Source organism: Streptomyces sp. NPDC001700 (assembly GCF_053596435.1).
In genome coordinates, this window is the sequence record NZ_JBSFGE010000011.1 from 227,452 (window position 1) to 282,601 (window position 55,150).

Annotated in this window: 55 protein-coding genes and 6 pseudogenes (2 of these 61 running past the window's edge); 31 read left to right on the top strand and 30 right to left on the bottom strand. The window is 69.2% G+C overall.

What is annotated here, in order from left to right; genetic code table 11:
- From ACWC5C_RS22080 to ACWC5C_RS22105, 6 genes are all read right to left on the bottom strand, one after another.
- Window positions 1–600, bottom strand: the 5' portion of a protein-coding gene (locus ACWC5C_RS22080; RefSeq protein WP_450877717.1) for an ABC transporter substrate-binding protein. Its footprint begins 411 nt before the window's first position; the window shows 600 of its 1,011 coding nt (coding positions 1–600); the start codon lies at window positions 598–600; its stop codon lies beyond the left edge, outside the window.
- A complete protein-coding gene (locus tag ACWC5C_RS22085) occupies window positions 597–1,334 on the bottom strand; it encodes an ABC transporter ATP-binding protein (RefSeq protein WP_450877720.1) in 738 nt (245 codons plus the stop codon). The genes ACWC5C_RS22080 and ACWC5C_RS22085 overlap by 4 nt, the downstream gene beginning before the upstream one ends.
- A 5-nt stretch (window positions 1,335–1,339) precedes the next feature.
- Window positions 1,340–2,251 (bottom strand): ABC transporter permease, encoded by a 912-nt coding sequence (locus ACWC5C_RS22090; RefSeq protein WP_450877722.1) that lies wholly within the window; start codon window positions 2,249–2,251, stop codon window positions 1,340–1,342.
- A 53-nt stretch (window positions 2,252–2,304) separates the two neighbouring features.
- Window positions 2,305–3,156 carry a sulfurtransferase gene (locus tag ACWC5C_RS22095; RefSeq protein ID WP_450877724.1) on the bottom strand — a complete coding sequence of 284 codons (852 nt, stop codon included), beginning with the start codon at window positions 3,154–3,156 and terminating at the stop codon, window positions 2,305–2,307.
- The gene (locus ACWC5C_RS22100) at window positions 3,153–3,878 is read right to left on the bottom strand and encodes an alpha/beta hydrolase (RefSeq protein WP_450877725.1); all 726 of its coding nucleotides are present in this window, start codon (window positions 3,876–3,878) and stop codon (window positions 3,153–3,155) included. The genes ACWC5C_RS22095 and ACWC5C_RS22100 overlap by 4 nt, the downstream gene beginning before the upstream one ends.
- Before the next feature lie 193 nt (window positions 3,879–4,071).
- Window positions 4,072–4,239: a hypothetical protein gene (locus tag ACWC5C_RS22105; protein ID WP_450877727.1), complete on the bottom strand. Its 168-nt coding sequence runs from the start codon at window positions 4,237–4,239 to the stop codon at window positions 4,072–4,074.
- Between the two features lie 96 nt (window positions 4,240–4,335).
- Here ACWC5C_RS22105 and ACWC5C_RS22110 point away from each other — a divergent pair, with 96 nt between their 5' ends.
- The gene (locus ACWC5C_RS22110; protein ID WP_450877729.1) at window positions 4,336–5,217 is read left to right on the top strand and encodes a LysR family transcriptional regulator; all 882 of its coding nucleotides are present in this window, start codon (window positions 4,336–4,338) and stop codon (window positions 5,215–5,217) included.
- Window positions 5,218–5,251: 34 nt separating this feature from the next.
- Here ACWC5C_RS22110 and ACWC5C_RS22115 read toward each other — a convergent pair whose 3' ends face one another.
- Window positions 5,252–5,662: a DUF4395 domain-containing protein gene (locus tag ACWC5C_RS22115; RefSeq protein WP_450877731.1), complete on the bottom strand. Its 411-nt coding sequence runs from the start codon at window positions 5,660–5,662 to the stop codon at window positions 5,252–5,254.
- A 153-nt stretch (window positions 5,663–5,815) separates the two neighbouring features.
- Between ACWC5C_RS22115 and ACWC5C_RS22120 the strand changes: the two genes are divergently transcribed.
- Window positions 5,816–6,250: a TlpA family protein disulfide reductase gene (locus ACWC5C_RS22120; protein WP_450877733.1), complete on the top strand. Its 435-nt coding sequence runs from the start codon at window positions 5,816–5,818 to the stop codon at window positions 6,248–6,250.
- A 91-nt stretch (window positions 6,251–6,341) separates the two neighbouring features.
- Here ACWC5C_RS22120 and ACWC5C_RS22125 read toward each other — a convergent pair.
- The 5 genes and pseudogenes from ACWC5C_RS22125 to ACWC5C_RS22145 form a co-directional block, all read right to left on the bottom strand.
- A pseudogene (locus tag ACWC5C_RS22125) lies at window positions 6,342–6,840 on the bottom strand (DUF1684 domain-containing protein); the annotation flags it as partial.
- Between the two features lie 108 nt (window positions 6,841–6,948).
- Complete coding sequence (locus ACWC5C_RS22130; RefSeq protein WP_450877735.1) at window positions 6,949–8,157, bottom strand: S8 family peptidase; 1,209 nt, start codon at window positions 8,155–8,157, stop codon at window positions 6,949–6,951.
- A gap of 127 nt (window positions 8,158–8,284) precedes the next feature.
- Complete coding sequence (locus ACWC5C_RS22135) at window positions 8,285–8,782, bottom strand: hypothetical protein (protein ID WP_450877737.1); 498 nt, start codon at window positions 8,780–8,782, stop codon at window positions 8,285–8,287.
- A gap of 62 nt (window positions 8,783–8,844) precedes the next feature.
- Window positions 8,845–9,189: pseudogene (locus ACWC5C_RS22140) on the bottom strand (LLM class flavin-dependent oxidoreductase); the annotation flags it as partial.
- 40 nt (window positions 9,190–9,229) lie between these two features.
- On the bottom strand, window positions 9,230–10,267 hold the full coding sequence (locus tag ACWC5C_RS22145; protein WP_450877739.1) for an aldo/keto reductase: 1,038 nt from the start codon (window positions 10,265–10,267) through the stop codon (window positions 9,230–9,232).
- A gap of 394 nt (window positions 10,268–10,661) precedes the next feature.
- Between ACWC5C_RS22145 and ACWC5C_RS22150 the strand changes: the two genes are divergently transcribed.
- The 6 genes and pseudogenes from ACWC5C_RS22150 to ACWC5C_RS22175 all read left to right on the top strand — a co-directional run bounded on the left by ACWC5C_RS22150 (window position 10,662) and on the right by ACWC5C_RS22175 (window position 15,002).
- Complete coding sequence (locus tag ACWC5C_RS22150; protein WP_450877741.1) at window positions 10,662–11,753, top strand: LLM class flavin-dependent oxidoreductase; 1,092 nt, start codon at window positions 10,662–10,664, stop codon at window positions 11,751–11,753.
- A gap of 348 nt (window positions 11,754–12,101) precedes the next feature.
- Window positions 12,102–12,437: a hypothetical protein gene (locus ACWC5C_RS22155; protein ID WP_450877743.1), complete on the top strand. Its 336-nt coding sequence runs from the start codon at window positions 12,102–12,104 to the stop codon at window positions 12,435–12,437.
- The gene (locus ACWC5C_RS22160; RefSeq protein ID WP_450877745.1) at window positions 12,434–12,769 is read left to right on the top strand and encodes a hypothetical protein; all 336 of its coding nucleotides are present in this window, start codon (window positions 12,434–12,436) and stop codon (window positions 12,767–12,769) included. Before ACWC5C_RS22155 ends, ACWC5C_RS22160 begins: the two co-directional genes overlap by 4 nt.
- Window positions 12,766–13,649, top strand: a pseudogene (locus ACWC5C_RS22165) (ABC transporter permease). The gene ACWC5C_RS22160 and the pseudogene ACWC5C_RS22165 overlap by 4 nt, the downstream one beginning before the upstream one ends.
- A complete protein-coding gene (locus ACWC5C_RS22170; RefSeq protein ID WP_450877747.1) occupies window positions 13,625–14,380 on the top strand; it encodes an ABC transporter ATP-binding protein in 756 nt (251 codons plus the stop codon). Before ACWC5C_RS22165 ends, ACWC5C_RS22170 begins: the two are co-directional and overlap by 25 nt.
- 10 nt (window positions 14,381–14,390) lie before the next feature.
- Window positions 14,391–15,002 (top strand): vanadium-dependent haloperoxidase, encoded by a 612-nt coding sequence (locus ACWC5C_RS22175; protein ID WP_450877749.1) that lies wholly within the window; start codon window positions 14,391–14,393, stop codon window positions 15,000–15,002.
- A 214-nt stretch (window positions 15,003–15,216) separates the two neighbouring features.
- Here the strand turns inward: ACWC5C_RS22175 and ACWC5C_RS22180 are convergent, their stop codons facing one another.
- Both ACWC5C_RS22180 and ACWC5C_RS22185 read right to left on the bottom strand, forming a co-directional pair.
- On the bottom strand, window positions 15,217–15,774 hold the full coding sequence (locus ACWC5C_RS22180; protein ID WP_450877751.1) for a cupin domain-containing protein: 558 nt from the start codon (window positions 15,772–15,774) through the stop codon (window positions 15,217–15,219).
- Between the two features lie 209 nt (window positions 15,775–15,983).
- The gene (locus ACWC5C_RS22185; RefSeq protein ID WP_450877753.1) at window positions 15,984–16,244 is read right to left on the bottom strand and encodes a hypothetical protein; all 261 of its coding nucleotides are present in this window, start codon (window positions 16,242–16,244) and stop codon (window positions 15,984–15,986) included.
- A 444-nt stretch (window positions 16,245–16,688) separates the two neighbouring features.
- Here ACWC5C_RS22185 and rfbA point away from each other — a divergent pair, with 444 nt between their 5' ends.
- The 4 genes from rfbA to rfbD all read left to right on the top strand — a co-directional run bounded on the left by rfbA (window position 16,689) and on the right by rfbD (window position 21,536).
- Entirely contained in the window at window positions 16,689–17,615 is a 927-nt protein-coding gene (gene rfbA, locus ACWC5C_RS22190) for a glucose-1-phosphate thymidylyltransferase RfbA (RefSeq protein WP_450877755.1), read from the top strand.
- Entirely contained in the window at window positions 17,612–18,265 is a 654-nt protein-coding gene (locus ACWC5C_RS22195; protein WP_450877862.1) for a dTDP-4-dehydrorhamnose 3,5-epimerase family protein, read from the top strand. Before rfbA ends, ACWC5C_RS22195 begins: the two co-directional genes overlap by 4 nt.
- Window positions 18,266–19,647: 1,382 nt before the next feature.
- Entirely contained in the window at window positions 19,648–20,622 is a 975-nt protein-coding gene (rfbB, locus tag ACWC5C_RS22200; RefSeq protein WP_450877757.1) for a dTDP-glucose 4,6-dehydratase, read from the top strand.
- On the top strand, window positions 20,619–21,536 hold the full coding sequence (gene rfbD, locus ACWC5C_RS22205; protein ID WP_450877759.1) for a dTDP-4-dehydrorhamnose reductase: 918 nt from the start codon (window positions 20,619–20,621) through the stop codon (window positions 21,534–21,536). Before rfbB ends, rfbD begins: the two co-directional genes overlap by 4 nt.
- A gap of 61 nt (window positions 21,537–21,597) precedes the next feature.
- Here the strand turns inward: rfbD and ACWC5C_RS22210 are convergent, their stop codons facing one another.
- Together ACWC5C_RS22210 and ACWC5C_RS22215 are read right to left on the bottom strand one after the other, a co-directional pair.
- Window positions 21,598–22,380 carry a transposase family protein gene (locus ACWC5C_RS22210; protein ID WP_450877864.1) on the bottom strand — a complete coding sequence of 261 codons (783 nt, stop codon included), beginning with the start codon at window positions 22,378–22,380 and terminating at the stop codon, window positions 21,598–21,600.
- Between the two features lie 290 nt (window positions 22,381–22,670).
- A complete protein-coding gene (locus tag ACWC5C_RS22215; protein ID WP_450877761.1) occupies window positions 22,671–23,006 on the bottom strand; it encodes an ArsR/SmtB family transcription factor in 336 nt (111 codons plus the stop codon).
- 179 nt (window positions 23,007–23,185) lie between these two features.
- Here ACWC5C_RS22215 and ACWC5C_RS22220 point away from each other — a divergent pair, with 179 nt between their 5' ends.
- Both ACWC5C_RS22220 and ACWC5C_RS22225 read left to right on the top strand, forming a co-directional pair.
- Window positions 23,186–24,328 carry an FAD-dependent monooxygenase gene (locus tag ACWC5C_RS22220; RefSeq protein ID WP_450877763.1) on the top strand — a complete coding sequence of 381 codons (1,143 nt, stop codon included), beginning with the start codon at window positions 23,186–23,188 and terminating at the stop codon, window positions 24,326–24,328.
- A 124-nt stretch (window positions 24,329–24,452) separates the two neighbouring features.
- Window positions 24,453–24,740, top strand: coding sequence for a hypothetical protein (locus ACWC5C_RS22225; RefSeq protein WP_450877866.1), 288 nt, complete (start codon window positions 24,453–24,455; stop codon window positions 24,738–24,740).
- Between the two features lie 88 nt (window positions 24,741–24,828).
- On the opposite strand, the gene ACWC5C_RS22230 is transcribed toward ACWC5C_RS22225, so the two are convergent.
- Entirely contained in the window at window positions 24,829–26,103 is a 1,275-nt protein-coding gene (locus ACWC5C_RS22230; RefSeq protein WP_450877765.1) for a glycosyltransferase, read from the bottom strand.
- 14 nt (window positions 26,104–26,117) lie between these two features.
- Complete coding sequence (locus ACWC5C_RS22235; protein ID WP_450877767.1) at window positions 26,118–26,570, bottom strand: tetratricopeptide repeat protein; 453 nt, start codon at window positions 26,568–26,570, stop codon at window positions 26,118–26,120.
- 615 nt (window positions 26,571–27,185) lie between these two features.
- Here ACWC5C_RS22235 and ACWC5C_RS22240 point away from each other — a divergent pair.
- Complete coding sequence (locus ACWC5C_RS22240) at window positions 27,186–28,079, top strand: methyltransferase domain-containing protein (protein ID WP_450877769.1); 894 nt, start codon at window positions 27,186–27,188, stop codon at window positions 28,077–28,079.
- A gap of 137 nt (window positions 28,080–28,216) precedes the next feature.
- On the opposite strand, the gene ACWC5C_RS22245 is transcribed toward ACWC5C_RS22240, so the two are convergent.
- Window positions 28,217–28,852, bottom strand: a complete 636-nt coding sequence (locus tag ACWC5C_RS22245) for an RraA family protein (protein WP_385446822.1) — start codon at window positions 28,850–28,852, stop codon at window positions 28,217–28,219.
- Window positions 28,853–29,518: 666 nt separating this feature from the next.
- On the opposite strand from ACWC5C_RS22245, the gene ACWC5C_RS22250 reads away from it, so the two are divergent.
- The 13 genes and pseudogenes from ACWC5C_RS22250 to ACWC5C_RS22310 all read left to right on the top strand — a co-directional run bounded on the left by ACWC5C_RS22250 (window position 29,519) and on the right by ACWC5C_RS22310 (window position 41,218).
- Window positions 29,519–30,907 (top strand): MFS transporter, encoded by a 1,389-nt coding sequence (locus ACWC5C_RS22250; RefSeq protein WP_450877771.1) that lies wholly within the window; start codon window positions 29,519–29,521, stop codon window positions 30,905–30,907.
- A 53-nt stretch (window positions 30,908–30,960) separates the two neighbouring features.
- Complete coding sequence (locus ACWC5C_RS22255; protein ID WP_450877773.1) at window positions 30,961–31,767, top strand: 5-oxoprolinase subunit PxpA; 807 nt, start codon at window positions 30,961–30,963, stop codon at window positions 31,765–31,767.
- Between the two features lie 19 nt (window positions 31,768–31,786).
- On the top strand, window positions 31,787–32,524 hold the full coding sequence (locus ACWC5C_RS22260; RefSeq protein ID WP_450877775.1) for a 5-oxoprolinase subunit B family protein: 738 nt from the start codon (window positions 31,787–31,789) through the stop codon (window positions 32,522–32,524).
- The gene (locus tag ACWC5C_RS22265) at window positions 32,521–33,525 is read left to right on the top strand and encodes a 5-oxoprolinase subunit C family protein (protein ID WP_450877777.1); all 1,005 of its coding nucleotides are present in this window, start codon (window positions 32,521–32,523) and stop codon (window positions 33,523–33,525) included. The genes ACWC5C_RS22260 and ACWC5C_RS22265 overlap by 4 nt, the downstream gene beginning before the upstream one ends.
- Before the next feature lie 66 nt (window positions 33,526–33,591).
- Window positions 33,592–34,389, top strand: coding sequence for an SDR family oxidoreductase (locus ACWC5C_RS22270; RefSeq protein ID WP_450877778.1), 798 nt, complete (start codon window positions 33,592–33,594; stop codon window positions 34,387–34,389).
- Window positions 34,390–34,413: 24 nt separating this feature from the next.
- Complete coding sequence (locus ACWC5C_RS22275; RefSeq protein ID WP_450877780.1) at window positions 34,414–35,586, top strand: pyridoxal phosphate-dependent aminotransferase; 1,173 nt, start codon at window positions 34,414–34,416, stop codon at window positions 35,584–35,586.
- A 32-nt stretch (window positions 35,587–35,618) separates the two neighbouring features.
- The gene (locus ACWC5C_RS22280; RefSeq protein ID WP_450877782.1) at window positions 35,619–36,194 is read left to right on the top strand and encodes a TetR/AcrR family transcriptional regulator; all 576 of its coding nucleotides are present in this window, start codon (window positions 35,619–35,621) and stop codon (window positions 36,192–36,194) included.
- A gap of 71 nt (window positions 36,195–36,265) precedes the next feature.
- Window positions 36,266–36,388, top strand: coding sequence for a MerR family DNA-binding transcriptional regulator (locus tag ACWC5C_RS22285; protein WP_450877784.1), 123 nt, complete (start codon window positions 36,266–36,268; stop codon window positions 36,386–36,388).
- A pseudogene (locus ACWC5C_RS22290) lies at window positions 36,352–36,942 on the top strand (MerR family transcriptional regulator); the annotation flags it as partial. The gene ACWC5C_RS22285 and the pseudogene ACWC5C_RS22290, both read left to right, overlap by 37 nt.
- A 361-nt stretch (window positions 36,943–37,303) precedes the next feature.
- The gene (locus ACWC5C_RS22295; RefSeq protein WP_450877786.1) at window positions 37,304–38,632 is read left to right on the top strand and encodes an alpha/beta hydrolase family protein; all 1,329 of its coding nucleotides are present in this window, start codon (window positions 37,304–37,306) and stop codon (window positions 38,630–38,632) included.
- A gap of 285 nt (window positions 38,633–38,917) precedes the next feature.
- A pseudogene (locus tag ACWC5C_RS22300) lies at window positions 38,918–39,142 on the top strand (hypothetical protein); the annotation flags it as partial.
- An 81-nt stretch (window positions 39,143–39,223) separates the two neighbouring features.
- A complete protein-coding gene (locus tag ACWC5C_RS22305; protein ID WP_450877788.1) occupies window positions 39,224–39,439 on the top strand; it encodes a hypothetical protein in 216 nt (71 codons plus the stop codon).
- Window positions 39,440–39,751: 312 nt separating this feature from the next.
- Window positions 39,752–41,218: a tetratricopeptide repeat protein gene (locus ACWC5C_RS22310; protein ID WP_450877790.1), complete on the top strand. Its 1,467-nt coding sequence runs from the start codon at window positions 39,752–39,754 to the stop codon at window positions 41,216–41,218.
- A 14-nt stretch (window positions 41,219–41,232) separates the two neighbouring features.
- On the opposite strand, the gene ACWC5C_RS22315 is transcribed toward ACWC5C_RS22310, so the two are convergent.
- Together ACWC5C_RS22315 and ACWC5C_RS22320 are read right to left on the bottom strand one after the other, a co-directional pair.
- Window positions 41,233–41,562 carry a deoxyxylulose-5-phosphate synthase gene (locus ACWC5C_RS22315; protein ID WP_450877792.1) on the bottom strand — a complete coding sequence of 110 codons (330 nt, stop codon included), beginning with the start codon at window positions 41,560–41,562 and terminating at the stop codon, window positions 41,233–41,235.
- A 61-nt stretch (window positions 41,563–41,623) separates the two neighbouring features.
- Window positions 41,624–42,442 carry a hypothetical protein gene (locus ACWC5C_RS22320; protein WP_450877794.1) on the bottom strand — a complete coding sequence of 273 codons (819 nt, stop codon included), beginning with the start codon at window positions 42,440–42,442 and terminating at the stop codon, window positions 41,624–41,626.
- 232 nt (window positions 42,443–42,674) lie between these two features.
- On the opposite strand from ACWC5C_RS22320, the pseudogene ACWC5C_RS22325 reads away from it, so the two are divergent.
- Both ACWC5C_RS22325 and ACWC5C_RS22330 read left to right on the top strand, forming a co-directional pair.
- Window positions 42,675–42,836: pseudogene (locus ACWC5C_RS22325) on the top strand (YiaA/YiaB family inner membrane protein); the annotation flags it as partial.
- Between the two features lie 1,227 nt (window positions 42,837–44,063).
- Window positions 44,064–44,471 carry a VOC family protein gene (locus ACWC5C_RS22330; RefSeq protein ID WP_450877796.1) on the top strand — a complete coding sequence of 136 codons (408 nt, stop codon included), beginning with the start codon at window positions 44,064–44,066 and terminating at the stop codon, window positions 44,469–44,471.
- 167 nt (window positions 44,472–44,638) lie between these two features.
- Here the strand turns inward: ACWC5C_RS22330 and ACWC5C_RS22335 are convergent, their stop codons facing one another.
- From ACWC5C_RS22335 to ACWC5C_RS22370, 8 genes are all read right to left on the bottom strand, one after another.
- Window positions 44,639–45,079, bottom strand: a complete 441-nt coding sequence (locus ACWC5C_RS22335; protein WP_450877798.1) for a VOC family protein — start codon at window positions 45,077–45,079, stop codon at window positions 44,639–44,641.
- Window positions 45,080–45,460: 381 nt separating this feature from the next.
- Entirely contained in the window at window positions 45,461–46,384 is a 924-nt protein-coding gene (locus ACWC5C_RS22340; RefSeq protein WP_450877800.1) for a 2OG-Fe(II) oxygenase family protein, read from the bottom strand.
- Window positions 46,381–47,271, bottom strand: coding sequence for a 2OG-Fe(II) oxygenase family protein (locus ACWC5C_RS22345; RefSeq protein WP_450877802.1), 891 nt, complete (start codon window positions 47,269–47,271; stop codon window positions 46,381–46,383). The genes ACWC5C_RS22340 and ACWC5C_RS22345 overlap by 4 nt, the downstream gene beginning before the upstream one ends.
- Window positions 47,272–47,322: 51 nt before the next feature.
- Window positions 47,323–48,264, bottom strand: a complete 942-nt coding sequence (locus ACWC5C_RS22350; RefSeq protein WP_450877804.1) for a 2OG-Fe(II) oxygenase family protein — start codon at window positions 48,262–48,264, stop codon at window positions 47,323–47,325.
- Entirely contained in the window at window positions 48,261–49,778 is a 1,518-nt protein-coding gene (locus ACWC5C_RS22355) for a cytochrome P450 (RefSeq protein ID WP_450877806.1), read from the bottom strand. The genes ACWC5C_RS22350 and ACWC5C_RS22355 overlap by 4 nt, the downstream gene beginning before the upstream one ends.
- The gene (locus ACWC5C_RS22360) at window positions 49,775–50,668 is read right to left on the bottom strand and encodes a 2OG-Fe(II) oxygenase family protein (protein ID WP_450877808.1); all 894 of its coding nucleotides are present in this window, start codon (window positions 50,666–50,668) and stop codon (window positions 49,775–49,777) included. Before ACWC5C_RS22360 ends, ACWC5C_RS22355 begins: the two co-directional genes overlap by 4 nt.
- A gap of 11 nt (window positions 50,669–50,679) precedes the next feature.
- Complete coding sequence (locus tag ACWC5C_RS22365) at window positions 50,680–51,486, bottom strand: 2OG-Fe(II) oxygenase family protein (RefSeq protein WP_450877810.1); 807 nt, start codon at window positions 51,484–51,486, stop codon at window positions 50,680–50,682.
- A 197-nt stretch (window positions 51,487–51,683) separates the two neighbouring features.
- Window positions 51,684–52,430 (bottom strand): tRNA-dependent cyclodipeptide synthase, encoded by a 747-nt coding sequence (locus ACWC5C_RS22370; RefSeq protein WP_450877812.1) that lies wholly within the window; start codon window positions 52,428–52,430, stop codon window positions 51,684–51,686.
- An 830-nt stretch (window positions 52,431–53,260) separates the two neighbouring features.
- Here ACWC5C_RS22370 and ACWC5C_RS22375 point away from each other — a divergent pair.
- Window positions 53,261–54,598, top strand: coding sequence for an MFS transporter (locus ACWC5C_RS22375; protein ID WP_450877814.1), 1,338 nt, complete (start codon window positions 53,261–53,263; stop codon window positions 54,596–54,598).
- 240 nt (window positions 54,599–54,838) lie between these two features.
- Here the strand turns inward: ACWC5C_RS22375 and ACWC5C_RS22380 are convergent, their stop codons facing one another.
- Window positions 54,839–55,150 carry the 3' portion of a hypothetical protein gene (locus ACWC5C_RS22380; protein ID WP_450877816.1) on the bottom strand. It continues 21 nt past the right edge of the window, so the window shows 312 of its 333 coding nt (coding positions 22–333); its start codon lies beyond the right edge, outside the window — the gene reads right to left on this strand; its stop codon occupies window positions 54,839–54,841.

Genomic DNA, 55,150 nt, shown 5'->3' on the forward strand with positions numbered 1-55,150 from the left:
CCAGGCCTCGACCTTGCCGGAGGTGAAAGCGGCCTGCGCGTCGGTCGGCAGCAGATACTGCACCTTTACGTCCGAGTAGCTCAGCCCCGCCTGCCGCAGCGCGTGCGCCAGCAGATACTCGGCGATGGACCCCTTGGCCGAGGAGACGACGACCTTCTTCCCCTTGAGGTCCTTGACGCTCTTCACGGCCGAGTTCTTACGGACCACGATCCCGGTGTGGGTGCCGTCGTTGCGCAGCGCCGCCACCGCCTTGACGGGCACCCGGCCGGAGAGTGCCTGGAGGGTGGGCAGATCGGCGGCGTACGAGGTGTCGGCGGCCCCGGCCTGCACGGCTTGGAACAGCGGTGCGGCGCCCTCGAACTCGGCCCACTTCACCTTGTACGGCGTTCCCTTGAGGGCGCCGGAGGCGTCGAACAGCGTCTTCAGGTTCCTGGCCTGGTCGCCGAGGGTCAGCGTGACCTTCGACGGATCGGTCTCGGACGCCGCCTGGCTGTCGCCCGCGCACGCGCTGGTGGCGAGGAGGGCGGTGAGCGACAGAGTGGCGCCGAGAGCGCGCGCCGCGACCGTGGCCCTGCGGCTTCCGGTTATCGAGTAATTCACGTGGTCACCTTTTCCCGGTGGTGTGAAAGGGCCGAGGCGTCGTCGACACCCAGCTGCCGCAGGAGTTCGCCGCGCAATGCCACGAAGTCGGGGGAGCCGACGTCGCGCGGGCGGCCGAGGCCCACCTCCGCCTCGTAGCCGATCCGCCCCTCGTCCATCACCAGCACCCGGTCGGCCAGCAGCAGCGCCTCCTCGACGTCGTGCGTGACCAGCAGGATCGAGCAGCGGTGCCGCTGCCACAGATCGGCCACCAGCCGCTGCGCCTTGACACGGGTGAGCGCGTCGAGCGCGCCGAACGGCTCGTCCAGCAACAGCAGTTCGGGTTCGTGCACCAGCGCACGGGCCAGCGAGACACGCTGGGCCTGACCGCCGGAGAGCGTCCGGGGCCAGGCGCCCGCGTACTCCTCGATGCCGACCTCGGCCAGATAGCGCTCCGCGAGCGCGCGGTCTCCGCGCGGCAGACCGAGCACGACGTTGTGCCACACCCGCAGCCACGGCATCAGCCGTGGCGACTGGAACGCCACCGAGCGCCGCTCCGGTACGTCCACCTCGCCCTCGGTCTCGCTGTCCAGCCCGGCGAGGATCCTCAGCAGCGTCGACTTTCCGCAGCCGCTCTGGCCGAGCAGGGCCACGAACTCGCCCTCGCGGATGGTGATGCCGAGACCGTCGATCACCGTCTTGTCGCCGAAGGCGCGCGACAGCCCGCGGACCTCCACGCTGTTCGTGCCGTTCACCGCGGTCACGCTCCTTCTCCGTCGAACGAGGCCCGCCAGTCCAGGAGCCGCCGGGACAGCGTCCGCACCGCGAAGTCGCAGAGCAGCCCCAACACCGCGTACACGGCGAGGCACAGGACGATGACGTCGGTCTGGAAGTACTGCTGGGCGTTGCTCATCAGATAGCCGATACCGGCGTCCGCGTTGACCTGCTCGGCGAAGACCAGGGCCAGCCACGCGGTGGACAGCGCGTACCGCAGCCCCACCAGGGCGCCGGGCAGCGCGGACGGCAGGATCACGTACCGGATCAGTCCGATGCGGCCCAGGCCCACCATCCGCCCGGCCTCGATCAGCTGCGCGTCGGCGGAGCGGATGCCGCCGTAGATGTTGAAGTACAGCGGGTAGGTGACGCCGAGCGCCACCAGTGCGATCTTCGGTGTCTCGTCGATGCCGAACCAGACGATGAACAGCGGGATCAGGCCCACCCAGGGAATCGCCCGGAACATGCCCATGGAGGAGTCGATGACGTCCTCGCCCAGCCGGAACAGCCCGGCGGTGAGCGCCAGGGTGAGCGCCACGGCCGCGCCGATGAGGAAGCCGATCGCCGCACGGCGGCCGGAGGCGGCGATGGCCTCGGTCAGCTCACCGGTGCCGATGAGGTCCGCCCCGCGCCGCACGACGTCGACGGGGGAGGCCAGCACGGTCTCCGGGAGCACGCCCGTCGCGGCGGCCACGTACCAGAGCAGCAGCAGCCCGGCGGGCCCGGAGGCCCGCCGGACCCCTCGCGGGACCCGGAGGCGGAACCGTGGCCGGGACCGGGTGCGGGCGGCAGTGGGCTGGGCGGGCGGCGCGGAGTCCTTCGCCACGTCGGGTGGTGGCGGTGCGGCGGTGCGCGGAGGCGGTGAGGCCCCGGACACGGAGGAATACGGGGAGGGCATGATGCGGCCTCTCGGTCGGGAAGTGTTCAGGGGAGGTGTGTGCGGGCGGCGGATCAGCCCGTCGCCCCACCCACGGCCGCGGGGCGCGCGGTGTCGGCGGACCAGGCGGACCACGAGCCGGGGTAGAGCGCGGCCGTGACGCCGACGCGGGCCAGGGCCGCGACCGTGTGGGCGGCCGTGACACCGGAGCCGCAGTAGACACCGACCTCGCTCGTGCCATCGGCGCCCAGGGCGGCGAAGCGCCGCGCCAGCTCCTCCACGGTGTGGAACGTGCCGTCCGGCGCCAGGTTGTCGCCCGTCGGGGCGGAGCGGGCACCGGGAATGTGCCCGGCGCGTGGATCGACCGGCTCGACTTCGCCCCGGTACCGCTCGGCCGCCCGCGCGTCCAGCAGGACGCCCGTACGGGCCACCTCGGCCGCCGCGTCGGCGTCCAGCACCGGCAGATGTCCGGTGGCGAGCACGACGTCCCCCTCGGGCGGCGGGGCGGGCTCGCCCGTTTCGACCGGCAGCCCGGCCGCGCGCCAGGCGGCCAGCGCCCCGTCCAGCAGCGAGACCCGCTCGACCCCGGCCCACCGCAGCAGCCACCAGGCGCGGGCGGCGGCGGTGTTGCCGTTGTCGTCGTACACCACCACCGGCCGGTCGGCGGTGAGCCCCCAGCGGCGCGCGGCCCGCTGCAGCGCGGCGGGGTCCGGCAGCGGATGGCGGCCGCGCTCCGGGGCGGGAGGGGCGGCGAGTTCGGTGTCCAGGTCGACGTAGACCGCGCCGGGAAGGTGCCCGGCGAGGTAGTGCTCATGGCCGCGCGGATCGCCGAGCCGCCACCGTACGTCCAGGACGACAGGCGCCGGATCGCCGTGGGCCAGCCGGGAGTACAGCTCGGCCGGAGTGGTGAGGACGGGGGCGGTCATACGAGGTCCTCCGGGACGGCGATGGGCGCCAGGCCCTCGTCCAGCCGCAGCCGTTCCAGGAAGAGGACCACCGTGGCGGCGGCGGTGCGGTGGGTCACGTCGTTGAGGACGTCGTGCCGCGTCCCGGCCAGGCTCACCAGCTCGGCGCCGGGCAGGCCGCGGAACGCGCGGCGGACCTCACCGAGCGGACTGACGGTGTCCTCGACACCGTGCAGCCCGAGCACCGGAACGGAGACCCCGTCCAGCGCGGGCTCCAGTGACGTGGGTCCCGCCAGGGCGCCGCGCCGGAACGCCGCGTCGGCGGTCAGCCTGCCCCGGTGTGTGGGGCAGGCGGTACGCCGCTCCAACTCGTCCTCCCATTCCGACGATTCGGCGGGGCGCGCCCCGGTCGGTAGCCCGGCGAGGATCAACGCGTCCAGCCCGGGGGTGCCGAGGGCGGCGAGCCGCGCCGCGTGGGACGCCCCGGTGTCCGAGCCGACCAGGACGCGGGGGCCCGGGTGGGTCTCGTCGCGCAACAGCTTGGTGGCCGCTTCGGTGATGGCCTCCGGGTCGGACGAGGCATCCCCCAGGGCACGGACGCGGTAGCCGTCGGCGGAGATCCGGCGGCCGAACCGCTCGTACACACCGCCGTGTTCACCCCGCCCGGGGAGGAGCACGAGCGTGCCACGCGGGGCGATTCCCGCTGGTTCGTCCCAGGAGTGGACAGGCAGAGCAGAGGACATGGGAACTCGATTCATCGACAGCGAAGGGCGCGGCGGCGCGGACGGGACAGGGCGATACGGAGACGCGCAGACGACGGCGCAGAGGCGGCGGCGCAGAGGCGACCGCGAACGGGCGACCGCGAACGGGCGAGTACGGGGTGGCGAGGCACCCGGTGGCGAGGTTCCGGCGGCGAGACCCGGGGAAAACCGTCGGTCAGCGACAGCGCATGGCGCCGGTGAGGCCGAAGTCGACCACGCGCCGCCGGGTCAGCCAGGCGCACCCGCTGGCGCGGCACAGCGCAGCCGGTCCGGCGGCCGAAGGCCCGGATCCGGTGAGGTGCGTGCGCGGCCGACGGGCCGCCACGAGCGCGCTGCGTGGCATGACCTCAGAATGCACGAGCCCGGAGTCGGCCGTCCAACGATGATTCGCCATCAAAACCGATCGTGATGTGCGATCGATCGGTGCTAGCCTGCACACATGCAGCCGGTACTGGACATCGTGGCGTTGCGCAGCCTCATCGCTGTCGCCGAGTACGAAGGCTTCCACCGCGCCGCCGGCGCGCTCGCCCTCAGCCAGTCCACCGTCAGCCAGCACATCCGGCGGCTGGAGAAGTCCCTGGGACGCCCCGTCGTCGAACGCGACGGCAGGAAGACCCGGTTCACCGCCCATGGCACCCGACTGCTGGAAGAAGCCCAGCAGATCGTCGGCGCACACGACGCCGCCATCCGCCGGCTCATGGGGGAGGACCGGCCCGACGCGGCACCGGTCGTCATCGGCGCCACCGAACACGGCGCCGACCAGATCCTCCCCGTACTCACCGCGGCCGTACGCGACACCCGGCCCGGGGCCGAGGTCCGCGTACGCATAGACCGCTCGGCACGGCTGACGGAGGCCGTCGCGCGCGGCGAACTCGACCTCGCCGTCTACGTCACCGAGGCGGCACAGGCCCCCGGCACCCCCGTGGGCGAACTCCCCCTGCGCTGGTACGCCGCCCCCGGCTGGACACCACCGCCCGCCCCCGCGCCCCTGCCCCTGGTCGCCATCAGCGACCCGTGCGTGATCCGCCGCCGCGCCCTGACCGCGCTCGCCTCCCACCACACCCCCGCCACCGTGGTCGCCGAGGCCGGATACCTCGCCGGAGTCCTGGACGCGGCCCGCGCCGGACTCGGCGCCGCCCTCCTCGCCACCCCCGGCAGCCCGTACCCCGACGGCCTCACCCCACGCCACGACCTCCCCGCCGTCCCCCCGGTCCGCCTCAGCGCCCGATCCCGCACCGGCTGCGACCCCTCCCTGACCCGAGCCACCGTCGAGGCGGTACGCGCCCTGCTCACCTCCCGCGAGGCGGACACCCCGGTGTGAGCCGACTCCGTAAGAGGGGGCACCCGGCGCGTCGTCAGGCGCTTCGGAGGCGGCGGACGAGCAGGTACATCTCGCAACCGAGGCAGTAGCCGAAGACCGCGTTGAGGAAGGCGGCGGCCAGGGCGAGCGCGGTCGCGGCCATGCCCAGCCAGTGGACACCGGCGAGGTAGCCGACGGTGCCGACCAGGGCGAAGCCGACGCCGACGCCCTGGGCGAAGCGGGGCGGCCGGGCGTCCTCCAGCTCACTCGGCGGGGAGAGCCTGGGCTGGAGGGCGACTCGGTACAGCCAGCCGTACGGGGAGTACCGCGAACCGGCGAACGCGCCGAGCGCGAAGACCGCGGTTTGCGCGGCGAGCAGCGCACCGCTGGCGGTGATCAGTACGGCGCACAGGACGATGGTGGTGAGCGCGGCGGCGAACCGGGGGCCGCGTGGGTCGATCTGCATGGAACGGGACTCCGGGAGCAGGGAGGACGGCCATCGGGCCGGGATGGGTGTCAGCGACAGCGGGTGGCCGTCATCGTAGCCACGTGGCATTGAGCGTCGGTGGCCAGGTGGCCAGGTGGCGGGGGAGAGGCCGGGCGGGTGCAGACTGGTGGCATGAACGGGTTGGTGGTGTGTGCCGCGGTGCTCCTTCTGGCGAGCGTCTTCGGAGTGGTGCGCGCGGTGCGCGGCGGCAGGCTTCGGGCACGGCAGCGGGACGGCGCGGTGCGCCTGTCGGCGGCGGAGCTTGGAGTCGAGCTGGGGGACCGGGCGACGCTGGTCCAGTTCTCCACCGCCTTCTGCGCGCCGTGCAGGCCGACGCGGCGGTTGCTCACGGAGATCGCCGGGACGGTACCGGGCGCGGCGCATGTGGAGATCGACGCGGAGGACCGGCTCGACCTGGTCAACCGGCTGGGAATCCTGCGCACCCCGACCGTGCTGGTGCTCGACCCGGACGGCCAGGTCGTCGGCAGGGCGTCCGGACAGCCCCGCCGCGCCGAGGTGATGACCGCCATCGGCAGGGCGACCGGGGCCTCCGGCACCCCGTCGTGAGAGAACGCCAAGCCTCGGTACGGGCGATCACCGAACGGTCGCTTCCCGCTCGTACGGGATCTGCTCACCGGCCTCGATCGCGGCCGGGAGCCAGGAGGCTGCCCGGTGTGCGCCCGTTGAACGCGGTCAGGCTCAGCGCCCGGCCATCGAGCTGGAAGCCGATCCGTCCGGGGGCGTTGTAGACGTGTTGCAGCCCCTCGACGGAAGCGCCCACGGTGGTCGGTCGCGGCTCGTCGAAGGGGGTGTAGCCGCTGGTGACCACCCAGCGCGGGTCCGGCGCGTAGGCGGGCGTTCCGGTGAACGCGGTACGCAGCGGATGGTCAGGGTGGCGCGGTCGGATCAGATCGTGGCCGCCACGCTTGGCGATCTCGATCACCGCATCCCCCCAGCCCGCGTTGACACCGCCGCGCTCCGGGATGGCGCCGAACGTGTGCCGTCCGTGCATCTCGGTGCCGTCGACGACGAGTTTGCAGGCCGGTGATGGCGAGGAATCCGTGCTCGTGGGCGAGTGCCGACACCTGCCGGTGGTGCCACGCCTCCCATTCCGCGGTGAACGTGCCGCTGTCGGTGGCGGGATGCTGGACGGTCATGTGTGCTCCTGCGGGAACGTGGCGCTGATGGCCGGAGGGGTGTGCGTGCTGCCGCCCGCCGGGAGAGGTCCCGGCGGGCGGCAGTCGGTCAATACGCGTGGTGTCGCATCACTGAACGACCTTGAGAAGCTTGTTGGGCGAGCCCGTGCCGATGCCGGACAGGACGCCCGAGGTGGCCCCGCTCACCAGCGTGCTCGCCACTTCGGACGGAGTGGCGGTGGCGTGGCCGGAGAGGTAGATGGCCGCGGCGCCGGAGACGTGCGGAGCGGCGAAGGAGGTGCCGTTGCCGGTGTAGGTGGCGGTGTCGGAGCTGTTCCAGCCCGCTGTGATGTTCGAGCCCGGGGCGAAGAGATCCACCACCGAGCCGTAGTTGGAGTAGCTCGCCCTGGCGTCCGCGCTGGTGGTGGCGCCGACGGTGAGGGCGGCCGGAACCCGGGCGGGTGAGTAGTTCGCGGCGTTGGCGCCCGAATTGCCCGCGGCCACGGAGTAGGTCACGCCGGAGGCGATCGAGTTGCTGACCGCGGTGTCCAGGGAGGTGCTGGCGCCGCCACCGAGTGACACGTTGGCCACGGACGGACCGGAGTGGTTCTTGGTGATCCAGTCCACGCCCGCTATGACACCCGCCGTGGTGCCGGACCCGTCGTTGCCGAGCACCCGGACCGCCACGACCTTCGCCTTCTTGGCCACACCGTAGGTGGTCCCGGCGGCGGTCGTGGCGACGTGGGTGCCATGGCCGTAGCCGTCCTGCGCCGTGGTGTCGTTGTCCACGAAGTCGTAGCCGTACGACGCCCGGCCGCTGATCTCCGCGTGCGAGATCCGCACACCGGTGTCCAGGACGTAGACCGTCACACCGCTTCCGGCGCTGTCCGGGTAGGTGTACGTGCTGCTCAGCGGCAGGTTGGCCTGGTCGACCCGGTCCAGCCCCCAGGGGGCGTTGGTCTGGGTCGCGTCGGCGTGAACGGTACGGTCCTGTTCGACGGAGGCGACGGCCGGATCCGCGGCGAGCCGTCTGGCCTCGGTGGCGCCGAGCTTGGCCGCGTAGCCGTTCAGCGCGGTGGTGAAGGTGCGCGTCACCGCCCCGCCGTGTCTGGAGACGACCTCCTTGCCTTGGGCCGACGAGGCCTTCAGGCCCGCCGCCTTCTTCAGAGTGACGATGTAGCTGCCCGGGACCGCGTCCGCGGCGGCGGCGTGCAGGACCGCGCCTTCGGCCGGTGTGGCGTGGGCGGGGAGCGCCGTGCCCGCGCCGACGCACGCGGCCGCGGCCGTCGCGGCGATTGCTGCGGCGATCCGCCGCTTGGTGGTACGCATCACTGCCATCGCGAGGGTTCCTCCTCGATCGGTGGCGCGCTGTGGTGCGTGCGCGCTCTATGGGGGGTGTTGGGGTAGAGCGTTGGCCGGGAGCGCACGGTGACGCTTCCGGCTTCGTCGAGGATTCGCCGGGCGGTCAGCGGAGAGCAAGGCATGTCATACACATGACACGCACACCATGTGGTGCGTCATGTGCCGTCACCCACGGCAATGTACCTGTCATCACCCCTACGTACGGGCTCCGGTGTCGGTTCGGGCGGAGCGCAGACGTCCTTCCGGCCACCCCGGCGGCCTCCGGCGGGGCGTGGCGCAGCACCAGTGCCTGGTTGGGAGAGACCGTCAGCCCCGAGGCGGCGCCCGTGCAGAACTGGGTCACGGCGAGAACGCCCGGGAGGAGCGGTGCCGGGACCCACAGCGCGGCCAGGCCGCTCGCCAGCAGAGCGCCCATGCCCAGCGCGAGGCCGACCGTCACCGCGTGCTGCCCGAGGCGCCGCACCACGCGCCAGGCCAGCGCGGACGTGAGCCCCATCGCCACCGCCGAGGGCAGGGTGACCGCGGCGGCGGCGAGGGCGGGAAGACCCCGGCCGTCCTGGAGGAACATCGTCAGCACCAGCGAGGCGGCGATCGAGGCCACTCGACGGCGCCTGGATGAAGGGAGCCATCGCCACCAGGGCCAGCACGCCGACCAGCATCAGGCGTGTAGCGGTCGGCGTGGGCGAGGAAGCCGCCCCGGCGGAAGTTCTCGCCGGTGAACGCGTCCGAGGAGGTGACCACGTTCCACGTCGACCGGCCACCGGAGAGGTGGTCCAGGGTCGCGAACTGCCGTGCCAGCTCCAACGGTTCGTTGAAGGTGGCGTTGATCGTCCCGGCCAGTCCGATGCGGTCGGTGACCGCCGCCAGCGTGTTCAGCACCGTCAGGGTGTCGGGCCTGCCGACGACATCCAGGTCGAAGCTGCCCGAGCGCGGATCGCTCCACACGGTGTGGCTGTTCACACCGGGGAACGCGGCGCCGAGATGAACCTGCTTGACGGGCTTGCTCACGCGGGGCTCCCGGTGGTGGCGTCGCGGTCGGCCGGTCGTCTCAGACACGGACGCCCGTTCCGTGGACGCCGTGTCGGTCGATGAGCGCTAGCTCCTCATCGGTCAGCGGCGGGAACTCCAGCGCCTTGAGGTTGTGGTCCAGCTGCCAGGTGGAGCTGGCGCCGATGAGCGCACTGGTCACCTGTGGCTGCCGCAGCACCCATTGCAGCGCCAGCTGCGCCAGTGACTGTCCGCGCCGCTGGGCGATGCCGTCCAGCGCCGTCGCTCGTTCGCGGTAGGTGTCGTCGATGGCGTCCGGCGTCAGGAAGGTGCTGTTCTGAGCCCGGGCACCCTCGGGGATCGTGCCGTCGAGGTACTTGTTGGTCAGCAGGCCTTGGGCGAGCGGGCTGTACACGACGAGCCCGAAGCCGTCTTCGGCGGCGAGCTTGAGCAGGCCATTGGTTTCCGGTCGGCGATCGAAGATCGAGTACCTCGGCTGGTGGATCAGCAGCGGGACCCCCGCCCGGCGGAGCGACTCGGCCACTTCGTGGGCGCGCTCGGGGGCGTAGTTGGAGATTCCGGCGTACAGCGCCTTTCCGGACTGCACCGCGGTGACCAGCGCGCCGACGGTCTCCTCCAGCGGGGTGGAGAGGTCGGGGCTGTGGCTGTAGAAGATGTCGACGTAGTCGGTGCCGAGATCGCGCAGGCTGTGGTCGAGCGAGGTGAGCAGCGACTTGCGGGAGCCGCCCTTGAGATAGGGGCTCGGCCCGATCGGGTTACCGGCCTTGGTCGACAGGATCAGCTCGTCCCGGTAGGGCGCGAGGTCTTTGCGCAGCACCCTGCCGAAGACCTTCTCGGCCGCCCGGTGCGGCGGCCCGTAGCGGTTGGCGTTGTCGAAGTGGGTGATGCCGAGATCGAAGGCGTGCAGCAGGATCTCACGCTGAGTGGCGTAGGGGTGGTCGGTGCCGAACTTCTGCCACAGGCCGAAGGAGAAGGCGGGCAGGTCGAGCCCCGAGTTGCCGGCGCGGCGGTACTCCTGCTTCTCGTAGCGGTCGTCCGCCGCCTGGTAGGTGGTCTCGAAGGAGCCGGTGGATGCCATGAATCCGTATCCGTTTCAGAAGGTGTGAGGGCAGCGGTCAGCGCGGACCGAGCCCACATCTCAGTACATGAGAGGGGTGAGGAAAACAGGATTCCGGGGCGTGTTCAAAAAACGCCCGGGCCATCAACACCGCGCGCTGGAAACCCTGAGCAGGTCGACACAGCGTTCACTGGTCAGCAGCGGGTCCGAGGTCATGGGAAGTGAGTCTGAGGTGGCCCGATAACCCATGTCAACCACGTCTTGGACTGCGGACGACGATGCGTCGAGAGGCCGCCGGGGGCTCATTGACATTCCGAATGATCATGCAGAAACTCGATCGCATGTGTGAGGTCCTGCTCACGACCCGCCCGGCCGTGTCGCGTACGGCACTGGTCAAGCACCGATCGGATCCCTCATGAGCCTGGAATTTCTCTGGTACATACCCAATACCGTCGAACCGGGCCACCGCGGCGACGACACGACATCCGGCTGGGGATCCATCGAGTACTCGACCGACCTCGCCCGCGCGGCGGAAGAGCACGGTTGGGGCGGCGCACTGCTCGGCACCGGCTGGGGGCGTCCGGACACCTTCACCGTCGCCACGGCACTGGCCGCCCGGACCACACACTTCAAACCGCTGATCGCGATCCGCCCCGGCTACTGGCACCCGGCGAACTTCGCAGGCGCGGCGGCCACGCTCGATCAGCTCAGCCGCGGACGCGTCCTCGTCAACATCGTCAGCGGGCTGGACAACCCCGCCGCGTACGGCGACACCACCACCGAATCCGACGCACGGTACGCCCGCACACAGGAGTTCCTGCGTCTCCTGCGGCGCCTGTGGACCGAGGAGGAAGTCACCTTCCACGGTGAGTACTTCCAAGTCACCGGGTCAACGGTGGCACCGCGCCCCTACGCCACCGACTCCCGGGCGCATCCGACGCTCTACTTCGGTGGCGCGTCCGCGGCCGCCGAGCGGGTGTCGGCGAGCGAGGCCGATGTGCAGCTCTTCTGGGGCGAACCACTCGACGGGGTCGCCGAACGCATCGCCCGGCTCAAGGCATTGAGCGACCAGGTGGGCCGCAGCCACAAGCCGCTCGAATTCGGGCTGCGGATCACGACACTGGTACGCGACACCACCGAGGAGGCGTGGCGCGCGGCCGAGGAGAAGGTCGCCAAGATGGCAGCCGGTGCGGGCAAGACGAACTGGACGGGGAACCGCAGGACGGCAGTCGGGCAGCGGCGCCTCTTCGACCTCGCCAGCCGCGGCGAGGTCCTCGACACCTGCCTGTACACCACCCCCGGCACCTTCGGCGGTGGGGGAGCGGGGACCACGTGGCTGGTCGGATCCGCCGACGACGTCGCCGCGGCCCTGAACAGCTACCGCAAGCTCGGGATCACCCACTTCGTGCTCTCCGACACCCCGTACAAGCAGGAGATCAGCCGCGTCGGAGACCACCTGCTGGACAAGCTGCGAGACGATCGGAACTTCGACGCGATAACGACGTAGTCGGGGCGAGCGGCGAGCACGTGTAACACGCACATGGCATCCACACGAAGTTGTCATTGCCGCCTTCCGTTAATGCGACCCCGCCACTTGACCCTCTCTTGACGCCGCGCGAACGTATTTCCTGACCTGCACCTTGCCGCTGGTCGGCTGTGCCAATAGGCCCTCATCGACCACCGCCGACAGTAAGAACGTCGCCCACATCAAGATTCCGGAGAAGGTGAAAGCGGACACGACGATGACCATCGGGGCGCCGGAACTCAGGTAGCGCTGAAGCTCTCGGGGCAGATCAAAAAGCTTCCCTTCAAGGTCAAGTGGGCCAATATCAGTGGCGGGCCGCAGTGCTCCGAGGTGTTCCGCGCGCATTCCCTGGACGTGTGCGCCTCGGCGGAGATCCCGTCGATACACGCCCACTGGACCGGTCTCGACACCAAACTCGTGGCGGCGGTGTTCCGCGAGGACCCGTTGAAGCACCCCGTCTACGAGCTGGGGATCGCTCCCGGGGCGGACGTCGACACCCTGTCGGACCTGCGCGGCAAGAAGATCGCGTACAGCCCGGGGCAGGCCCAGGGCGCGCTCGTGCTGCGCATCCGTACCCCGACAAGTACGGCGAAGACGGCGGGAAGACCATCCAGCACGGGCTGCGCGACGATCCCGCGCATCTGTGGGCGCCGACCGAGTCCGTGAGCGATCCGCAGAAGGCCGCCGCGATCAGGGAGTTCATCAAGTTCTGGGCGCGGTCGGAGGTCTGGGTCGACCAGCACCCGCGGCAATGGATCGACGGCTACTACGTCAAGGACCAGGGCCTCACCCGCGCGGACGGCGCATACCTGGTGAAGCAGAACGGCCATCCGGACATCCCGGCAGACTGGACGTCCGCCATCGAGCGCCAGCAGAAGACGGTCGACCTGCTGGCGAAGGAGACGGGCCAGGAGAAGTTCGACGCGGGAATCCTCTTCGATCGCCGGTACGAGTCGGCAGCCGCCGACGCGATCGCGCATGGAGGCAAGCCACGATGAGTACGGACGTCACGGACCGGCGACTGTCGCTGGTCAAGACGGCGAAGACGGCCAAGACAGTGACAACGGTGACAACGGACGGAGCCGACGGGCGTTGGGGCGCGCGACGCCGCCTCGGTCCCGGTCGGCCCATCCCCTACGGCAGGGCGCTCGGCCCCGTTCTGTTGCTCGCGGTCTGGGCGGGTGGTTCGGCCACCGGCCTCATCGACGCGCGCAACCTGTCCGCCCCTGGACGGTGGTGACGACGGCGGGCGACCTCATCGCGGACGGCAGGCTCCAGACCAACGTGTGGACATCCGCCGAGCGTGCCCTGTCCGGTCTGGCGTACGGAGTGGCCGCCAGGCTCGTGCTGGCGCTGCTCGCGGGGCTCAGCAGACTCGGCGAGGGAGTGATCGACGGTCCCGTGCAGATCAAGCGGGGCATTCCCACCATCGCGCTCATACCGCTGCTGATCCTGTGGTTCGGCATCGGGGAGTCCATGAAGGTCATCACGATCGCCCTCAGCGCCTTCGTCCCGATCTACATCCACACCCACAACGGGCTGCGCACCATCGACAGCCGGTACGTCGAACTCGCCGAGACGCTTGGGCTGAGCCGCCCGCGCTTCCTGCTGCACATCGTGCTGCCGGGCGCGCTGCCCGGCTTCCTTCTCGGGATGCGCTTCGCCGTGACCGCCGCCTGGCTGGCCCTGGCCGTTGTCGAACAGGTCAACGCCACCAGCGGGATCGGCTACATGATGGGGCTCGCGCGCACCTACGGGCAGACCGACATCATCACCGTCGGGCTCGTCGTGTACGGACTCCTCGGGCTGCTCTCCGACGCACTGGTACGGCTCGTGGAGAGGAAGGCCCTGTCATGGCGACGCACACTGGCGGACTGACCGCCACCCCCCGGGAAACCGACGTGGCCGTCCGCATCGACGGGCTCGTACGGGCCTTCGGCACCCGCACCGTGCTGGACGGGCTCCATCTGACCCTGCGTGCCGGGGAGTTCGTGGCCATGCTCGGCCGCAGCGGCTCCGGCAAGAGCACCCTGCTACGGGCGCTCGCCGGACTCGACCACGACGCCGGCGGCGAAGGCCCACCGAGCGCGCCCGCCGATGTGTCGGTGGTCTTCCAGGACGCCCGGCTGCTGCCGTGGAAGCGGGTGCTGGCCAACGTCAGCCTGGGCCTCACGGGCGCGGACGCCGAGGAACGGGCCCGCACGGCGCTCGACGAGGTGGGCCTGGCCGGGCGGGAGGACGCCTGGCCCGTGGAGCTGTCAGGCGGTGAGCAGCAGCGGGTCGCGCTCGCCCGCTCCCTGGTACGCGAGCCCGAACTGCTCCTCGCGGACGAACCCTTCGGCGCGCTCGACGCGCTCACCCGGACCCGCATGCACGCGCTGCTGGCCCGCTTGTGCGAACGCCACCGCCCCGCCGTACTGCTGGTCACCCACGACGTGGACGAGGCGATCGCTCTCGCCGACCGGGTGGTGGTCCTGGACGAGGGCCGGATCGCCGCCGACCTCGCCGTGAAGCTTCCGGCACCGCGATCGCACGGCACCCCCGAGTACGCCGCGCTGCGGATCCGGCTGCTCGCCCGGCTGGGCGTCGACGGACCCGACACCCTTTAGGAGTTTTCCGGTGAGCCACATCATCACTCGACCGTTCCTCGATTGGACAGCGCGTTCCGCCGGACGCTGGACCCGGCAGCCGACACCGCCCTCGCACGCTCCCGCCACGCAGTACGGCAACCGCCTCGCCCGGCCGTTCGTACTCCCGGGTGCCGACCAGTTCCGGCTCGGGCCGCCTCCGGCGCTGGACTCCCGGACGTACCGGTCGGACCTGGCCGAGGTGCGTGCCTACGGCTCGGCGGACAGCACCCAGCGCTCGGCGTGCCAGACGCAGACCGCGAACTTCTGGTACGGCTCCTCGCTGGCCCTCTACACCGAGCCGCTGAGAGTCGCGCTGGCGCGCTCCGCGGCGTCGCTGGAGGAGCGGGCGAAGCTGGTGGCCCTGTTCCACATCGCGTCGGTGGACACGCAGATCGCGACCTCCGACACCAAGTACGCGTATCAGCGCTGGCGGCCGGTCACCGCGATCCGCACCGGCGCGATCGACAACGACCCGCACTGGACACCGCTGCACGACACACCGGCCATCCGGACTACCCGAGCGGCCACAACACCTACTCGGGAGCGGCGGAGGAGATACTGTCCGCGCTCGTCGGTCCGCGTACCGCGCCGTTCGAGCTGACCCGTTCCACCGCGCCGGGGGTCACCCGCGCGTACACGGGCTGGCGTCAGCTGACGGCCGAAAACGTCGACGCGCGGATCTTCTCGGGCATCCACACCCGCTCCGCGGACGAGGCAGGCGTCACCCTCGGCAAGAAGGTGGCCGCCCATGCGCTGCGCGCGAGTCGGGGCGGCTCTTCTCCGTTCCGGTGAACACCACCTCCGTCGCCCCGGCGTCAGTCGCTGCCGGGCGCCGTGCCGGGCCGCGTGGTGTCGAGTACGTACAGCTCCGGCAGGTTGACGACGATGGCCTCCTGGGTGCTGCGGGCGATCACCACGACGGCCTCGTCGTCCGGGCTGGGGTTCTCCTCGCGGTGCGGAACGTACGGCGGCACGAAGATGTAGTCACCTGGCGAGGTGCGGATGCGGATCTCCTCGGCCGTGCCGCTGGAGTCGTCGAGGAAGACGAACTCCGGGTGCCCCTTCACCACGTGGATCGCCGTCTCGGAGGCCCCGTGGTGGTGGTTGGAGGACGCGGTGTCGGGGGCGACATGGGTCTGGCCCATCCAGATGCGTTCCGAGCCGACGCTGCGACCGCTGATCGCGGCGAAGCGCCGCATGCCCCCGGACTGCGCGGTGTCGCCGTCGAGGGCGTCGGCGCGGATGTGGTGCAGACGCGCACGCAGCGGCAGCGAGGAACCGCCTTCGGGGTGGTCGTGGAGATCAGGATGGAAGGCGTCGTTCTGGGGCGCGGGGGTGCCGCCGGACTGGGGCGAAGCGGGGGAGGAGGGCATGGGCGCCGACCGTAGAGAGCCGATCCAAAGGACGTCAAGATGACCACCCCACTGGCCACCGCCCTCACCGGCGCCGATGAGTGAGACATACCGCGTCGCACTCTGCGCACCACCGCCTCGAGCGCAGGCGACGTTCGCCACAGCGGTCAGCCTCGCCGCTCCGCCCGCCACCTGACCAAGCCAGGCCGGGTCAGCCCCCTGCAACGCGCCTATTCGTCGTCGTCCACATCGTCCACATCATCGGCATCATCCACATCGTCTTCGTCGTCATCGCTGTCTTCGCGTTCATCCTCGTCATCGGACTGCGAGGGGCCAGCTGAAGCGCTGCTGGTCGACGGTTGAGGAGTGGTGGAGCCGGTCGGGGGAGGCCGTTCGTCCTCCTGACTCGGAGGGGCGGTGATCGAGGCCCCTCCTCCTGAGGGCTGCCTGCTGCCAGAGGAGAAGGAGGCCGAGTCGATGATCGCTGACATGGCCAGGACACATCCGGTGAGGACCAGAGCGGCACCGGCCCCGGTGAGTATCGTGGTCTTGTGGCCCCTCAAGCGGTCCCAGACGCTTGCGTCGTCGTTCCTCGCCTCATCCTCCCCATGGTGGTCCGGTAACGGAGACGACGGGTTTTGGGCTCCGGTATCGGATGACACATCTCCTCCTGGAAGCCGACGTGACGACGCTGTTGGAGTCACACGGAATGGGACGCGGCCGCCGACCACGCTAGTCGCCATCGGTTCAGGGCAGAGCCAGCGTTGCTCCAGCGCTTAGTTAAGGGAAGGCCAATATTCGGCTCCTATGGGCGCGGTCAGCGGTGGCGGGTGCCGATCCCGGGCCCGCGCCGTTGACGACCGAAGACCAAGGCTGGACACGCCGTAAATAGCACGAACAGCCATATTCGTAGAAGATTGTCCTACAGTGGCGCTATGCGCGGAATTCTGTTGGCCGGGGGTACCGGCTCGCGACTGTGGCCGCTTACCCGATCGGTATCGAAGCAACTGCTGCCGGTATTCGACAAACCCATGCTGTATTACCCGCTTTCCACGCTCGTGATGGCCGGAATTCGGGAGATTCTGATCATCACCACCCCCGAAGACCAGTACCAGTTCCGCAGGTTGCTCGGCGACGGCAGTCAACTGGGCCTGCGGCTGGAATACACGGCACAAGACCGCCCGGCCGGAATTGCGCATGCCTTCCTGGTAGGGGCGGACTTCATCGGCGATGAGTCGGTCGCTCTGATTCTGGGCGACAACATCTTCCACGGGAGCGGTCTCGGCACACAGCTCGCCCACCAGGACGATCTGAAAGGCGGCAGAGTATTCGCCTACCCGGTCGCCAACCCCTCGGCCTACGGCGTCGTGGAATTCGACGAGCAGGGCCAGGCGCTGTCCATCGAGGAGAAGCCAACCCGGCCCAAGTCCCGATACGCGGTGCCCGGACTGTACTTCTACGACAACCACGTCGTGGACATCGCGCGCGGCCTGCAGCCCAGCGCGAGGGGCGAATTGGAGATCACGGATCTCAACCGCATTCACCTCAATGCCGGAGCGCTGCGCGTCACCCAGCTCGACCGGGGCACCGCATGGCTCGACACCGGGACCTTCGCCTCCCTGGTCCACGCTTCGGAATTCGTGCGGGTGATGGAAGAGCGCCAGGGCCTCAAGGTCGGCTGCATCGAGGAGACGGTCTGGCGGGCCGGTCTGATCGACGACGATCAGCTCCGAGACCTGGCCCAGCCGCTGCTCAAGAGCGGATACGGCCACTACCTTCTGGGGCTGCTGGAAAACTCCCGGCACACGGTCCTGCCCCAGCGCGGCAGCGGAAACGCACGATGGCAGGGAGTAAGCACGTGAGACCACTTAGCATCGAAGGGGCCTGGGTGGACACGCCCAGGGTGTTCGTGGACGACCGGGGACGGTTCCACGAGTGGTTCAAGAACGAGAGATTCCACGGTTCGGTCGGGCAGGGGTTCCAGCTCGAGCAGGCCAACTGCTCCCGTTCCCTTCGCGGCACTCTCCGAGGCATCCACTACGCCTCGGTTCCGCCCGGCCAGGCCAAGTACGTCACGTGCGTCAGCGGCGCCGTCCTCGACGTAGTGATCGACATCCGTACCGGCTCCCCGAGCTTCGGGGTCTGGGAGGCGGTGCGGCTCGACGACACGACGCATCGCGGTATTTACCTCTCGGAAGGACTGGGCCACGCTTTCATGGCGCTGGACGACAACTCCACCATCGTCTACCTGTGTTCACAGGGATACGCGCCACAGCGGGAACACGGCATCAACCCGCTCGATCCGACGTTGGCCATTGCGTGGCCTGAGGACCTCACACCACTCCTTTCCGAGAAGGACGCGGCGGCCCCCACGCTGGACGAAGCCGAGCGGCAAGGAATGCTGCCTTCTTTTGAGGCCTGCCAGGCGTACCGCAGAAGTCTCTCCGCGGCACGTGAGGTGACCAAGCTTCGTCAGCGGGTCGACGCTGTCGATGACGGTCTTGTTGGTTGATACCTCAACAACCCCCCGTTCGCAGAGGAGTTTTGGCGCGCCTTCCTGCATGCTGCGGCCGTATGAGTGATTCTTCGTATGACGCGAGCATAGGGAGAATCTTCCGACGGTGAAGAGTGAAAGATGGCTCCGTCCATGACTACGGACGCCGCGGGCACTCCTTGCGGTGTCGTCACTCCCAGCTTTGTGAGGAAGGTTCCAGTGAGCCGTAGAACTGGGCGGGCTTCTCGTTTGAAGTCCGCCACGATGGTTTCGGCAGGCGCGGTTGCCGTCATGCTGAACATGGTTTCGAGTACGGCGGCCGTCGCTGACGCGATCCAGCGTTCCGGCGGGGAGAGCAGCGTGGAGCTGCCCGGCCCGAACGGCGCCATGCGCTCTTACACCAACCACAACCATAACCATGACTATGGCCATGGCCACGACCACGACAAGGGCCACGACCACGACCACGACAAGGGTCGGGGTCCGCAGGGCCCCCAGGGTCCGCAAGGGCCGCAGGGCCCCCAGGGATTCCAGGGTCCGCAGGGGCCCCAGGGATTCCAGGGCACCCAGGGCACCCAGGGCACGCAGGGATCCCAAGGTGCACAGGGGTCCCAGGGCGAGCAGGGAGCCCAGGGTGCACAGGGCTCTCAGGGCACGCAGGGTTCCCAAGGTGCGCAGGGCACCCAGGGATTCCAGGGGTTCCAGGGATTCCAGGGCGAGCAAGGGGCCCAGGGAGCGCAAGGCGCGCAAGGCGCTCAGGGAGCCCAGGGCACTCAGGGCGAGCAAGGGGCCCAGGGAGCCCAGGGAGCGCAAGGCGCTCAGGGAGCCCAGGGAGCCCAGGGTGAGCAAGGGACGCAGGGCGCTCAGGGAGCCCAAGGTGCTCAGGGAGCCCAAGGCGCACAGGGCACTCAAGGCGCACAGGGCACTCAAGGTGCCCAGGGCGCACAGGGTGACCAGGGGGCGGCCGCAGGCTTGGGCAACTTCTCCGTTGTCCTCGGCGCCCTGGGTACGACGTCGACCGCCACCTGCCCGGGAGCCACCGACGTCGCTACCGGCGGTGGATTCCAGGCGGGAAGCCAGGGACAGACCATCCACGGCAACTTCGCGGTCGGCAACCCTGCCACGGGGTGGCAGGCCGCAACCGTCAACGCAGCCGGTGTCCAGGCCTACGTAGTCTGCTTCACACCGCCGGCTACGTAACCTTCACTGAACGCGGCGCGGTACCAGTCCTCTTCACCTGGTACTGAACGCGGTGCCCGAGAGCCTCGGCTTCCCGGGTACCGCCGCCGTTCCGTCCGGGGGGCGAAAGCGCGGCCTCGCGCCTTGGACCAAGCCGGGTACCCCGGGCCAATGAGACATCCTCCGCCCGCGATTCGGGCAGCAAGCCACCTCGGAGAACCATGCGCATCCTCGTGACCGGCGGTGCCGGATTCATCGGGTCCGAATACATCCGCCAACGGCTGACGTCGGACCCGACGGCACGGATCACCGTCCTCGACAAACTCACGTACTCAGGCGTCGAGGCCAATCTGGCCCCGATCGCGGACCACCCCGGCTACCGCTTCGTCCGGGGCGACATCTGCGACCGAGACGTGGTCGACCACGTGATGGCGGGCCAGGACGCGGTGGTGCACTTCGCCGCCGAGTCACACGTCGACCGGTCGATCGAGGGGGCCGGTCCGTTCGTCCGCACCAATGTGATGGGAACGCAGGTGCTCCTGGACGCGGCCGCTCGGCACCGCGTCGGCCGCTTCGTCCATGTGTCGACGGACGAGGTGTACGGCTCGATCAGCGAAGGCTCCTGGACCGAAGACTGCCCGATGGCGCCGAACTCCCCGTATTCGGCCTCCAAGGCAGGCTCCGATCTGCTGGCGCTCGCCTACCACCGCACCCACGGCCTGGACGTCGTGGTCACCCGGTGCTCCAACAACTACGGGCCGTACCAGTTCCCCGAGAAGCTCATCCCACTCTTCATCACCAACCTGCTGGACGGCAAGGCGGTCGCCCTGTACGGAGACGGCCGCAACGTCCGCGACTGGGTGCACGTCTCCGACCACTGCCGGGGCATCGACCTCGTCCTGCACGGCGGCAGGGCCGGGGAGATCTACCACATCGGCGGCGGGACCGAGCTGAGCAATCACAAGCTCACCGGGCTGCTCCTGGACGCGGTCGGCGCCGACTGGGAGCGGGTCGCGTACGTGGAGGACCGCAAGGGCCACGACCTGCGCTACTCGCTCGACGACAGCAAGATCCGCGAACGTCTCGGCTACGCCCCGCAGACGGACTTCGCGGACGGGCTGGCCGCCACCATCGCCTGGTACCGCGAACACCGCTCCTGGTGGGAGCCGCTGAAGGCGCGGGTCGAGCCGCGATGACCACGCGCTGGCTGGTGACCGGTGCGCGCGGAATGCTCGGTCAGGACATGCTGGCCGAACTCGCCACCGACCCGGACGCCACGGTGACGGGAACGAGCCGCGACCAACTCGACATCACCGACCAGGCCGCCCTGCACATGGCCGTCGCGGGACACCACGTGGTAGTCAACTGCGCCGCCTGGACGGACGTCGACGGCGCCGAGCAGGCCGAGGCCGAGGCCGCCGCGGTGAACGCCACCGGTGTCCGCCACCTCGCACGCGCCTGCGCGGCCAGCGGTGCCGTCCTGCTGCACATCTCCACCGACTACGTGTTCCCGGGCAACGCCGACCGGCCGTACCCCGAAGACGCACCGACCGGGCCCGTCAACGCGTACGGGCGAAGCAAACTGGCGGGGGAGCGGGCGGTCGCCGAATTGATGCCGCGCACCGGCTACATCGTGCGCACCGCCTGGCTCTACGGCGGCCACGGCCGCAACTTCGTGGCCACCATGCTCGAACTCGCCACCCGGCGAACAACCCTGGACGTGGTGGCCGACCAGCACGGCCAGCCCACCTGGTCCCGCGCGCTCGCCCGGCAACTGGCCCTCCTCGGCCGCGCCGCCCTGGCCGAGCGGGCTCCCGCAGGCATCTACCACGGCACGGCGGCGGGCCACACCACCTGGCACGGCCTGGCGTGTGAGACCTTCCGCCTCAGCGGCCTCGACCCCGCGCGGATCCGCCCGGTCGGCTCGGAAACGTTCCCGCGCCCGGCGGCCCGCCCGGCGTTCGGTGTACTCGGACACGCCAATTGGGCCCGCTCCGGCCTCGCACCCCTCCCACCGTGGGACGAGCAACTGGCCACGGCCCTTGGCACGCCGCCCTTCGACGCCCTGGCCGACGCGGCGCGGATGAGCGGCGGACGTCTGCCGATCTGAACGAGCGTGACGCCACTGGACTCGGAAGGCCCCCGCCGGACTGACTGAGCCTTTTCCAACCTCAGTTTGTGCATGTCAGGTGCAGGGTGAGGACGGCCTGGACGAGGCTGGTGATACGGCTGGTAGAGCATCGCAGTTTGCGCATGAGCCGCCAGGTTTTGAGGGTGGCCATGGCCTGTTCGACGAGTGCACGGATCTTCGAGTGTGAGCAGTTGACGGCCCGCTGGCCAGGGGCAAGAGTCTCCCAGCGCCCCCAGTAGGGAACTCGCACGGTGCCGCCGGCGCCCCGGTAGCCCTTGTCGGCCCAGCAATCCACCCCGGTCCCCGCCAGGGCACCGATGATGCCGTGGGTTCGCGCGGCCTTGATGTCGTGGACAGATCCCGGCAGCGCGGGCGAGGCCCACAGCAGCCGTCCCGCCGGGTCGGCGATCACCTGCACGTTCATGCCGTGCTTCTTATGTTTCCCGGAGCAGAAGGATCGGTCGGCGGGGATCCGGTCGATCGGCAGCAACGTGCCGTCCAGGATCACGAACGCCTTGCCGGAGGCTGTCCTCACCGCCTCGGCGAGGGTTGGCGCCAGAGCGGCCAGGATGTCGGCGGCCTCGGCGATGTACCGGTAGGCGGTGGTGGTGCCCACGCCGAATCCGGCGGCGGGCTGGGCGTAGGTATGGCCGCATCGTAGATGAGCCAGCACGAGCAGTGCCTGCCGTCCGGCGGCCAGCCGGCGCCATCGTGTCCCTTGCGCAAGACGACGTGCGGTCAACTCACGGGCGAGGAAGCGCAGAGCGGAGGTGGACAGATCGACCCCGGCTGGGTAGACAAGCGTGCGGAAAGCTCCTGGCAGGATGGCTTGGACTCGATACGCACCCGTCTACCAGGAGCTTCTCCACGCCCGGACCCCACCCTCACCCCCCCCAGTGGCCCTGCTCCGCACGCAGGTTAAGGAAACCTCAGTGGGTGTGGGCGTGAGGGAGTGTGCGGAAGAGTTCGGCGCCGATCACGAGCGCGGGACGGTGGTTGAAGCGACACCGATCCCATTCGTGCCCGCGTCGTGCTCGGCTACCTGCGAGCGGCGCGAGCTGGATTCGGCCGAGCTCGCGGCTCAGGGCCGACTCGGACTCCCCTCCGGTGTGCTCAGCGAGGAGCAGTACCGCCCGGGGACTCTGCGCCCAGGAGCGTGAGCAGCCCGGGGAATCTCTTCTCGATGTCCGCGCGTCGCAGTCGGATGCCCTTGCGGTTGCCGTAGTCGATCTCGTCAATGAGACCTGCCTCGCGCAGGACCCGGAAGTGGTGGGTCTGGGTCTGCTTCGAGATCGGAAGTTCGAACGAGTTGCAGCCCCGCTCGCCGTCGCTGCGGTCGGTGGCCAGCTCCGTCATCACCGAACGACGGTGCTCGTCGGCGAGGGCACGGAACACCGCACCCAGATCGAGCGCATCGGCCTCCGGGCCGTCCAGGTTCTTCCCGGCCATGCGGCACTCCCTTCAGGTACGACTTGCATCGTACCTGAAGGGCGTGCTCCACTGAGGTATGGAGGTACGAAATTTTTCGTACCTTGGTCCGGTCGTGCTGCCCCGTGCCGCCGCGCCCTGAGCCCCGGCCCCGGCACTCACCGGGGGCCTGGTCATCGACACTCCGAGAGGTCATCGTCATGAAGAAGCCCGAGGTGCTGATAGTCGGTGCCGGAATCGCAGGGCCCGCACTCGCCTATTGGCTCTCCCGGAACGGATACCGGCCAACGGTCGTCGAACACGCCCGGCAGCTGCGCTCCGGTGGTAGCGCGATCGTCGTGAAGGGGCCCGCGATCCCGGTCGCCGAGCGCATGGGCATCCTCCCGCAGCTCCGCGGGCTCGCCACCCGCAATCGGTCGCTGACCCTGCTCGACCCCGGCGGCAGGCGAATCCTGCGACTCCCGCTCACCTCGGACAAGACTCCGACGGTCGAAGTGACCCGAGCCGACCTGTCCGAGGTGCTCCACCGGTCGGCGCAGACCGAGGCCGAGTTCTTGTTCGACGACACGGTCACCGCTCTCGACCAGGATGAAGGCGGGGTGGACGTCACCTTCCGGCGGTCCGCGCCACGGCGCTTCGACTTGGTAGTCGGTGCCGACGGGATGCACTCCACCGTACGGCGCCTGGTCTTCGGCCCCGAGCGGCAGTTCGCGAGCGACCTGGGCCTGTACGGCGCGACCGTCCCGCTGGAACCCGACGCCATCGAGGACCCGACCGAGATGACGATGCTGACCGTGCCGAACCGGATGCTGGTCCTCCACCCCTCGCGGACCACCCCGCTCGCGATCTTCACCTTCCGGGCCGCACAGCCAGCGCCCCACGACCGCAAGAACATCGCCCTTCACAAGCAGACCGTGGCCGACGCCTACGCCGACGTGCGGTGGCGGGCACCGGAACTCGTGGCGGCGTTCCTCGACCACCCGGCTCCGTTCTTCGACCCCCTGACCACCGTCCGGGTGCCCTCGTGGTCCCGCGGACGGGTCGTACTACTCGGGGACGCGGCGGCGGCGACAGCCCTGCTGGGCGACGGGTCCAGCATGGCGATGGCGGGCGCGTACGCCCTCGCAGAAGAGCTCGCCGCCCATCCCGGTGACCACGCCCGCGCCTTCGCCGCCTACGAGTCGCGGCTCCGCCGCGAGGTAGGCCCGCGGCAGCGACGCGTCGGCCTGCTCTCCAGGCTCATGGTGCCCCGCACCCGGCCGGGCCTCGCGGTGCGCAACACGGTGGGCCGCGCGGTCGGTCGCACGAACCGGATCGCCTCTCGCGAAGCCGCGAACCGGTAGACCGAGCCCGCACCGACCGGTCACCGGTCGGTGCGCAGCTCCCCTGTAGCTCCCAACCGGGTCGGCGCCGCCATGTCCGACGAGCCCGGCGTGGCAGGCCATCGCCGATGCGGCAGGTCGACTGCTGTCGGCCTCACCCACCGTTCCCGGCGCTCGCCACGACACCGGTGCTGTCGGTGACTACACCACCCGCGACGCGGAGGTGAAGTGCTGGACGGACAAGGCGTATCGAGGCGCCGACGGCACCACCCGGGCGCCCGTCCGCGGGCGGCGTCTCAAGCTGCGGCAACGTCGGCACAACAGCACCCAGGCCGGAATCCGTTGCCTCGGCGAGCAAGCCATGGCCGCCCTGAAGGCTGGCGCCTCCCGCGGAAACTCCGCTGTAGCACCAACCGAGCCACCGCCATCGTGAAGGCCATCCCCGCCCTTCGTCGAGCCTCAACCTGAGGTTGGAAAGGGCTCACTGACAGTCCGGCGGGGGCCTTCCGGCTCCCCGGGCTCTACACCAGCAGCGGGCCGCCACACCGCTCGGCGCCCTCCTTCATCGTGATCAGATTGGCGACCACGTAGGAGATGTTGTTCTGCGAGTGCCACTCGGTCGGGTAGTACGTAACCAACCGCGACCGCTGAAACTTGGCCTCGATCTCGGGGACGAAGGCGCGGTACTGGTTGTCCGTGTAGTACCAGAACGAGTTCTCGTTGTAGAAGGCGACGTGCGTCGGGTCCTGGTACGCGCCACGGCCGTCCGAGCTGGGCGTCATGGTGAGAAGCATGCCACCGGGAGCCAGCAGCCGGTACAGCTCGTTGATCAGCGGCACCTTCGCGGGCACGTGCTCGAGGAAATCCACCGCCCGCATCAGGCCGACGGAGCTGTCGGGCAGGTCCAGCTTCCCCGGCAGGGTCGCGACGATGTCGACGCCCTCCCCAGGGAACTGGTCCACGCCCAGATAGCCGGGCGGCTTCCGGTGGGCCGCGCCGAGGTCCAGCGCGAGCAGCCCGCGCCGCTGGGTCCAGGCGAGGGCGTTGGCCTCGATGTACTTGTCGTACAGGGCGACCGTCTCCCGCTGGATGTGTGCGTTGATCTCCGGGTCGCGCTGGGTGTTCGCGGGGTGCATCCGCTGGAGGTACAGGCAGCGGGAGATGTGGTGGAAGTCGCCGACATGGAACAGACGGCACATCAGATCCTGATCGTCCAGGACCGTACGCGTGGCGTCGTATCCACCGGCCTTCTCGTAGCTCTCCCTGCGGAACGCGCGCACATGGTTGGGCGCGTACCAGATGTAGGCGACGTTGTGCGGCGTCGGCGGCATGGTGATGGCCTGGAGCAGCTTGCGCCCGTCGACGTCCACCTCCTCGTACTGCCAGCCGTGCGACTCGTTGAAACGGGAGTCGTCCCTCTTCCCGTCCTCCGTGACGTGCGCGGTGTTGCTGTGGACGAACACAGCCTCGGGGTGTGCGTCGAACGCCTCGCCCAGCTCCGCCAGGCACGTCTTCGCCAGGAGATCGTCATGGTCGAGTTCGACAAGGATCTCGCCACGCGCCAGTTCGCAGGCCCTGCGCTTCGCCGCTCCGACGCCACGCACGTCGTCCGCGATCTCCACACGCACACGCTCGTCGGGGCGCTCCGGCCGCCACCGGGCTCCGTTGTTGAGCAGAACGATCCACTCCCAGTCCGGGCACGTCTGCGCCTGCAGGGTCGCCAGGCACTCATCGAGAAAACGCGGCCGGTGGCTGGGGGTGAAGACCGAGAATCTGGGTGTTGCAGTCGATGTCATCTGGTGGCACCTGCTCAGTTCGATGTCGGTGTGGGGCTTACGGCATCCTGGAACGATTCCGGTACCTCGGAATGGAGCGAGGGGTCGGCAGCGACAGCACGCCGGAACTCGTCCTCGGCGTCCGAATCGCGGTCCCGCTCGGCGAAAATATGGCCGAGTTGCAGATGGGCCGTCGCAGCCCGAGGAGTCGCGGCGATAGCCCGTTCCAGAAGATCGACGGCCCGGTCGGAATCACGCGACTTCCAAAGGAGAGCCTCGTTGAAGAGCGCGGACGCGTACTTCGGATCGATCTCCAGCGCCTTGTCATAGGCTTCACGGGCGTCGGCTGCCTTGCCCTGCTGCTGCGCGAGGACGCCAAGGTTGTACCAGGCGATTTTGTTGCGTGGATCCAGCGTCAGGACGCGCCGGTAGGTACGGGCCGCCCCAGCGGAATCATGGTGCTGCTCCTGCATAAGGGCGGTCTGCATGAGCACATGCGCCTTTTGGGCCTTCGGAGCCGCTGACGCCAACGCTGACGCCGACGCCGACGCCGACGTTGACGCGCCCGCGGATTTCTGCGGCGCGGCCGAATGGGACTGAATCACCCATACAGCCACCCCAGCGGCAACCGCCGTCGGCGCGGCGAGCTTTACCCACAATGTCCTACGTTTCACTTTGTCACATCTCGTGGAATGATGAGGGACGGTGGACGTGCCAGATCTCAGGTGACCGAAACCGAAAACCGTGGTGAAAGCAGCGGTAATCGGAGTCCGAATCGCCCTACTGCCCGCCGAGATTACAAGGCTGCCCTGATGATGCCGACCATTCGGCAGTCAATCCAGGATGCAGACCACCCGAATGTACGCAAAGATGCGCGGGCGAAGCCGCACCGTACAGTCCAGCTGGACTGGTCTCGGCGCGCAATCGACTCGGTCGGCGTCCGGGCGCCATCTGACGGAGCCGAACTCGCCAAACGAGAGAAGAGCTTCGGCAGCGGGGACGTGCATCAGCTCGAGGTCGGACCCGCCATAGCCGACAGTCCGGTCAGCGTGTTGTCCCGTGCCTGGTGGCGCTGGTGGCCTGAGAAGGTCGACCATGTAGTCATGACCTCCTCGCCCCGCACGCCGCGCATCGGTGGCCGACCGGATCCGATAGGCGGGACCACCGCGCTCGGTGGAGACTCCGCTCCCGCCCGCGGGTACCTGCTGGACAACGCGCGCGCCGAGGCGGGTGAGCGATTCGTTTGGCTGGCCGAGCTGTTCGACGGTGTGACGCGCGGGCACTTCGATCGCCTCGGGGTCAGGGCTGGCTCGCGCTGCTGGGAAGTGGGGGCCGGTGGCACCAGTATCCCGGAGGCGCTCGCGGCGGCCGTCGGTCCGACCGGGCACGTGCTGGCCACGGACATCGACCCGTCGTGGCTGAAGGCAGGCGACGGGTACGAGGTGCGCCAGCACGACATCGCCGCTGATCCGCCCCCGGAGCCGGGGACGTTCGACCTGGTGCACGCCCGGCTCGTGCTGGTCCATGTACCCGACCGGGCCCGCGCGTTGGCCACGATGGCGGCAGCGCTACGGCCCGGCGGCTGGCTGCTGGTCGAGGACGCCGATACCGCTCTGCAGCCACTGGCATGCCTGGACGACAGCGGCCCTGCGCAGCGGCGGGCCAACCGGCTGCGCGACGCGGTCCGGGAGCTGCTGACGGGTCGCGGCGCGGACCTGCGCTACGGCCGGACACTGCCGCGGGCATTGCGTGAGGCGGGCTTGGCAGATGTCGCCGCAACGGGCTCTTTCCCGGTCGGCGGGCTGGCCTGCGACCGGCTGGAGGCGGCGACCATCCGGCACGTGCGCGGCGAGCTGCTCGCGGCCGGCCTGGCCGACGACACCGAGATCGACGCGCACCTGGCCGCCATCCACGCGGGCCAACTCGACCTGACGCTCGCGCCGCTGATCTCGGCCTGGGGACGCCGTCCAGCCGAGCACCCTCCGGCACTCGGGTAGGTGCGGATCCAGGCGTTGTCCGACCTGCCCACAGCGCCGTTCGTCGAGGGAGGCCAGGCAGCTCGCGCAGGTGCGCGCTGCGCTTGACCAACTCCGCGAGCAGCCCGAACCCCGCCCGCCCGACACCTCGGCGGGCGTCAGGCGACCCCGCTCCGCAGGGCTTCGACCTCGGCGTCCAGCGCCGCTTCGCGGGCGACGATCTCGCTGACCGACGTGAGCGCTTCGTCGGCGCGGTGCGGCGGAATGACGATGACGCCGTCCCCGTCGGCGGCGATGATGTCGCCGGGGTTCACCACGACGCCGCCGATGGCGACCGGTTCGCCGATCGTGCCCGGTCCGTTCTTGAAGGGACCGGCGGGAGTGAGCCCGCGGGCGAAGATCGGGATGCCGAGGTCTTCGATGATCGCCGCGTCGCGGACGTATCCGTCGATGATCGCCCCCGCGGCACCGTACGCGGCGAACCGCTGGGCGAGGTTGTCGCCGATGATGGCGCGGCCGTCGTAGCCGAAGGCGTTGATGACGAGGATGTCACCGGGGCGGATGTGCTCGAGCGCCGCGATCACGGCCTTGTTGTCGCCCGCCACGGTGAGGACCGGGAGCGCTGTGCCGACCGCCTTGGCCCCGTTCCAGATGGGGGCGATGCCCCCGTCGACGATGTTCAGCCGGTCGAGGGCGTCGCCGAGGTTGGCCACGGAGTGGGTGCGGAACTGATCGAGCACATGCCCGTCGACACGCTCCCACGCGCTGTTCACGCGCACGTTGTCCTGAGTCATCGCGGGCTCCTCCAGATGGTGGGGTGTGGGTGGGGAAGGCGGAGTGGGCCGGGACGGCCGACGACGCGCGTGGCAGAAAATGCGAAAGCTTTCGCGTTTTGCGAGAGCCAGTGTGCATCCATCCGTGTCGCGAGACAAGGGGTGACGTGCGAGGCGGGGCGAGGCGGGCCGCCGCCCACGTGCCACGGCGACGGTCGGGTGCGATGCCGGGACCGGCCAGGTGGCGGCGGGAGAATCCTGGCGATCCAGTATGGAAGCGGGATCGAAGCGCAAGGTTAACGTCGGGGCAACGCACACCCTTGACCGCTCCGAGAATGCGAATCTATTCTCATTCGCGATTCAAGTCGCAACTTTGATGTCGGCGCTGCTCCCCGGCCCCGTACCGTGACGTCCCCTCCCAGCCCCCACCCCCGGGCGCACACCCCATGGGGGCCGGCACGGCGGTGTTGCCCGGCATCGAGCCCCCGCAGGCCCTGTACGGGCGGATTCCTGAACAGCACCGAAGCCACACAACCACCCCGAGACCCCGTCGCCACGTCCCCCCTCCCCAGAAGGCCGGAACGGGCAGCGCACCTCGGCACAGGAGCGACTGTCGGCAGTCACCCCGCTCAGCGCATGATTCTCAGGACGCCGTTCCGGAGTCCGCGACACCGAAAGTGAACGCGCATGACAACGTCAGACCGGCTTGACAGAACATCGGACCGCCACGGGGAAGCGCCGGAACCGTCCGGTGCGACCGCGACCGCGACGGCACCCGACGTCGCCGCCGCCAACGACAAGGTCGTCCGCAAGGCCACCGTCGCCGGCGCGATCGGCTCCTTCGTCGAGTGGTACGACTACGGCATCTACGGCCTGCTCGTCACCTATCTCGCGATCAACATCATGGGGGAGGCCGACGCCGGAAACCTCTTCCTCACCAACGTCGGGTTCCTGGTCAGCTTCATCGCCCGCCCCTTCGGCAGCGTCATCTGCGGATACCTCGGCGACAAGATCGGGCGGAAGAGCCTCCTGGCCACCCTTCTGGTGCTGATCTCCGCCGCCACCGCGGCCATCGGCCTCATCCCGTCCTCCACCGTCATCGGTGTCGCCGCACCCGTCCTCCTGGTCCTCCTCCGGGTGCTCCAGGGCTTCTCGGCGGGCGGTGAGGTGGCCGGCGCCATGTCCTTCGTCGGCGAGTACGCCCCGGACGCACGCCGCAACTACATGATGAGCTTCATCGCCGTCGGCTCGTTCATCGCCCTGATGTTCGGCAGCGCGTTCTCCGCCGTCCTCATCACGACGCTCGGCGAGGACACCATGACCTCGTGGGCCTGGCGGATACCGTTCCTCCTCGCCGTCCCGCTCGGCTATGTGGGTTTCTACATCCGCAGCCGGCTGGAGGAGACCCCGCACTTCAAGGTGCTGCGCGAGCAGAACACCGTCGTGCGCAACCCGCTGCGGGCCGCCCTGACCTCCCCGCGCCACCTCAAGGCGATCGTGCTCACGATCTTCCTCCCCGCGCTCAACGGCCCCGGCTACTACCTGCTGTTCGTCTACATGCCCACCTACATGAAGACCTCGCTCGGCGACCACAACTTCTCGATGCTGCGGGCCCTGATGGTCACGGCGTTCAGCCTGGTCGCCATCGCGGTCTGTATCCCGCTCATGGCACGCCTGTCGGACAGGATCGGCCGCAAACCCGTCCTCACCCTCTCCGCCGTCGCGATGGCCGTCGTCTCGTACCCGATGTTCCGGCTCATCACCACGGGAGAGTTCGGGCTCGCCTGCATCGGCACCGTCGTCCTCGCCATCGCCTTCTCGGGCCACGCCGCCGTCGTGCACACCGTCCTCGCCGAGATGTTCCCGACCACCGTGCGCTACTCCGCCTACAGCATCGGATTCAGCATCTCCACGATTATCTTCGGGGGCAGTGCCCCGCTGCTGATGACCGAGCTGATCGAGTCGACCGGCTCCAACCTGATCCCGGCCTTCGCCTCCATCCTCACCGCCCTGATCACCCTGGTCACCATCGCCTTCGTACGAGAGACCAAGGGCCAGCCCCTCGCCTCCAGCTGAACCCCCCCCCACAGCTGAAAACACCCCCCAGCTGAAACACCCCGGGAGACACCATGGGAATCAATTCCGTAGCCGTCGTCGCCGACCTCGGTGAGAGTTTCGGCAACTACACGATCGGCGACGACGGCGCTCTGCTCGGCCTCGTCACCTCGTCGAACATCGCCTGCGGCTTCCACGCCGGTGACCCGCGCATCATGGACCGGACCGTCGCCGACTGCGTCGAGCGCGGCATCGAGCTGGGCGCCCACCCCGGATACCCCGACCTCGTCGGCTTCGGCCGCCGGCTCATCGAGGCGACCGAGGACGAGATCCGCACCGACGTCCTCTACCAGCTCGGCGCGCTCGACGCCTTCGCGCGGGTGCACGGCGGCACGATCAGCCATGTGGCCCCGCACGGCCGGATGGGCTCGATCGCGCAGACCGACGCCAAGCACGCGCGGGCCATCACCGACGCGATCGCCGCGTACAACACCGACTACGTCGTCATCTGTCAGCGCGGTCTGCTCGCCGAGGAATCCCGCAAGCGCGGACTCGAGGTCGGCTACGTGTTCCTGGCCGACCGGGGATACGGCGACGACGGCATGCCCGTCTCCCGCTCCCACGAGGGCGGCCTGATCTACGACCCCGAGCTGATCGGGCAGCGCTCGGTCCAGGTCGTCCAGGAGGGCACCGTACGGTCGGTCAACGGCAACGTGGTTCCGCTCGGACACGACGCCGACGTCCTGCTCCTGCACGGTGACCACCCCACCGTCCTGGAGAACGGCACCGCGCTGCGGGCCGCGCTCGGCGCGGCGGACGTCCGCGTCGCCGGTCTGCGCGACGTCCTTGCGGAGAAGGCGGAGGTCGCGCTCGCCCGCTGAGGGCCGAGCACACGAGGCGATGAGCACAGCACAGTACGGTGCCATCACCGTCGAGCCCTTCGGCGACTCGGCGGTGATGGTGACCATCCCCCATGCCGACCAGGCCATCCGCAAGTCCGGGATCACCGCGTTCCGCGACCGGTTCCTGGCCCACCGCCCCCACGGCGTGCTGGACGTCGTCTCCGGTCTCGAATCCCTGCTCATCGAGTTCGACCCGCTGCAAACCGCGCTCCAGCACGTGGAGTACGCGGCCCGGCTGGTGGCGGGGTGGGCACCGGCACCGTCGGACGGGCCGGACCATCTGCGCGCGGTCCGGAAGTTCGCCATTCCCGTCGTCTTCGACGAGGAGACCGGCCCCGATCTGGCGTCCGTCGCCGAGGACATGGGCCTGGCCCCCGCCGAGGTCGTCGAGGCGATCGCGGAGTCCAGCTTCACGATCTCCCTCCTCGGCGCGGCGATGGCCCCGATGATGGACGGGCTCAAGGTGCCCAGGCCGGTGCGCCGGCTCGCCGAGCCCCGGACCGACGTCGCCCCCGGAGCGATCATGATCGCGGGCACCCACGCGATCATCCAGCCGTTCCCCGGCCCGACCGGCTGGCGCGTGGTCGGGCGCACCCCGCGCACCATCGTCGACATCTCCCGGCCGGACCCCGTCTCGTTCGGCACCGGCGACATCGTGCGCTTCGTCCCCGTCACACGGGACGAGGCCGCGGTCCTGGGGGCCGGGTTCCTGCTGCCGGTGGGGGAGTCCGTATGAAGACCGTGGCGCTGGAGATCACCAGCACTGGATGGATCACGACGTTCCAGGACCTCGGCCGTAGCGACACGGAGCGGCGCGGTGTCCCGACGGGCGGCGCGGCCGACCAGCACTCGGCGGCCATCGCGAACCTCCTCGTCGGCAACCCCCGCGGCGCGACCCTGATCGAGAACCTCGGCGGCGAACTGGCGCTCGTGCCGGGCGCGGACGTCCTGCTCGCCGTGACCGGCGCCGCCACCCGGGTCACCGTGGACGGCGGGCCCGTCGAAAGCTGGTCTCCGCTGGTGGTACCGGCGGGCCACGAGGTACGGGTCCACGGGGACGTGAGCCGGGGGACCCGTACGTATCTGGCCGTGAACGGCGCGCTGACCGCTGAGACCCTGCTGGGCAGCGCCGCCCCGGACGCCCGCATGGGCTTCGGGCAGGCCGTCGCCCGGGGCTCGCGTGTCCTCCTGGACACGGCATTCCAGGGATTCAGCCGACGGCTGTTCGAAGCGCCGCTGTTCCGGCTTCCCGTTCCGGTCCCGCGCTTCGACGCCGGGCCCTGGGCCATCGACGTCGTCCCGAGCCATGGGATCCACACGATCGCCGGTATCCGTGAGGTGATCGAGGAGGCGACCTACGTCGTCACCAACCGCTCCAACCACGTCGGGCTGCGGCTGGATGGGCCGGTGCTCCACCCGGACACCGACACCGAGATCGTGTCGCACGGGGTGCCCATCGGCGCACTGCAGATCCCGCACGCGGACGAGCTGATCGTGCTCGGCCGCTACCGCAGCCTGACCGCGGGATACCCGATCGTCGGCGTCGCCTCGCGGGCCTCCCTGCCCCTGCTCGGGCAGGCCGGTCCCGGGCGGGAGCTGCGGTTCCGCTGGACCGACCGCGAGAGCTCGCTGCGCCGCTTCGCGCGGCGCGAGGCGGAGGTGCGGGCCCTCGGCCACGCGGTCACGGAGGCGTTCGCCGCACTCGGCTTCGCGGCGCCCTTGTCCACGTCTAGATGAGAATATATTCTCACTTGAAAAGTCCATCTCATATCAGTCAGGGGAGTCAGTCATGGAGGACGAACGGTGACGACGTCGGCCAACAGGACCGCGATCATCACGGGAGCGGGCAGCGGGATGGGACTCGAGACCGCCCGGCTGCTCGCCCGGGACGGCACCGCCGTCGTGCTCCTCGGCCGCAGACAGGAAGCACTCGACGACGTCGCGGCCACGATCCGCGCCGAGGGCGGCACCGCCCTCGCCATCGCCGCGGACGTCACCCGCGCGGACGATGTCACACGCGTCCTCGACCGTGTCCACTCCGAACTCGGACCGGTCGACATCCTCGTCAACAACGCGGGCAGCGCCTCGTCGGTACTCAACCCGCAATGGCTGCCGCACGACGAGTGGCGCCAGGTCCTCGACGTGAACCTCACGGCCGTCTTCCAGTTCACCCAGGCCGTACTCCCCGACATGCTCGGCCGCGGCACCGGGACCATCGTCACCGTCTCCTCGCTCGCCGCCGTCAACCCCAACCTGCTGGGCGGCGCCGCCTACGGCGCGGCCAAGGCCGGGGTCCGCAACTTCATGACGTTCCTGCACAACACCTTCCGCAACCAGGGGCTGCGGGCGATCACCGTGCTGCCCGGCGAGGCGGACACCCCCATCCTCGACAACCGCGCCCGGCCCCCGGCGCCGGACGAACGCGCCGGCATGGTGCAGCCCGAGGACGTGGCCGAGGCCATCCGCCTCGCCGTCACCCTGCCCCAGCGCGTCGTCCTCCAGGAGATCGTCGTCGCCCCCACCCGCCAGCGCGACACCTCCGCCGACCTCGAGATCAGCCGTTGGGCGGGCGCGCCCGCCGACGCCGCACCGCAGGCCTGACCACCCCGCCACCAGGAGGACCGCATGCCGCCCACCGCCACCACGCAGCCGCCCCTGTTCGACACCGCTCAGGCCGTCGCCCGCATCGCGGCCGCCTCCCGCCGGACACAGCAACCGCAGTCCAAGGGCGACCTCGTCTCCCTCGCCATGGGCGAACCCGGCTTCGACACACCCCACGCGGTGACCGAAGCCGCCCACGCCTCGCTGCGCGCCGGACGCACCCACTACTCACCACTGCTGGGCGAGCCCCCCTTGCGCGAAGCGCTCGCCGAGAAGCTCACCGGCATCGCCGGGGCACCGGTCTCCGCCTCCGACATCCTGATCACCCAGGGAGGAACCGCCGGGCTCGCCGCCTCGATCCTCGGCATCGTCAACCCCGGTGACAAGGTGGTCATCCCCGACCCCACCTACTCCCTCTACGCGGACCTGGTCAGCATGGCCGGAGGCACGGTCGTACCCGTCCCGCTCGCGCCGGACCTGCACTGGGACCTCGACCGGCTCGCCGACGCCCTCACCGGCGCCAAGCTCTTCGTCTTCTGCAACCCCGTCAACCCGACCGGCATCGTCCACAGCCGCGACGAACTCGACGCGCTCGCGGGGCTGCTCGACGGCACCTCCACGATCGTCATCTCCGACGAGGCGTACTCCGACCTCGACTACACGGGCCTGCCCTTCACCTCGGCGATCTCGATCGACGGCCTGCGCGACCGCACCGTCTACTGCCAGACCTTCTCCAAGAGTTACGCGATGACCGGCTGGCGCGTCGGCTACCTGTGGGGACCGTCGCCGCTCATCCAGGCATCCGCCCGCATCCACAACACCTTCAACGGCTCCCTGAACACCTTCGTCCAGGACGCCGCGCTCGCCGCGGTCCACAGCTGCGACGAAGACATCGCCCGCATGCGCGCCGCCTACGAGCAGCGCGGCGAGATCATGCGCACCGAGCTGGCCGCCATCCCCGGCCTCACCCTCAGCGCGCCGGAAGGAGCCTTCTACCAATTCCCGCGCTACGACCTCGACCTGCCCTCCGTGGAGGTCGTCGCGGCGCTGCGCAGCACCCACGGAGTCGCCGTACGACCCGGAAGCGAATTCGGCGCCCGGGGCGAGGGACACCTGCGGCTGTCGTACGCCGCCGACCCGGAAGCCATCACCGAGGGCGTCCGCCGTCTGGCCCGCGGCCTCGCGGCCCTCCGGTGAGCGCCGTCACGCAGGCCACGGGGGGCCGGCCGATGCGCAGCGACACCGAACGCAACCGCAGGTACCTCATCAAGGCCGCCGCGCGACTGTTCGAGAACTCGCCGACGCCGGTCAGCCTGGCCGAGATCGCCAAACACGCCGAAGTGTCCACCGCGACCGCCTACCGCCACTTCTCCTCCGTCGAGGAGATCCTGCACGCTTTCCGCGCCGAAGTGGGCTCCGAACTCCGCGACTTCTGCGCCCGGCAGACCACCCGGGGCATGGCGAAACTCGAAGCGGTATCGCGCTGCTGGGTCTCCCTCGTCCTCGAACACGGCGGCGCGATGGCCCAGATGCGCTCCCACCGCGGCTACCTGGAGCGGCTGCGCGAGGGCACCGGCTACCTCGCCCCGCAGGCCGAGGCACTCGCCGAGCCCCTGCGGCAGACCACCGAGGAACTCGGCCTCGGAGACCTAGGGGATGAGGCCCTGTATCTGTGGAACGCGTTGTTCGACCCACGCGACATCCTCGACCTCATCAAGAGCGGACGCACCGAAGAGGAGACCGCCACCCGCCTGGTAGCCGCACTACGCGGCGCCCTGATCGGCTGGTCCGCGACGGAGCCGTAGGCGCGGCCACGTGCCCCGGCCGCCCGCCGAGGTGCGCTGGCCGCGCAACCTGAAGTCGAAGGAGCTGCCCGATGCTCAGTGGTGAGCTGGCCGAGCTGGCCGGCGTCACTGTCCGCACCTTGCGCTACTACCACCAGATCGGGCTGTTGCCCGACCACCGCGCTCGGCCGGGGGCTACCGGCACTACGACGTAGGTCACCTCGTCCGGCTCCTGCGCATTACGAGGATGACCGCACTCGGCGTACCGCTGTCCGCGCTCCCCGCGGTGCTGGACGATCCGGCGGCCGCAGAGGAACTGCTCGATGAGCTCGATCGCCAGGCCGCCGCCGAGGTCGAACGGCTCGTCGCCCGCCGGGCCAGCATCGCCGCGCTGCGCCGCAGCGGCGCCCCGGCCGACCTGCCTCCGGAGCTTTCGCCATGGCGTTCTGTCCCCACGGCGGGATTACCGGCGGACATGGTCCGCTACGAGAACGAACAGCTGATCCTGCTCGGGCACCTGCTCGGCAAGGACGGCCCAGCGGAACTCGCCGCTCTGCTCGGCGACGCGAACGACGGCATGGCCGCATCCGCACCGCTGACGGCACGCTTCTACGCCCTCGAGCCCGATACCCCGGACGACGAGGTCGCCACGCTGATCGACGAGCTGGTCGCGCACCTCGAGCCGGTGATGGCGCGACTGGCCGGTCTGTCCCCGCTCGACGCGCAGGCCGCAGCGCTGATGGACGTTCTTCGGCTCACCCACCCGTAGTCGGGCCCTGCTGTCCCCGGACGGCACGAAGGTCGCCTACCTCGCCCCGTGGCACGGGCGGCTCAACGTCTTCATCCGTGATCTGGACTCGGACTGGGCCACCCCCGACGACATCCACGGTGCCGACACCCCGGGCGCCCGGCGCGTCACCTCGGACATCCGGCGCAACATCGACACCTTCTTCTGGACCACGGACGGCCGCTACCTGCTGTTCCAGCAGGACACCGACGGCGACGAGAACTGGCACCTGCATCGCGTCGACCTGACCCGACCCGACGAGCCCGCAGTCGACCTGACTCCCTTCGAGGGCGTGCGGCTGACCGGTGTGCAACTCCCACCGGACCGGCCTGGGACGGCTTTCGTGCAGCTCACCATGCGCCGTCCCGACCTGATCGACCTGTTCCGGCTCGACCTGGCGACCGGCCGCCTGACCACGGCCGCGGAGAACCCCGGCGACATCCTGTCCTGGCTGCACACCCCCGACCGGCTGCCGGTGTTCACCATGGAGGAAGGGGGAGACCACGTGCTGTCGGAGTGGTCTCACGGCGAGCCGCGCCCGATCGCGCGGTTCCCCGGTACCGATGTCCTCCTCGCGGTCTTCCCGGCTGTGCTGGCCCCGGACGGAAACGGACTGTGGATCGGTTCGGCGCGCGGCTCGGACCGTACCCGCCTGGTGCGGGTCGACCTGACGACCGGCGAACAGAGCGGGGTGGACAGCCACCCCGTGTTCGACCTGGACACCCCTCGCCCCGAGGCAGACCCACGCTTCCCGTCCTCGCTGATCCTGCACCCGAGCACCGGGGAGCTGCTCGGCGCCCGCTACCTCGGCGCCCGTCAGGAGATCCACGCGCTCGACCCGCACTTCGATCCGGCCCAGCTGGCCCCGGTCACCCCAATCACCCTCACCGCCCGCGACGGCCTGGCGTTGCCCTGCCACCTCACCCTGCCGGCCGGGGCCGAGCCACGCGACCTGCCGACCATGCTGCTGGTGCACGGCGGACCGTGGTACCGCGACAGCTGGTGCTACGACCCAGAGGTGCAGCTCCTGGCCAACCGCGGCTACGCGGTGCTGCAGGTCAACTTCCGCGGCTCCACCGGATACGGCAAGGCCCATACCCAGGCCACGATCGGCCAGTTCGCCGGGCGCATGCACGACGACCTGATCGACGCCCTCGACTGGGCGGTTGAACAGGGCTACACCGACCCGGACCGGGGCGTGATCTACGGCTGCTCCTACGGCGGCTACGCCGCACTCGTCGGGGCCGCGTTCACCCCGGACCGGTTCGCCGCCGCCGTCAGCTACACCGGAATGTCCGACCTCGTCGACCTCGTCCAGTCGGTTGTCCCGCTAGCCCGTCGCCTCGTCGAGAACAGCTACCTGCGCTACATCGGCGACCCGGACGACCTCCGCCAGAAGGCCGACATGCTCGCCCGCTCGCCCATCAGCCGGGTCGACGACATCACCGCACCGATGCTGCTGATCCACGGCGCCAACGATGTCCGCGTCGCCCGCCGCCACTCCGACCGCGTCGTCGACGCGCTTCGCTCCCGTGGCGCCGAGGTCGAGTACCTGCTGAACACGACCGAGGGCCACTGGTTCATCAACCCGGACAGCAACATCGAGTTGTACCGCACCCTCGAGCGCTTCCTGGCCCGGCACCTGGGCGGGCGGTCTCTGACCACGTCCTGACCCAGGGCGGTCGGGCGACGACAGCACGCCGTCTCGACCGAAGCGCTCCGGAGACAGCGGGACCGGCCTTGGGGAACATCGGTACAGCGGTTGGCGCACGGCGGGCCTTGCGCTGTGCCGGGACCCCAGGGACGCCCTGGGCTGACGCTGTACTCGCGGCCCAGCGCGGCGATGGACTGGCCCTCCAGGTAGGCGGGCCCGTACGTCGGTGACCGTGTCGCCCGCGAGGGCGGTGTCCGCCCCCGCCACCCCAGGCGTCGTGGCCCGACTCGCGCAGACGACCAACTGCCCCCGGAGCGCGCCGAACTCGAAAGACTCACCGGCGAAGAGCACACCGATCACGCACTGGGCCGCAGGCTCACGCTCATCGACCTCCTGGAGACGTTCCCCTCGTGCCAGGTCGACCTCGCCCTCGTACTCGAACTCCTACCGGCGCCCCGCCCACGCCAGTACTCGATCAGCTCAGCCGCCGAACAGCAGAGCCACGTGGCGCTGACCGTGTCGGTACTGCAGGAACCGGCACCGCCCGGGAAAGGCATCTTCCGCGGCTTCATCCGGGCACGCATAACCGCCGCCGCAGCGGGACAAGACGTGGGCCCCACGGTGCTCTTCTTCGGCTGCCAGCACCCCGAATGGGACGACCTCTACGCCGACGACTTCGCCGAACACACCGCAGCAGGGCACCTCGAGATCCACCGGGCGTACTCACAACTCCCGGACGGCGAGATCCGCTACGTCCAGCACCGGTTGTGGGAACACCACGAGCGCGTCCGCACCCTGATCGGCGACGGGCGCATGCGTACGTAGGCGGGGACGCGACGGGCATGGGCCCGGCCGTAGAAAAGACACTCCGGCGCAGCGACGGACGTGTACTGACGCGGCGTCCGGCGGAGGTGCCGATCAGGTCGGAGAAGACCCAGTCGTCCCCCGAGACGGCATTGACGACGCTGTCGCGGGCCTGAACCGTCCCACCGGCGCCGAGAGCGCCTTCCGCCCGCCCACCCGGCGCGTCTTCGTGAACCAGGGAGAGAACACCTGCCCGCGATGGGCGCCGGACTGGCAACCCGCGCAAGGGCCCCCGGGCTCTGGTCGCCAACAGCCTCGCTAAGGTTCGGCCGTATGACCGACCGCGTACTGGAACTCTTGCGCACCCGCCCTGATCTGGCCGAACTCGCCGCGTTCCCGTTCAACTTCGACGTGAGCCGGGCAGAGCACCTCGAGCAGGTGCACCTGGCATCCGGTGCGTCCCTGGAGCCGATCGCCGGCGACGACATGGGCGGCACGTACTTCCTATCCGGGGGCACGGCCGTGCTCCACGCGTCCGACGACGGGTACGCCTCACTGGTCGCCGACAATGTCAGCGAGGCGCTTGAGATCACCATCCGGCTGCCCTGGTGGTGCGAAACCATCACAGCCGAGATGGACGAGGAGAGCCTGCGCGCCGCCGTACGGGCGGCGGACGGCCAAGCACGGGAGGACTTCGCCGCCGACCTGGACACGCGGCGAGCGGCGCTGATCCACGGCCTGGGGCTGCCGGACCGGCCGCTGGTCGAACTTTTCGCCATGTCCGAGTCAGCCACCAGGCGCACCGAGCCGGACCACGTTCTCCTCAACTCCCAAGACCTCTTGGCCTACCAGCTCGAGGAACCATTCCGGCAGTCCCTGCGCGACATCGTCCTCGGCCCTGGCCGCGAGGCACTGGAACGGATGCGCCGCGGTGACCTCGGCGCACAGGCGGAAGCAGGGGGAGACCCCGTGCTGCGGGCGGGGATGCTGCGCGCGGTGCAATTCGACCGCCGCGACGGCGACCTGCCACACCTGCGTTTCCTACTGGAGCACGAGAACGCCGCACCCACCGAGCGGTACGAGGAGCGGCGGCTGGCCGCGATGCTGGTCGCCTCGTACGGGCAGGACAGTGACGTGCCGCTGCTGCGGTCGGCCACTTCCGGACAGGTCACCGGCAGCGCCGGGGCGGTCGAGTGGGCCCGCGCCGAGCAGGCGAGACGCTATGGACAGGATCTCGCTACCGAGAGCGAGTTCACCTGGATCGAGCTGGCCCACCGGCAGGGTCGCGTCGAGAACGCCCGCGTCGCGCTCATCCGCATGCTGGACGACACGGGCCCGCACCCGGACCGGCTGCGTGAACTGAGCCGCGCGCTGGAACACATCGGCGACTACCCACAGGCGGCCCGCGCCCAATTCTTCCTCCTCTCCCTCCAGGACACGGCGTGGGACCGAGCCTCCGAGGCGTACGTCCTGGCCCGTCTGGAGCGCCGCAAGGGCGACCTCGCCGCAGCGGGGCGGGCACTGGAGCGGGCACGAGCGGCGGTCGGCGCCGACGGCATGACGCCGGACGGAACGGTGCGGCAATGGCACCGCCGGGGACTCGGCCGAATGATCACCGAGCAGCACCTGGAGCTGACACTCGCCGCGGTCGACGCAGGCGACACGGAACTCGCGCGTACGACCATGACGCACGGCAAACGCCTGCTGAACACGATCGGCAAGAACTCGGCGAAGGCACTCGCTCGGCTGTCCACGAGGGCGAAATGGGCCGTGGCGGGACTTCCCACACCCCGTACCTGAGACACCTAGCAAGGTTAGGGGAGGTCGCGGCGGACCAAAGCCCTTTCGAATGGCTCCCCGGTGGCGCGGGCGTATGCCATCCGTTCGCGTATCTCGTGGAGCGTACGTGGGCGGTAACCGGGGCCTCCACAACAGCTCTTGTGAAAACGCACCCCTGCGTGGAGCAGCACAGAGAGCACCCTCCAACCCGCCGTGTCCCGTCGGCGAGGCGGAGCGAAGGCAGACCCCACGTGGACCATTGGTCTTGTGCAACGCGGGCACAGCCGCTCGTGGTCACCGACGTAGGGCTGCTTGTACGACGCCCGGCACGGCAGGCACACATACGAGGTCTTCGCGGTAGGCATGAGCTCATGCTAAATACCGAGACACTGACGATCGACAGGATTTCCGCAGCGGGAACAGCGTTTAGAGGGCGGTGTGGCGGTGCTGAAGCGCCGCCGCTTTCAGCAGGCCGACCACGGCAGCGGTGTTCCGGCCGATCTCTGTGTTGATGCGCTGCAGTTCCCGCTTCTCCGGGGGTTCGTCGGAGGCCCGGCCTTCCGCCAGGATGGTGACGCGTGAGAGTCCGGCGGCGGCGTATCCGCACACCCCTGCCTCCCCGGCCACGGTGGCGGAGTCGCTGCGAGGCAGTGTGACCCGCTTGACGTCCGCCTCGGCGATCAGCATGAAGCCATCCAGGGAAAAGCCCGTCAGCGCGCCGAGCGACCACTCCTCGATCCGGCCCGCCACCGTGTCCTTCACCCCGAGACCGGTCTGCGCGTCGGCATCGGTGGCACTGGGCGGCGCCACGATGGCAGGGTCCAGGGGCAGGCCACCGAAGGTGACATGAGTGAGGATCTGCCGGGCCTGGACCGGATTGGTGCCCCGGGTGATCACGACCGTGCCCTGCGCCCTGAGCCCCTCAAGGGTGGTGGCCTGGCGCTGCCTCACGGCATCCAGCTCCCCAGCGGTGCCATGGTCCATATGCTGCTGGCACCACGCCCGATCCGTCGCGGCCGCCGCCGCGAGCTGCGCCGCCTGCGCGACGAAGTCCCCGAACACCTGCCGCACATCCTGCAGCTCGAACGCAGCGGGATCGCCTGCCGCGACGAAGGCGAGCGAGCCCAGCACCGCGCGCTGAGGCGTGCCCTCCTTCGGTACCGCCGCGCCGAAGGCCTGAAAGACCGCCGCCTTGGCCCCGGCGGCCGACCGCTTGTCGTACGTAACATCGTTGATCTTGAGCACAGCGCCCCCTTTTCTCTTCCGGCGGGCTCCGTGGCCCCCGTGTTTGGCCGCCCCGTCTCTCCGGTGCGGGGTCGGCACCGCGGTCACGATTGCAGAGGTGCGGTGGCGATGCGAGCATCCCACGCAATCACGACCATTCCACCCAATTAGTAAAGATCTTCGAAGCCAGCTAGGTCTTGGGGCCGGCGGGCTCCTCGCGGTGGTGGTCATCCCGGCCTGTGGCTGGTCCGCCCTGGTCGGCCTGTGCGGACGCGCCGTTTCTGCTGGCCTCTTCGTCGCAGGGTTCCGGCTGAACGCCGACGCTTGGGTGCGCGGCTTCCTGACCATCGCCGTGCTCTACCTGGTGTCGTCGGCCTTCACCCTGGCCAAGGTGATCCGGGACCGGCAGGAGGCCCCGTTTCACTCAAGCTCCTTTGCTCGAAGGGAAGTTGTGTACCTGAGATCGAAACGCTGCTTTAATTGGGTAGTTGATCTTGAGCCCAGGCCCCTCGGAAAGGCGATCGTGATGTCCCCCGCCCTCTACCAGACCCGCTCCCGTTCCGAGGCCCCATCCGACGTTGCGGGCGACGGCGTTCTCCGCGTCGTGTCCGACTCCCGCACTCCGGTGTTTCTCACCGTGCACGCAAGCGGACGACGCCGGTACGGCTACTGGCAGCCGTACGACTCCGCCACCAAGAGGGGAGGTTGCTATGTCGCCCTTCCCACCCCCGAATGCGACAGGCTGTACTCCGAGGGACGGACCACGCTCGGCGACCCCCTGGTGGATCCTGCCAAGACCACGTACCGCGTATGGTCGGACCGTTCGCCGGTCGTGCCGGTACGTATCCCGGTGGCACCACGTCCCGCGGCGGCGGTGGCACGGGCGCTTGCTGCATGAGCTGGGGTTTCACCGTCCTGCCGACCCAGACCGACGAGGCCGGGGGCTCACCTGGCACTCCCCGCACCCGACCCAACGAGGCGCAGGGTGGCGACGACCTCAGCGGAAGAGCCGCGAGCAGGCGGGCGCGGGGCCGCCAGACGGCTGAGCTGTGCGCGAGGTCCGCCCGGCGATCTCGTACAGCAGCGGCTCGGTAACGCACCCCTCCCGCCCGGACAGGTCGAAGTAGCCCCGAACTCGGCGGCGGGTTCGCCGCGGCCTCGGTCGTGGTGTGGGCGGACGCCGCGCTGGGTGCGGACGCGGTGCGGGTGGCGACGGCCCCCTCGGGCCGGGTGAAGGTGGTGCACGCGGGATTCGCCACGGCCGTCAGCCCCCGGGCGCGTGCTCGGCGTCCTCCGCGGCAGCACAGGGTGCTCCTCCTGCTGGCGCCTCGGCCGTTACCGGCTGTCCTGGCCATCACGCTCCCGGCCACTGCGGTCTCGCTCGGTGGCGCCGCGCTCCCGACGTCCCCCCCCCGGTGCGCACGTCCACCTGGTGGGCCTTGCCGACCCCCGTGCCGCCGCAGCCCTGCTGCCCTCCGGTGCCCTGCTGGTCATCGGAGTGCTGCGGCGGTGCCCACCCCACATCCCCGCAGCTGCCATCACGTGCCTGAAAACCTCTCGAAGATTCCTTTCGGTGAGCGATGAGTTTCGTGGGACAACGCGGTCTATCCCTGTGAAAGGCCACAGACGAAGGAGACGGCCCGTGTACCAGCAGATGATCTTCATCAACCTCGCGACGAACGATCTGGAGACCTCGAAGAAGTTCTTCACCGAGCTCGGCTACTCGATCAACCCGCAGTTCACGACGGATGACTGCGCATGTGTGGTCATCAGCGAGACGATCGTCGCCATGCTGCTCACCAGACAGCGCTACCAGGACTTCACCAACAAGGAGATCGCGGACTCCACCAAGACCTCGGAGGTGCTTCTGTGTCTGAGCGCGGCGAGCCGCGAGAAGGTCGACGAGCTGGTGGACAAGGCACTGGCTGCGGGCGGCGCGCCCGCCGGAGAGCCCCAGGACCACGGCTTCATGTACGGCCGGTCCTTCCAGGACCCTGATGGTCACACCTGGGAAGTGGTGTGGATGGACCCGTCAGCTGCCCAGAGCTGAGCTGCCGGGACGCGGATACGGAGGCGCTTCAGCTACCACGGCGTGGTGGGGCCGAAGCGCCTGCCTGCCGGACACGCGGCCGACCCGGGTGGTGCTCTGCCGAGCGGCAGGCGCAGGCGGCAGCGAGGCCTGCCTTGAGGGCGGTTGCATGGTTCGGTTCCTCCCGCTCAGCCCAGTTGCTCGGCCAGTCCGACGATGATGCCCGCCGGGCCGCGGAGGTAGCAGAGCAGAAAGCTGTCCTCGAACCGGGCGATCTCGCCGAGCAGCTCGGCGCCGTGAGGGCGCAGTCGGGCAACGGTGTCCTCGATGTCGTCGACGGCGAACATGACGCGGTGCGTGCCCAGAATGTTGTGCGGCCGGTTGCGCGGCCCGGCGCTGATCGCCGCGGGGCTGCGGTACTTCGCCAGCTCGAGCCGGCTGTGACCGTCCGGAGTCCGGACCATCGCGATGTCACAGCGGACGCCGTCGAGTCCGGTGCACTGGTCGGCGACGAGGCCCGCTACCTCCGCCCTGCCCTCCAGCTCCATACCGAGTTCCACGAAGAACGCGATGGCGGCATCCATGTCCTCGACGACGATGCCGACGTTGTCCATCCGCTGAATCGCCATGCTGGCTTCTCCTTCTTCCTCGTGCGGCCGGTGGTGCCCGCTGACGTCCCTGGGACGGAGCCGGTGGCACCCTTTCGACATCCGCAGACCGCCGAACTCCGAAAAATCTGGGATCGCGCGTTCGTACGACATCACATGGACGTCGGGCCAGGACGGAACGTCGCCGCACCGGATCGTCTGTGTCCTCCAGCGCCGTTGAAGCCACACGCGGCGCCGTCGCCGGGCTGCTGGTCCCGCCGGTCACGGCGGGGCCGTCACGCGGGACCGGTGGCCGTGGCTGTGTCGACCAGCTCCTCGAACAGGAACGGCCACCCGGCTTCCGCGCTGGAAACACGCCACGCAGAGTGCAGGCGTGGCGTGTTTCCAGCTTGTGTTCCAGCTTCAGTACAGTCCGGTCGTGTCCTGCTGGTAGGTGTTGTCGAGGATGTCGTCGAGGAAGGTCTCGAAGCTCGTCTCCAGGCGAAGACCGGTCGATGGCTCGTAGGTGAACAAGCCCGGGCACACGCTGTTGTCGAGGCTGCTGTCGACGAACAGCGCATAGGAGAAGCGGTCCGGCTTCGCCTCGTCGTGGCACGCCTGGCGCACCACGCGGTGGGCGACCGCCGCTACCGGTGTCGTGGTCGATCGCGTCAGGATCTCCATCGCACAGCCGAAGTTGACGATGAAGGTGCCCGGTATCGGGTCGATGGGGTGCCAGTCGCCGTCCCGGTCCACCTCGAGTCCGGGCTCGGTGGAGCGCAGCACGGTCACCCAGCCCGAGTCCTTGTGGATGTTCAGGCCGCGTGCGGCCACTTCCGGCCGGAAGTGGTTGAAGGTGAGTGTGTGGGTGCCCTGGGGGGTGAGGCTGTGCCCGGTGGCCTCGTTCCACAGCTCGCGCGGCAGGTCGAGACGCGTGAGCACGGCGCGCTGGATGCTGATGGCGAAGTCGCGCATGGCCTCGGCTTGCCGTATGAGTGCGGCCGGGTAGACCCGATCCCACCAGGCGCTCTCCAGGAAGAACTGTTCGGTCTGGTCGGCGTCACGGCAGAAGTAGCCTTGATGCGGGCCCAGCTGTTTCGCCGTCCACCGCCGGTAGTCCCGGTAGGGGTCCGCGCGACCTCGCTCGGCGGGGAGGTAGAAACTGCGGGCGAAGCGGTCTCCGGCGGACAGATCCAGGCCGGCGGGCTGCTTCACGTAGAAGAAGCCGTCCTTCAGCGCGTGTCGCAGGCCGTCGTCGGCGGTGAAGACGAGGCTGTCGTGCCGCAGTTCCGCCAGCTGCCAGCCCTGTCGCGCGGCGGTCCGCACGTGTTCCCGTGCCGTGCTCATATGCGGGAGTGGAACTCGTAGCCGAGCTTGCCCGCCTTCTCCACCGAGAATTCGCGGAAGCCCTGGAAGTCCCGCAGCTTCCCTTGTGTGTCGTACTGGTAGAGGGACATGTCGTACCGCGGGCCCATGTAGATCGTGAACGAGGAGCGGTCCGGAGCGCCGGCTTCGGGGCGCAGTTCGGGCACACGGTGGTAGACGGCGGTCACCGGTCGGGGCAGCTTCCTGGTCAGGACCCGGAAGGCGTCGCCGAGGTTGACGGTGAAGTGGCCCGCGCGCTCACGGACGGGCAGCCAGCGGCCCTCGTACAGAATCTCGTAGCCGGGCTGGTCGGTGCAGATCGTGGTGATGAACCCGCTGTCGGAGTGCTCGACGATTCCGGCGCGGTCGCTCAGCCCTGCGCGGTAGTGGTTGACCGTGGTGTAGCACAGTCCCGTGTCCTCGCGGGCGCCACCTGTGACGAGCTGCCGGTCCTCTTCGGGTATTCCGATCGCGTCGAAGACCCCGTAGAGGGTATCCAGGGTCAGCTCCCTCATGCGCCGCAGCACGGCCGTCACCTCGCCGGGCAGATACCGTCGCCACAGGAAACTCTCCAGCTGGAGCTGTTCCACCTGGTCGGGCCGGTCCTCATAACCCAGCTTGGAGTCGGGGTGAGTGTGCTCACGGTGGCCGTGGTGGCGGTCGTGGTCGCCGGTGGCGGGCTGGTAGAAGCTGCGGCAGAAGGCCAGGCCCGCGGTCACATCGAGGTCCTCGGGGACAGCCAGGTTGAACGCGCCCAGGCGCAGTGCCTGGTCTGCGTCGCCTGCCGAGGCGAACCGCAGCCTGCCCGTCTCTACTGCTGCCGCGGGGAGGGTGAGGTGGGTTTCTTCCTCAACGACATGTGTCGTCATGCTAGGACTGCTCCCATCGTGGTGGTCACTGCTGCTGTGGCCCGGGCGCGCTTACAGCGCGACGTTGTCGTCGTATGTGCGGCTCACTTCCTGCACGGCGAAGTCGGCGACCGACTGCATGGGGCGCGCCGTGCCGTTCTCGAGGCGGTAGATCGTGCCGTCGAGGCCGGAGTCCAGGAAGGTGACGTACGAGGTCCGGTCGGGCCGGCCGGCACCCCGCTCGGTGGCGACTACGCCGTGGACGTTGGCGCGCACAGGTGTCGGCAGGGCTTGGGTGAGCACTTCGAGGGAGCTGCCGAAGTTCACGATGAAGTGCCCTGGCACGGGGTTGATGGCACCCAGCTGTCCTTCGATGAGTGCGAGCAGGCCGGGCTCGAAGGAGCGGAGCACGGTCACCCATCCGGAGTCGCGGTGGAACTTGCAGCCGCGGGTGGCCTTGCGTGAACGGAAGTGGTTGAACGCGAACATCTGGTGGCCGCGGCCGTCGGACAGCCCGCTGGAGATCTTGCTCCACAGTTGTGGCGGGACGTCCAGGTGGCGGAAGACGGCCCTCAGGACGGCGATGCCAAGGCCGGTCATACCGCGGCCCAGCTCGGCGACCTCGGCAGGCAGCAGTGCCCAGTTCGCCTGCTCGATGTAGAAGTTCTCCCATTGGTCGTGCTCGCGGTCGAAGTAGCCCTGGTAGGTGCCGGGGACGTCGATGTCGCGGTAGCCGCGGTATTCGTCGAGGGCATCGCCGGCCCGGTCCTGATGGAAGTGTGCGGCGAACCGGTCGCCGGGTCCGGTATCGAGGTTGTCGGGGATACGCAGCAGGAAGAAGCCCTGGGCCAGCGCCCGGTCGAACCCTCCGTCGCGGTCGAAGACCAGGTCCTGGCCGTGGAGCCGGGAGCGCTCAAGCGCGATCGGCGGGTAGGCGGCGAGAGCCTCCTGCTCGCCGGGCATCGGGGGCAGGACAACGGGTGCCCTGGCCGTCACGGCGTTGAAGGTCGTCATCGGATCGGCTCCCTCGGTGTGCCGGTGTCGCGCTGGATCGTGATCGTTCCGGGATGTGCGGGACGTGGCATGGAAGCGTGACGCTTCAGCTGGAGGTCGACGCCCTGTGCGCTGACCGTGTAATGGCCGTACAGCTCCTGCAGGACGAGGGACTGCATCCGCACGGAGAAGAGGCGGCCGGGGCACTTACGCGGGTTCCGCTCGGCATTGATCATGCTGAACGAGTTGATCTCATAGCGCCCGCGGGAGAGCAGGGAGGAGACCGTCTCGCGTTCGGAGCGGGCGATGGCCTTGATGTTGGCCGGTGCGAAGCGGCACGGCTCCGGGAAGACCGCCGGATCGCGGTTGGCCTGCCGCCGGTCCAGCCACAGCATGGTGCCCGGCGGGACGGTCACCTCAGCTCCTCGGTGGTGCACGGTGAAGGGCGCGGTCGTACGGCGCCACAGGGAGCTGGGATTGCTGCCGCCCAGCCGTACGGCTTCCAGGACCGTCAGGTCGGTCACGGACAGCGAGGAGCCGCCATGCGGACACCGGCCGTCGCCGCCACCCTCCCGTGCCTCCGCCGTGAGCGCGGCTTTGACCGGCGGTGTGCTCTCCACGTAGCCCAGTGCCCACATCAGGCTCAGGGCAGTGGTGTCGTACGTGGCCACGATGATCGTGCCGAGTTCCTTGATCTGCGCGGTGTCCAACGTGGCGACGCTGCGGCGCGTGAAGGGGCGTTCCCACAGCGCGAAGTAGCGCCGGATCATGTTCGACGCGGGGGCCTCGGCCAGGGACTCGAAGTTGGCCGTCAGCAGGTCGCGGACGAACGGGACGATGACGTCGAACTCCCGCATCGCTTCCGGGTTGTCGTTGCTGATGACATCGGAGGCGAGGTCGAAGAAACCGCGGACCACATGGCCGTACTCTGCCGAGTGCAAGTATTCCGGCAAAGGCCGCAGGGTGAGGTCGAGGACGCCAGGAATCATGCTGTCCACGTAAGCGGTCAGGGACAGCGTGAAGTCGTCGAGCGGGATTTCCTGCCCTGCCGCACGGCGCAGGTGGTCGGCCGTGTGCTGCCGGATGGCCGGCTCAAGGCCCTCGACGAACTTGCCGTTGCCCAGGGAGCGTTCGACGGCGGCCCGCTTCGCCGGGCGGTCCGGGTGGTCGTGGGGCATGGACCCCATGAAATCGCCGAACAGCTCACGGTTGGCGTCGGTAGAGGGCGCGAGGGCGCCCTCGCCAGCCACAGGGGTGTTGGTGATCTGGTAGAGGGCGAGCCGCTGCCCCATCCAGAACGTGCACAGGCCGCCGTTCTCCTCCGCAAGGGCGCTGATGCCAGAAGCACGGAAGTAGTGCGAGGCGGGTTCGCCACGTACCACGGTCGTCTCATGGAAGGCTGGGGCGTGGCCGTGCAGTCGGCTGGGGCCCCGATGGTGCGCGAGCACTCCTGGGAAGGGGGCGCCCGGCCCTTCCGGCAGGGCCACGGTCGTGTCCTTGCGGACGGCCCGGCGGCCGTCGGCTGAAGTGGTCACGACAGCCCACCCCTGCCGACGCCGACCGACTGGGCGATCCCGAAGTCAGTGTGCCGGTCGGACCAAGTCTGTTCGTTGAATTCTCGCAGAAAGTCCGCGGAGCTGCGCACCGCAGCGGCGGAACCGTCGCGGCGGACCTGGTAAAGGTCTCCGGCGGCGGGCGGGTTGGCGAAGGCCGCGAACGAGAACCGGTCGGCCGCACCGGGCACCCGGGTGCACTGCCTGACCTGGTGCAAAATGGCGCGCACTGGCCGGCTCAGAGCCGCGGTGAGCAGTTCGAAGGCCCCGCCGAAGTTCACCACGAAGTGGCCGGGCGCCGGATCGATGGGGACCCACACGCCGTCGACAGACGCTTCCAGACCCGGCTCCTCGTTGTAGAGGACGGTCACGAATCCGGTGTCCTTGTGCGGGGCACAGCCCAGTTGGGCACGCTCGGAACGGTAGTGGTTCGCCGCGAACCAGTGCGTGCCCCGCCCGTCGACGGCTCCACCGGTGATCTTGCTCCACAGGGCCGTGGCGATGCCCAGCTCGGCCATCGCGCAGCGCAGCACGAGCAGGGTCAGCTCGCTCATCTGCTCGGTCATGGCGATGAGTTCCCGGGGGAAGTGGCGCCGACGTCCGGGCCCGTCGATGAGCACGTGCTCGGTCTGGAAGTGTTCCCGGTCGAAGTAGACGTCCTCCAGCGTCCGGAAGCCGCGATAGGACTGGATCCCATCCGAGCCGTCCTCCGGCGGACGGTAGAACTCACGGCACAGCGTGACACCGGGCCCGGGATCGAATCCGGTGGGTATGGCGAGCAGGAAACAGCCGTCCCGCAGCGCCTGGGGCAGGCCGCCCTCGGTATGGAAGGCAAGGCCCGCCTCCTGCACTGATGCACGCTGGAGTGTCATTGCCCCGGTGCTCATCCGCGCCCGCCTTCCGCTGTGATGCGAAGGGGCGAGGCAGGCGTGTTGGGGGCTTCGGTGCCGGCGTAGATCTCGTAGTCGTTCTCGTCGATGAGCTGGCGCGAGCCACAGATGCGTTCCAGGCCGACGCCCTGAACGTAGCGGTAGATGCCCTGGTCCTCCCCGGGCAGACAGCCGCTGGAGCTGAAGTGCCCATAACTGGACCGGTCATGTTGCTGATGCGCGACCCGGTGCATGATCGCCGCGACCGGCGTTCCGCTGTTCGCGGTGAGGAGTTCCATGGCCAGCCCGAAGTTGATGATGAAGCAGTCCGGGTCTACGGGCACGACCTCCCAGTGGTCTCCACGGGCGACCTCCAGGCCCGGAGCAGTGGTCCGCAGGATGGTGAGGAAGCCGTCGTCCTTATGAGAGCTGAGGCCGATCTCCTCGTGGGCGGGCCGATAGTGGTTGAACGTCAGGTGGTACGAGCCGCCGGACTGGGAGCAGCCGCCGGTGGCCCGCGCCCAGTCCTGCTCGGATATGCCCACGTGAGCGAGTACGGAGCACAGCACCTGCTGCGAGATCCGGGTGAGCACCTCGCCGAGCGCGGCGATCTCCGGCGGATAGTCGGTGCCCCAGAAGCGCCGTTCCAGAAGAAACTGCTCGATCTGATTGATCCGCTGGTGGAAGCCGAGCAGCGGGTCGCCGAAGCGGTCGCTGCCGATGGTGCGGAACCGGCCATACGGGACGGTGGACGGCCCGCAGTAGAACTGCTGAGCGAACGCGTCACCGGCCGAGACGTCGACTTCGGCGGGGATCTCCAATAAGAAGACTCCGTCACTGAATGCCCTGTCCTGCGCAGAAGAATCCATGAAGCACAGCTCCCCAGAGGAAATCCGGGCTTTCTCGAGCTGCGCTTCACCCAGGGTCGGCTGGTCAGGAGAACGCTTCGCGTAGACGTCCCGGTATATCTGCCCCCGGCGTATCTCGGGGGTCGGCGTACGAGGCGTGGATTCCATGCTCACCGGCCTTTCAGGTGGAGGGACACGACGACGAGGTCGCGCAGCTCTTCTGGTGCTCCCGGATGTTCTCCTCTCGCTATCTCGGAAAGCGTGCTGAAAGATCCTGGATACACCATCACTGGAATCCCTTGCTGCTTGAGGCAGGCAAAGATCGCGAATTCTTCCAGGAAGTACTCGCTGGACATCCTGATGCGGTTTTCCCACTCAGTCGCACTGGCTCCGCAAGAGTGCTTGCGGTGGTATGCGCGTCCGAACGACTCCACCGACGAGCGGAACACCTCGTCCTTGGCGAAGAACGTTGTCAACTCGCCATGAAACTCGGAGAACTGCCGACTCTTCTGCACATCGCTGCAGTTCAGATAGGTGAAGTCGGTGGAGTCGCGGTACTCGTCGAAGACCTTTCGCTCGTTCTCCGCGAACTGGTTTCCGAGTTCCAGTGCGCGGCCCCGGGCCTCCTCGGGTGGTATCCCGCGGGTCGATTCCAGTGTGAGCCGGTGGATGCTGTCGCCGATGAGCACAGTGCAGCGGGTGAACCTCCGTGAGATCCATTTGACCATGCTCGTGAGTTTTGCGGTGGTGAAGTTGCTGTTCTCGAGGCTGACGCCGAGAAAACATGTGTCGTACTGCTCGAAGGTAGTTCTGCTCGTCGCGGGAGACACAGATGCTATTTCCGCCTTGTAGCGCGTCCTGCGAGTTGTTTCCAGCTGCGGACGGGTAGGGGGGATCGCTTGAGTATCCAGCGCCATTGCAACCGCCTGAGTTCGTCGCGAAGTGCAGGGATTACGTTCTCTCGGCTTCCTTCGGAATGTGCACGCAGCCCAATGTGACCCCACGAGAACATGACTCTGGAAAATCTCCGCACATCACCCTCGGGGGTCACACAAAATTGGTAGCAGGCGGACGATGAGGCAGCCAACGGCAGGGGCTCTCAATTCAGCCCCGTCGGCAATCAGGCATCGCATTCCAGGAAAAGGGCTGGTCACAGCAGGTGTGCGGGCGTAGACGCGGCGTGGCGGACGGTGCAGCACCGACCCGCTCGCGCCGGGGCCGCACACGCAAGCGACGCCGACCAGTGCCACCCCCATATGACGACCGATGAGCTGGGCATTTACCGCACGGGCACCGGATGCGCGGCGACACGGCACCGAGCCGGAGAGCACACGAGCACCACGAAGGGCGAGCGGGCCAGCACCCAGCCGATGATGGCCGATATCTCTCGGACCCCCGTGTCGGCTTCCACGACAACCAGGGGGAGTTGGCAAGCAGTTCGGTGTCGATTACAGTGATCTCAGCCGTCCGGCGAGCAGCGAGCCCTACGTATCGCTCCGCATGACGTGGCATTCCGCCTTCTGCGGACGGGCCCCTCTTCCGGGCCTCGCATCTTCCACTTCTGAGCAGCAGCGACCCTCTCTTCAGGGTCCCTCCTCTGGCTGCGCCTTCCCCCTCCGCCATCAGCTCCTCAACCGCCGCTCCACCGGGCGGCGGTGTTCCCGACGATGCTGCCGCTGCAGCGTGAGGAAGGAGGCCGACCGTAGTGACTTCGGCACTCGCTAGCCGACGATGGGCCCTGCTGGCCATGTCCGTAGGCGTGTTCTGCATCCAGCTCGATTCGTTCGCCCTGAACTTGGCCCTGCCGCAGATCGGCCGTGATATCCACGCCGGAGGCGACGGCCTGCAGTGGGTAATCAGCGCGTATCTGCTGTCCACAGGGACGCTGATGCTGGGCGCGGGACGCCTTGGCGACCTGTTCGGCCGACGGCGGCTACTGGTCCTCGGCCTTGCCCTGTTCGGCACGTCGTCCCTGGTCTGCGCACTCGCCCCGACACTGCCCGTTCTGGTCGGCGCCCGGGTGGCCCAAGGCGCGGGCGCCGCGATGATCATGCCAGTGGGACTGTCCCTGCTGACCAACCTCTACCCGAGCGAACTGCGCGGCAGGGCCACCGGCCGCGCACTGGGCATCGGCGGAATCGCCACCGCCTGCGGCCCGTTCATCGGCGGCGTCCTCACCGATGCGGTGTCCTGGCGGGCGGTGTTCTGGCTCAACGTCCCCCTCACCGCGCTCGGCGCCGTATGGGCCTCCCGCACTGCCGAAAGCTACGACACCAGCACGCACCGGAGGGTCGACTGGCGCGGGCTGTTCACCGCCACGGCCGCACTTGCGGCCCTCGCCTTCGTCGTCGACCGCGGCCGACACTGGCAGTGGCCCGTCGGCTTGGCCGGCCTGGTGGTCGTGGCTGCCCTGCTGACCTGGTTCGTACGGCAAGAACAGAAGGCAGCAAGCCCACTGGTCGAACTCACGCTCTTCCGCAATGGCCCCTACGTGGCACTCACGCTCGCCGGGGGAGTAGCCAACACCACAACAGTCATGTTCCTATTCGTCGTTCCTCTGACGCTCCAGGGACAGTGGGACCTGTCGGTCGCCGTCGCCGGTACCGCCTTCCTCGTCCCGGCACTGGCCATGGCCCTCGCAGGTCCGCTCGCAGGCCGTGTGACTCCACCAGCCGCGGTGCGCGTGATGACCATCTGCCTCGGCATGGGAGCCGTTGTCCTCGCCTGCCTCGCCTGGGCGTCCTCACTCGCGATGTACCTGACCGCGGCAACCGTCGGCGGTGTGGTCCTCGGGATAGCCAATTCACTGACCCTCATCGCCACTCAGGGAGTGATCAGACCAGAGCGCGCCGGGGAGGCATCAGGAGTCACCAAGACGATCATCACGGTGGCGGCTGGCCTCGGCGTTGCCCTCGCCGGGGCCGTCAGCGACCAAAGCCACGGCGTAGGTGCGGAAGCGGCCTCCGATACGGCACTACAGGCCACCGCACTGGGCTGCATGGCCGCCTGTCTGATCCTCGCGGTGTGGATCGGGAAACGTGAGCGACCGCGACAGGACGCATGTCTCGCGGACCACGAAGATTGACCGGCTTCCAGATCGTGCCGGGCTCATACTCCCCGCACCACCGATGCCAGGCGCCGTCACCCGGCGGAGACGGCCGCGGTGCGGCGGGCAACGCCCAATACGAGCAGTGTCAGGAGCGCGAAGGCGGCGCCGATCCAGAGCACGCTCGCGGTGGCGATGCCGTCGACGGCGAGGCCGCCGGCGAACGCACCGAGTGCGATGGACAGGTTGAACGTGGAGACGTACAGCGAGGAGGCTGCCTCACCGGTGTCCGGTGCGGCGTCGAGTATCCAGGTCTGGAAAGTTGACCGGCACCGCGCCGTATCCCAGGCCCCACAGGATCAGGATGCCGCCTGCGGTGACTGCGGTGCTGTCGACGAACGCGAGGGTCACCATGGCGGCAGGGAGGATCACCGAGATGCCCACGACGGTCTGCCGCAGCCGTTTGGGAATGAGCGCTCCGGCAATGAAGTTGCCGCAGATGCCAGCGATGCCGAAGGTCAGCAGCAGCACGCCGATCATGCTGTCGTCTACTCCGTCGTCCTGGAGGATCGGCCTGACGAACGTGTAGGT

Excerpts from the sequence above, each read along its gene's own strand:
- ACWC5C_RS22370 (WP_450877812.1), bottom strand. The coding sequence starts at position 52,430 with ATGGCGCTGGATACTCAAGCGATCCCCCCTACCCGTCCGCAGCTGGAA.
- ACWC5C_RS22240 (WP_450877769.1), top strand. The coding sequence starts at position 27,186 with ATGACCTCCTCGCCCCGCACGCCGCGCATCGGTGGCCGACCGGATCCG.
- ACWC5C_RS22235 (WP_450877767.1), bottom strand. The coding sequence starts at position 26,570 with ATGCAGACCGCCCTTATGCAGGAGCAGCACCATGATTCCGCTGGGGCG.
- ACWC5C_RS22170 (WP_450877747.1), top strand. The coding sequence starts at position 13,625 with ATGGCGACGCACACTGGCGGACTGACCGCCACCCCCCGGGAAACCGAC.
- ACWC5C_RS22335 (WP_450877798.1), bottom strand. The coding sequence starts at position 45,079 with ATGGCGATTCAGCGGATGGACAACGTCGGCATCGTCGTCGAGGACATG.
- ACWC5C_RS22180 (WP_450877751.1), bottom strand. The coding sequence starts at position 15,774 with ATGCCCTCCTCCCCCGCTTCGCCCCAGTCCGGCGGCACCCCCGCGCCC.
- ACWC5C_RS22100 (WP_450877725.1), bottom strand. The coding sequence starts at position 3,878 with ATGTCCTCTGCTCTGCCTGTCCACTCCTGGGACGAACCAGCGGGAATC.
- ACWC5C_RS22345 (WP_450877802.1), bottom strand. The coding sequence starts at position 47,271 with ATGACGACACATGTCGTTGAGGAAGAAACCCACCTCACCCTCCCCGCG.
- ACWC5C_RS22340 (WP_450877800.1), bottom strand. The coding sequence starts at position 46,384 with ATGAGCACGGCACGGGAACACGTGCGGACCGCCGCGCGACAGGGCTGG.
- ACWC5C_RS22265 (WP_450877777.1), top strand. The coding sequence starts at position 32,521 with ATGAAGACCGTGGCGCTGGAGATCACCAGCACTGGATGGATCACGACG.
- ACWC5C_RS22375 (WP_450877814.1), top strand. The coding sequence starts at position 53,261 with ATGTCCGTAGGCGTGTTCTGCATCCAGCTCGATTCGTTCGCCCTGAAC.
- ACWC5C_RS22255 (WP_450877773.1), top strand. The coding sequence starts at position 30,961 with ATGGGAATCAATTCCGTAGCCGTCGTCGCCGACCTCGGTGAGAGTTTC.
- ACWC5C_RS22130 (WP_450877735.1), bottom strand. The coding sequence starts at position 8,157 with ATGGCAGTGATGCGTACCACCAAGCGGCGGATCGCCGCAGCAATCGCC.
- ACWC5C_RS22105 (WP_450877727.1), bottom strand. The coding sequence starts at position 4,239 with ATGCCACGCAGCGCGCTCGTGGCGGCCCGTCGGCCGCGCACGCACCTC.
- ACWC5C_RS22230 (WP_450877765.1), bottom strand. The coding sequence starts at position 26,103 with ATGACATCGACTGCAACACCCAGATTCTCGGTCTTCACCCCCAGCCAC.
- rfbB (WP_450877757.1), top strand. The coding sequence starts at position 19,648 with ATGCGCATCCTCGTGACCGGCGGTGCCGGATTCATCGGGTCCGAATAC.
- ACWC5C_RS22275 (WP_450877780.1), top strand. The coding sequence starts at position 34,414 with ATGCCGCCCACCGCCACCACGCAGCCGCCCCTGTTCGACACCGCTCAG.
- ACWC5C_RS22120 (WP_450877733.1), top strand. The coding sequence starts at position 5,816 with ATGAACGGGTTGGTGGTGTGTGCCGCGGTGCTCCTTCTGGCGAGCGTC.
- ACWC5C_RS22310 (WP_450877790.1), top strand. The coding sequence starts at position 39,752 with ATGACCGACCGCGTACTGGAACTCTTGCGCACCCGCCCTGATCTGGCC.
- ACWC5C_RS22245 (WP_385446822.1), bottom strand. The coding sequence starts at position 28,852 with ATGACTCAGGACAACGTGCGCGTGAACAGCGCGTGGGAGCGTGTCGAC.
- ACWC5C_RS22185 (WP_450877753.1), bottom strand. The coding sequence starts at position 16,244 with ATGTCAGCGATCATCGACTCGGCCTCCTTCTCCTCTGGCAGCAGGCAG.
- ACWC5C_RS22350 (WP_450877804.1), bottom strand. The coding sequence starts at position 48,264 with ATGACGACCTTCAACGCCGTGACGGCCAGGGCACCCGTTGTCCTGCCC.
- ACWC5C_RS22315 (WP_450877792.1), bottom strand. The coding sequence starts at position 41,562 with ATGCCTACCGCGAAGACCTCGTATGTGTGCCTGCCGTGCCGGGCGTCG.
- ACWC5C_RS22110 (WP_450877729.1), top strand. The coding sequence starts at position 4,336 with ATGCAGCCGGTACTGGACATCGTGGCGTTGCGCAGCCTCATCGCTGTC.
- rfbD (WP_450877759.1), top strand. The coding sequence starts at position 20,619 with ATGACCACGCGCTGGCTGGTGACCGGTGCGCGCGGAATGCTCGGTCAG.
- ACWC5C_RS22280 (WP_450877782.1), top strand. The coding sequence starts at position 35,619 with ATGCGCAGCGACACCGAACGCAACCGCAGGTACCTCATCAAGGCCGCC.
- ACWC5C_RS22145 (WP_450877739.1), bottom strand. The coding sequence starts at position 10,267 with ATGGCATCCACCGGCTCCTTCGAGACCACCTACCAGGCGGCGGACGAC.
- ACWC5C_RS22250 (WP_450877771.1), top strand. The coding sequence starts at position 29,519 with ATGACAACGTCAGACCGGCTTGACAGAACATCGGACCGCCACGGGGAA.
- ACWC5C_RS22115 (WP_450877731.1), bottom strand. The coding sequence starts at position 5,662 with ATGCAGATCGACCCACGCGGCCCCCGGTTCGCCGCCGCGCTCACCACC.
- ACWC5C_RS22215 (WP_450877761.1), bottom strand. The coding sequence starts at position 23,006 with ATGGCCGGGAAGAACCTGGACGGCCCGGAGGCCGATGCGCTCGATCTG.
- ACWC5C_RS22220 (WP_450877763.1), top strand. The coding sequence starts at position 23,186 with ATGAAGAAGCCCGAGGTGCTGATAGTCGGTGCCGGAATCGCAGGGCCC.
- ACWC5C_RS22150 (WP_450877741.1), top strand. The coding sequence starts at position 10,662 with ATGAGCCTGGAATTTCTCTGGTACATACCCAATACCGTCGAACCGGGC.
- ACWC5C_RS22090 (WP_450877722.1), bottom strand. The coding sequence starts at position 2,251 with ATGCCCTCCCCGTATTCCTCCGTGTCCGGGGCCTCACCGCCTCCGCGC.
- ACWC5C_RS22360 (WP_450877808.1), bottom strand. The coding sequence starts at position 50,668 with ATGACACTCCAGCGTGCATCAGTGCAGGAGGCGGGCCTTGCCTTCCAT.
- ACWC5C_RS22095 (WP_450877724.1), bottom strand. The coding sequence starts at position 3,156 with ATGACCGCCCCCGTCCTCACCACTCCGGCCGAGCTGTACTCCCGGCTG.
- ACWC5C_RS22260 (WP_450877775.1), top strand. The coding sequence starts at position 31,787 with ATGAGCACAGCACAGTACGGTGCCATCACCGTCGAGCCCTTCGGCGAC.
- ACWC5C_RS22285 (WP_450877784.1), top strand. The coding sequence starts at position 36,266 with ATGCTCAGTGGTGAGCTGGCCGAGCTGGCCGGCGTCACTGTCCGCACC.
- rfbA (WP_450877755.1), top strand. The coding sequence starts at position 16,689 with ATGCGCGGAATTCTGTTGGCCGGGGGTACCGGCTCGCGACTGTGGCCG.